Origin of the sequence: Pandoraea cepalis, from assembly GCF_902459665.1 — a bacterium.
In the GTDB taxonomy this organism is placed as follows: Bacteria; Pseudomonadota; Gammaproteobacteria; order Burkholderiales; family Burkholderiaceae; genus Pandoraea; species Pandoraea cepalis.
In genome coordinates, this window is record NZ_CABPSL010000012.1 from 115,343 (window position 1) to 162,900 (window position 47,558).

At 61.8% G+C, this 47,558-nt stretch carries 39 protein-coding genes and 8 pseudogenes (1 of these 47 cut by a window edge); 19 read left to right on the forward strand and 28 right to left on the reverse strand.

Annotated features, from left to right (window positions below; translation table 11 throughout):
- Both PCE31106_RS15580 and PCE31106_RS15585 read right to left on the reverse strand, forming a co-directional pair.
- A protein-coding gene (locus tag PCE31106_RS15580; protein WP_254441091.1) for a YVTN family beta-propeller repeat protein crosses the window boundary here: on the reverse strand, window positions 1-307 show its start. It extends 650 nt beyond the left edge of the window; only the first 307 of its 957 coding nucleotides appear in the window; it begins with the start codon at window positions 305-307; its stop codon lies off the left edge, out of view.
- A gap of 326 nt (window positions 308-633) precedes the next feature.
- Window positions 634-1,203, reverse strand: coding sequence for a PadR family transcriptional regulator (locus tag PCE31106_RS15585; RefSeq protein ID WP_150563893.1), 570 nt, complete (start codon window positions 1,201-1,203; stop codon window positions 634-636).
- A 195-nt stretch (window positions 1,204-1,398) separates the two neighbouring features.
- On the opposite strand from PCE31106_RS15585, the gene PCE31106_RS15590 reads away from it, so the two are divergent.
- Window positions 1,399-3,420 (forward strand): NADPH-dependent 2,4-dienoyl-CoA reductase, encoded by a 2,022-nt coding sequence (locus PCE31106_RS15590; RefSeq protein ID WP_150563894.1) that lies wholly within the window; start codon window positions 1,399-1,401, stop codon window positions 3,418-3,420.
- Between the two features lie 226 nt (window positions 3,421-3,646).
- The gene (locus tag PCE31106_RS15595; RefSeq protein WP_150563895.1) at window positions 3,647-5,422 is read left to right on the forward strand and encodes a GGDEF domain-containing protein; all 1,776 of its coding nucleotides are present in this window, start codon (window positions 3,647-3,649) and stop codon (window positions 5,420-5,422) included.
- A gap of 62 nt (window positions 5,423-5,484) precedes the next feature.
- Here PCE31106_RS15595 and PCE31106_RS15600 read toward each other — a convergent pair whose 3' ends face one another.
- From PCE31106_RS15600 to PCE31106_RS15640, 9 genes are all read right to left on the reverse strand, one after another.
- Complete coding sequence (locus tag PCE31106_RS15600; RefSeq protein WP_150563896.1) at window positions 5,485-6,696, reverse strand: SAM-dependent methyltransferase; 1,212 nt, start codon at window positions 6,694-6,696, stop codon at window positions 5,485-5,487.
- On the reverse strand, window positions 6,693-7,520 hold the full coding sequence (locus PCE31106_RS15605; protein ID WP_150563897.1) for a DUF1365 domain-containing protein: 828 nt from the start codon (window positions 7,518-7,520) through the stop codon (window positions 6,693-6,695). The genes PCE31106_RS15600 and PCE31106_RS15605 overlap by 4 nt, the downstream gene beginning before the upstream one ends.
- Window positions 7,517-8,821, reverse strand: coding sequence for an NAD(P)/FAD-dependent oxidoreductase (locus PCE31106_RS15610; RefSeq protein WP_150563898.1), 1,305 nt, complete (start codon window positions 8,819-8,821; stop codon window positions 7,517-7,519). The genes PCE31106_RS15605 and PCE31106_RS15610 overlap by 4 nt, the downstream gene beginning before the upstream one ends.
- A 151-nt stretch (window positions 8,822-8,972) precedes the next feature.
- Window positions 8,973-10,076, reverse strand: coding sequence for an SAM-dependent methyltransferase (locus PCE31106_RS15615; protein WP_150563899.1), 1,104 nt, complete (start codon window positions 10,074-10,076; stop codon window positions 8,973-8,975).
- Between the two features lie 31 nt (window positions 10,077-10,107).
- Complete coding sequence (locus tag PCE31106_RS15620; RefSeq protein WP_017234376.1) at window positions 10,108-10,899, reverse strand: DUF1295 domain-containing protein; 792 nt, start codon at window positions 10,897-10,899, stop codon at window positions 10,108-10,110.
- Between the two features lie 187 nt (window positions 10,900-11,086).
- On the reverse strand, window positions 11,087-11,821 hold the full coding sequence (locus tag PCE31106_RS15625) for an anti-sigma factor (RefSeq protein ID WP_150563900.1): 735 nt from the start codon (window positions 11,819-11,821) through the stop codon (window positions 11,087-11,089).
- On the reverse strand, window positions 11,818-12,435 hold the full coding sequence (locus PCE31106_RS15630) for a sigma-70 family RNA polymerase sigma factor (protein ID WP_150563901.1): 618 nt from the start codon (window positions 12,433-12,435) through the stop codon (window positions 11,818-11,820). The genes PCE31106_RS15625 and PCE31106_RS15630 overlap by 4 nt, the downstream gene beginning before the upstream one ends.
- A 206-nt stretch (window positions 12,436-12,641) precedes the next feature.
- The gene (locus tag PCE31106_RS15635) at window positions 12,642-15,194 is read right to left on the reverse strand and encodes a cation-translocating P-type ATPase (protein ID WP_437343823.1); all 2,553 of its coding nucleotides are present in this window, start codon (window positions 15,192-15,194) and stop codon (window positions 12,642-12,644) included.
- 41 nt (window positions 15,195-15,235) lie between these two features.
- The gene (locus PCE31106_RS15640) at window positions 15,236-15,781 is read right to left on the reverse strand and encodes a carboxypeptidase-like regulatory domain-containing protein (protein ID WP_254441085.1); all 546 of its coding nucleotides are present in this window, start codon (window positions 15,779-15,781) and stop codon (window positions 15,236-15,238) included.
- Window positions 15,782-16,046: 265 nt separating this feature from the next.
- On the opposite strand from PCE31106_RS15640, the gene PCE31106_RS15645 reads away from it, so the two are divergent.
- Window positions 16,047-16,511, forward strand: a complete 465-nt coding sequence (locus PCE31106_RS15645) for a hypothetical protein (protein ID WP_150563902.1) — start codon at window positions 16,047-16,049, stop codon at window positions 16,509-16,511.
- A 56-nt stretch (window positions 16,512-16,567) separates the two neighbouring features.
- Here the strand turns inward: PCE31106_RS15645 and PCE31106_RS15650 are convergent, their stop codons facing one another.
- From PCE31106_RS15650 to PCE31106_RS15685, 8 genes are all read right to left on the reverse strand, one after another.
- A complete protein-coding gene (locus PCE31106_RS15650; RefSeq protein WP_150563903.1) occupies window positions 16,568-17,416 on the reverse strand; it encodes a class I SAM-dependent methyltransferase in 849 nt (282 codons plus the stop codon).
- A 357-nt stretch (window positions 17,417-17,773) separates the two neighbouring features.
- The gene (locus PCE31106_RS15655; protein WP_017234397.1) at window positions 17,774-18,487 is read right to left on the reverse strand and encodes an HAD family hydrolase; all 714 of its coding nucleotides are present in this window, start codon (window positions 18,485-18,487) and stop codon (window positions 17,774-17,776) included.
- A gap of 76 nt (window positions 18,488-18,563) precedes the next feature.
- Window positions 18,564-20,429 (reverse strand): site-specific integrase, encoded by a 1,866-nt coding sequence (locus tag PCE31106_RS15660; protein ID WP_150563904.1) that lies wholly within the window; start codon window positions 20,427-20,429, stop codon window positions 18,564-18,566.
- A gap of 821 nt (window positions 20,430-21,250) precedes the next feature.
- Window positions 21,251-22,267, reverse strand: a complete 1,017-nt coding sequence (locus PCE31106_RS15665; RefSeq protein WP_150563905.1) for an ATP-binding protein — start codon at window positions 22,265-22,267, stop codon at window positions 21,251-21,253.
- A 10-nt stretch (window positions 22,268-22,277) separates the two neighbouring features.
- Window positions 22,278-24,143: a hypothetical protein gene (locus tag PCE31106_RS15670; RefSeq protein ID WP_174975218.1), complete on the reverse strand. Its 1,866-nt coding sequence runs from the start codon at window positions 24,141-24,143 to the stop codon at window positions 22,278-22,280.
- Between the two features lie 62 nt (window positions 24,144-24,205).
- Entirely contained in the window at window positions 24,206-24,904 is a 699-nt protein-coding gene (locus PCE31106_RS15675; protein ID WP_150563907.1) for a hypothetical protein, read from the reverse strand.
- A gap of 336 nt (window positions 24,905-25,240) precedes the next feature.
- Entirely contained in the window at window positions 25,241-27,220 is a 1,980-nt protein-coding gene (locus PCE31106_RS15680) for a site-specific integrase (protein ID WP_150563908.1), read from the reverse strand.
- A 370-nt stretch (window positions 27,221-27,590) separates the two neighbouring features.
- Entirely contained in the window at window positions 27,591-28,001 is a 411-nt protein-coding gene (locus PCE31106_RS15685; RefSeq protein ID WP_150563909.1) for an Xre family toxin-antitoxin system antitoxin, read from the reverse strand.
- 592 nt (window positions 28,002-28,593) lie between these two features.
- Between PCE31106_RS15685 and PCE31106_RS24555 the strand changes: the two are divergent.
- A pseudogene (locus PCE31106_RS24555) lies at window positions 28,594-28,845 on the forward strand (integrase core domain-containing protein); the annotation flags it as partial.
- A gap of 227 nt (window positions 28,846-29,072) precedes the next feature.
- Here the strand turns inward: PCE31106_RS24555 and PCE31106_RS15695 are convergent.
- From PCE31106_RS15695 to PCE31106_RS15710, 5 genes are all read right to left on the reverse strand, one after another.
- Complete coding sequence (locus tag PCE31106_RS15695) at window positions 29,073-29,273, reverse strand: hypothetical protein (RefSeq protein ID WP_039830432.1); 201 nt, start codon at window positions 29,271-29,273, stop codon at window positions 29,073-29,075.
- 159 nt (window positions 29,274-29,432) lie between these two features.
- Window positions 29,433-29,693: a hypothetical protein gene (locus PCE31106_RS24020; RefSeq protein WP_165385207.1), complete on the reverse strand. Its 261-nt coding sequence runs from the start codon at window positions 29,691-29,693 to the stop codon at window positions 29,433-29,435.
- Window positions 29,654-29,866 (reverse strand): GDCCVxC domain-containing (seleno)protein, encoded by a 213-nt coding sequence (locus PCE31106_RS24320; RefSeq protein ID WP_083902328.1) that lies wholly within the window; start codon window positions 29,864-29,866, stop codon window positions 29,654-29,656. The genes PCE31106_RS24020 and PCE31106_RS24320 overlap by 40 nt, the downstream gene beginning before the upstream one ends.
- Window positions 29,867-29,873: 7 nt before the next feature.
- Window positions 29,874-30,149, reverse strand: a complete 276-nt coding sequence (gene merP / locus PCE31106_RS15705; RefSeq protein ID WP_017234404.1) for a mercury resistance system periplasmic binding protein MerP — start codon at window positions 30,147-30,149, stop codon at window positions 29,874-29,876.
- A 17-nt stretch (window positions 30,150-30,166) separates the two neighbouring features.
- Window positions 30,167-30,514 carry a mercuric transporter MerT family protein gene (locus PCE31106_RS15710; RefSeq protein WP_017234405.1) on the reverse strand — a complete coding sequence of 116 codons (348 nt, stop codon included), beginning with the start codon at window positions 30,512-30,514 and terminating at the stop codon, window positions 30,167-30,169.
- Window positions 30,515-30,590: 76 nt separating this feature from the next.
- Between PCE31106_RS15710 and merR the strand changes: the two genes are divergently transcribed.
- The 5 genes and pseudogenes from merR (at window position 30,591) to PCE31106_RS15730 (ending at window position 33,751) form a co-directional block, all read left to right on the forward strand.
- Entirely contained in the window at window positions 30,591-30,986 is a 396-nt protein-coding gene (gene merR / locus PCE31106_RS15715; RefSeq protein WP_017234406.1) for a mercury resistance transcriptional regulator MerR, read from the forward strand.
- Between the two features lie 269 nt (window positions 30,987-31,255).
- Window positions 31,256-31,390, forward strand: a complete 135-nt coding sequence (locus tag PCE31106_RS24480) for a hypothetical protein (RefSeq protein WP_017234407.1) — start codon at window positions 31,256-31,258, stop codon at window positions 31,388-31,390.
- 615 nt (window positions 31,391-32,005) lie between these two features.
- Window positions 32,006-32,281: a metal/formaldehyde-sensitive transcriptional repressor gene (locus tag PCE31106_RS15720; RefSeq protein ID WP_017234408.1), complete on the forward strand. Its 276-nt coding sequence runs from the start codon at window positions 32,006-32,008 to the stop codon at window positions 32,279-32,281.
- 7 nt (window positions 32,282-32,288) lie between these two features.
- Window positions 32,289-33,548, forward strand: a complete 1,260-nt coding sequence (gene dmeF, locus PCE31106_RS15725; protein ID WP_017234409.1) for a CDF family Co(II)/Ni(II) efflux transporter DmeF — start codon at window positions 32,289-32,291, stop codon at window positions 33,546-33,548.
- 3 nt (window positions 33,549-33,551) lie between these two features.
- Window positions 33,552-33,751: pseudogene (locus PCE31106_RS15730) on the forward strand (DUF1289 domain-containing protein).
- Between the two features lie 262 nt (window positions 33,752-34,013).
- Here the strand turns inward: PCE31106_RS15730 and PCE31106_RS15735 are convergent.
- A pseudogene (locus PCE31106_RS15735) lies at window positions 34,014-34,374 on the reverse strand (transposase); the annotation flags it as partial.
- A gap of 108 nt (window positions 34,375-34,482) precedes the next feature.
- Between PCE31106_RS15735 and PCE31106_RS15740 the strand changes: the two are divergent.
- The 8 genes and pseudogenes from PCE31106_RS15740 to PCE31106_RS15775 all read left to right on the forward strand — a co-directional run.
- Window positions 34,483-34,716: pseudogene (locus PCE31106_RS15740) on the forward strand (IS110 family transposase); the annotation flags it as partial.
- A pseudogene (locus PCE31106_RS15745) lies at window positions 34,685-34,959 on the forward strand (APC family permease); the annotation flags it as partial. The pseudogenes PCE31106_RS15740 and PCE31106_RS15745, both read left to right, overlap by 32 nt.
- A gap of 246 nt (window positions 34,960-35,205) precedes the next feature.
- Window positions 35,206-37,131, forward strand: a complete 1,926-nt coding sequence (locus PCE31106_RS15750; protein ID WP_150563911.1) for a copper resistance system multicopper oxidase — start codon at window positions 35,206-35,208, stop codon at window positions 37,129-37,131.
- 17 nt (window positions 37,132-37,148) lie between these two features.
- Complete coding sequence (locus tag PCE31106_RS15755) at window positions 37,149-38,039, forward strand: copper resistance protein B (RefSeq protein ID WP_150563912.1); 891 nt, start codon at window positions 37,149-37,151, stop codon at window positions 38,037-38,039.
- A 72-nt stretch (window positions 38,040-38,111) separates the two neighbouring features.
- The gene (gene copC / locus PCE31106_RS15760; protein WP_017234413.1) at window positions 38,112-38,498 is read left to right on the forward strand and encodes a copper homeostasis periplasmic binding protein CopC; all 387 of its coding nucleotides are present in this window, start codon (window positions 38,112-38,114) and stop codon (window positions 38,496-38,498) included.
- Between the two features lie 5 nt (window positions 38,499-38,503).
- A complete protein-coding gene (copD, locus tag PCE31106_RS15765) occupies window positions 38,504-39,427 on the forward strand; it encodes a copper homeostasis membrane protein CopD (RefSeq protein ID WP_017234414.1) in 924 nt (307 codons plus the stop codon).
- Window positions 39,428-39,551: 124 nt separating this feature from the next.
- Entirely contained in the window at window positions 39,552-40,223 is a 672-nt protein-coding gene (locus PCE31106_RS15770) for a heavy metal response regulator transcription factor (protein WP_094067655.1), read from the forward strand.
- Window positions 40,220-41,620, forward strand: coding sequence for a heavy metal sensor histidine kinase (locus PCE31106_RS15775; RefSeq protein WP_150563913.1), 1,401 nt, complete (start codon window positions 40,220-40,222; stop codon window positions 41,618-41,620). The genes PCE31106_RS15770 and PCE31106_RS15775 overlap by 4 nt, the downstream gene beginning before the upstream one ends.
- Before the next feature lie 18 nt (window positions 41,621-41,638).
- Here PCE31106_RS15775 and PCE31106_RS15780 read toward each other — a convergent pair.
- Window positions 41,639-41,911 (reverse strand): annotated as a pseudogene (locus PCE31106_RS15780) (TPM domain-containing protein); the annotation flags it as partial.
- A 145-nt stretch (window positions 41,912-42,056) separates the two neighbouring features.
- On the opposite strand from PCE31106_RS15780, the gene PCE31106_RS15785 reads away from it, so the two are divergent.
- Window positions 42,057-44,972 carry a Tn3-like element IS1071 family transposase gene (locus PCE31106_RS15785; protein WP_003158660.1) on the forward strand — a complete coding sequence of 972 codons (2,916 nt, stop codon included), beginning with the start codon at window positions 42,057-42,059 and terminating at the stop codon, window positions 44,970-44,972.
- A gap of 155 nt (window positions 44,973-45,127) precedes the next feature.
- Window positions 45,128-46,348, forward strand: a complete 1,221-nt coding sequence (locus PCE31106_RS15790) for a recombinase zinc beta ribbon domain-containing protein (protein ID WP_150563914.1) — start codon at window positions 45,128-45,130, stop codon at window positions 46,346-46,348.
- 12 nt (window positions 46,349-46,360) lie between these two features.
- Here PCE31106_RS15790 and PCE31106_RS15795 read toward each other — a convergent pair.
- Window positions 46,361-47,379: pseudogene (locus PCE31106_RS15795) on the reverse strand (IS3 family transposase); the annotation flags it as partial.
- 101 nt (window positions 47,380-47,480) lie between these two features.
- Window positions 47,481-47,558: pseudogene (locus PCE31106_RS24560) on the reverse strand (LysR family transcriptional regulator); the annotation flags it as partial.

The window sequence follows — 47,558 nt, forward strand, 5'->3', positions numbered from 1 at the left end:
TCGTGACGAACCATTTACGGTCGGGCGAGAACGCGAGCTGATACGGGTCTTCGATGTCCGCGATCTGACGTTGCAGCTTGCCGGTGTTCGGATCGAGGAACATCAGGCTATTCGAGACCGAATTCGCGACGATCAACGAACGCTTGTCGGGGGTGATCATCAGGTGATGCGGCTCCTTGCCCGTCGGCATGGTGCCGACGACTTTGTGCGACGCCTGATCGATGAGGGAAAGCTGGGCTGCGCCGGAATCGAGCACGATGACGGTGCCGGCATGCGCGGGCGAGAGCGGGAGCATCGCGGCGACCATGACCGAAAGCGTCGCCAGGGTGTGGGCACGGCCGCTCAGCCGGGAAAACTTGAAAGAGAACGCCATGAGAGCCTGAGGTGGGGCATAGGACAGTAACGCAGGGCCGGTAAGCCATGCGTCGATTCCTTCGTTAAACGCGCCACGTGCCCGGCGCGTTGACAGAAAAATGGGACGAGACGGGACGAAACACGGCAGGACGGGATAACGGCGGACGAAGTGGGGAGACGGGGTGCGACATTGGGCGAAACGTGGCACGAAGCGGCGGGATGCCGCAGTCCGATAAAACTTATCCGCTCCCCAAGCTCGTAGGCTCACGCCGCGTCTTGTCAGGCGGAAGGCGCATCGGCGGGCGCCACGCCATCCCATTTTTCCAGCAGGGCCAGCGCCTCGCGCGTCCAGTCGAGCCAGCCTTGCTCGTACCGCACGCCAAGTAACAGAATGTGCCGTTGCAGTGTGGCGGCGCGCGTTAGCGCCTCGTCCGGGGGAAAGTCGCGCGCTTCGATGGCCTGGTAGGCGGCGAGTTTCAGGGCGTGGAGCGCTGCGCGCCGCTGCAATTCCGGCTGCAGGCCGAGCGGCCCGATGGCGGCATCGGCACGCAGTCGTACCATCAGATCGTCGCGCAGATCGGCGGGGGCCGTGGGGGTGGCCGCCCAGTTGAGCAATTCGTCGCGCCCGGCGTCGAGCACGCGGTAGACCCGCTTGCGCGTGCGCCCGCCATCTGGCGCGGCCATCGAATCGATCCAGCCTGACGCCTCCATACGCGCCAGTTCGCGGTAGATTTGTTGATGGCTGGCATGCCAGAAAAAGCCGATCGACTTGTCGAAACGGCGAGCAAGGTCGTATCCGGAGGACGATTTCTCCAGCAACGAGGTCATCAGGGCGTGGGCAAGCGGCATGTCCGGCAGTGTAGGGACTCTATTTAGACTATGCAACCAGTTGCATAGTGGGCGACGGCCCCTTAAAATCGCCCTCGAACTATGCAACCGGTTGCATAAACCAAAGACCAAAGACGCGCGAACGACGCGTCATGTGCTTGCCGGGTAGTCCCTGCCAAAACCTGCGGCCCGCGCCGAATGACAAGTGAGACAACGATGAGCGGCTATCCCCACCTGATGCAACCCCTGGATCTGGGCTTTACGACGTTGCGCAACCGCGTGCTGATGGGCTCGATGCATGTCGGGCTCGAAGAGGCGCGCAATGGCTTTGCCCGCATGGCCGAGTTTTACGCGGAGCGGGCGCGTGGCGGCGTGGCGTTGATGGTGACGGGTGGCATCGCGCCGAACGACGCCGGTCGGCCCTATGCGGGCGGCGCCAAGCTCAGCACCGAGGAGGAGGCCGAGAAGCACCGTGTCGTGACGCAGGCCGTGCATGCGGCCGGGGGCAAGATCGCCTTGCAGATCCTTCATTTCGGGCGCTATGCGTACCATCCCGATCTGGTCGCGCCCAGCGCATTGCAGGCGCCCATCACGCCCGCCAAGCCGCGCGAACTGACGAGCGACGAGGTCGAGGCGACCATCGGCGACTTCGTCAACTGCGCCGCGCTCGCGCAGCAGGCCGGATACGACGGGGTCGAAATCATGGGGTCCGAGGGGTACCTCATCAACGAATTCATTGCGGCCCGCACCAACCATCGCACCGACGCCTGGGGCGGCAGCTATGAGAACCGGATCCGCTTCCCCGTCGAGATCGTGCGCCGCGTGCGTGAGCGCGTGGGGCGCGAGTTCATCATCATCTACCGCCTCTCGATGCTCGACCTGGTCGAAGGCGGGTCCACCTTCGAGGAAGTGGCGCAACTGGCCCGCGCGGTCGAGGCGGCCGGGGCGACGCTGATCAATACGGGGATCGGCTGGCACGAAGCCCGCATCCCGACGATTGCCACGAGCGTGCCGCGCGCCGCATTCGCATGGGTCACCGGCAAGCTCAAGGGGCACGTCGGCATTCCGCTCGTCACGACCAACCGCATCAACATGCCGGACGTGGCCGAACGCATTCTTGCCGACGGCGAAGCGGACATGGTGTCGATGGCGCGCCCGCTGCTGGCTGATCCCGAGTTCGTGAACAAGGCGGCGGCCGGCCGCGCCGAGACGATCAACACGTGCATCGGCTGCAATCAGGCGTGTCTCGATCACACGTTCAGCGGCAAGATCACCTCGTGCCTGGTCAATCCGCGCGCTTGTCATGAGACGGAACTGCGCATCGAGACGGCCGGGCGCACGCGTCGTGTGGCCGTCGTCGGCGCGGGCCCCGCAGGTCTGGCGGCGGCAACCGTCGCGGCGCGGCGGGGACACGACGTCACGCTCATCGAAGCCGATGCCGAGATCGGCGGGCAATTCAACATGGCCAAGCGGATTCCCGGCAAGGAGGAGTTTTTCGAGACCCTGCGCTACTTCCGTCATGAACTGGATGCCACGGGCGTGAAGGTGCAATTGCACACGCGTGCGACGGTGGCGTCGCTGGTCGACGGCGGGTACGACGACATCGTGCTGGCCACCGGGGTCGTGCCGCGTCGGCCTGCTATCGAGGGACTGGATCACCCCAAGGTGCTCAGTTACATCGATGTGCTGCGTGGCGGGGCATCGGTCGGCAAGACCGTCGCCGTGATCGGGGCAGGTGGCATCGGCTTCGACGTGGCCGAGTTCCTCACGCAAGCCGGCGAGAGTGCCACGCTCGTGCCGGCGAAGTTCTACGCGGAGTGGGGCATCGACCCGGCCTACGCGCATGCCGGCGGCCTGCGCTCGCCAGTGCCGCAGACGTCGCCTCGCAAGGTCTATCTGATGCAGCGCAAGACCTCGAAGGTGGGCGACGGACTGGGCAAGACCACGGGATGGATTCACCGCACCGCGCTCAAGCATCGCGGCGTGGAAATGATCCCCGGGGTGACCTATCGCCGGATCGACGACGAAGGTTTGCACGTCACCATCGACGACACGCCGCACGTTCTGCCCGTCGATAACGTAGTGCTGTGCACCGGACAGGAGCCTTTGCGCGAGCTCGCCGAGGGCCTTCGGGCGGCGGGTGCACGCGTGCATGTCATTGGTGGGGCCGATGTGGCGGCCGAACTCGACGCCAAACGCGCGATCCAGCAGGGCACCGAGGTGGCGATCGACCTGTGACGGCGCCGGGCGGGCGCGGGCGGCGCCAGATCGTTGTGCGACAATGTCGCCTCGTCGATTTCGGCCGCTTGTTTATCGTCCGCCGGCGTTGTCGCAATGCCAAAGCGTGGGCGCCAAGTGCCGGGCGTCACGTGTCCGAGGCACGCTGTGGATTGTCGCCGTCACGGCGGTGTCCGACGCGGCCCGCGTGGGAGCCTGAACCGTGTGGCCGACGGTGTCATCGTCCATGAAGCGCACGTTTCTCTCTACCGTTTCGCTCACCGGCCGCCTGCGGTGGCTGAATCTCGCTGTCGTCTGCGTTGTCGTCGTCCTTTGCAGTAGTTTGCTCGCCTGGACTTGGGGAACGTACCAGCGCGCGAGCGACGCGTCCCTTGCGCTTGAGGCCTTGCGTGCCACGCTGCTCGCGATGGAGAAGGCGTCGGCGGAGCGCGGGCCGGCCAATGCCGTGCTGGGTGCCGATCTCCCGCTTCCCGACGCATCGGTCATTGCGCTGCGCAATGCCCGCGAGGCCACCAACGCGCGACTTCAGGAACTGCTGTCTGCGCTCTCGGCCGATCGGTGCGACGCCTGCGGTGGCAGCTTGCGGATCGTCGAGCGCGCGCGCCTGGATCTCGCGGCGGCCAGCGCGAACGTCGACCTGTTGGTGCAACGTCCACGCGACATGCGCGGCGACGCGGCCGTGCGCGATGCCGTCGATCGCATGATCCGTGTCATCCCCGAGTTCACCTCTGTGGCATCGTCGCGCATCGACGTGATTTCGCGAGGCGCGCCCGACGCGCTTCACTATGTCGTCCTGGCGCGACTGGCGGCGGATCTGCGCGAGTTTGCCGGACAACTCGGCTCACGCTTCACCGCGGCGCTCACCACCGGGAAGCCGCTCGCGGAGGTCGATCAGCGCGCGATTGAACGCACGCTCGGGCGCGTCGAGCAATTGCACGACATGATCGCCGCGCGCATGATCGATCCCCCTGAACTCAGCCCCGAGACGCTCGACGCCCTGAACACCCAGTACTTTGGCGCGGGGCTGCATTATGTGGCGACGGTACGCACGCTGGCCAGTCAGCCCCAACCGGTCGCGCCAACGACGGCCGAGTTTGCGCGCCAATACGTGCCGACGATGAGCGCGATCACCGACTTCCGCGACAACATGCTGACGCTGGCCCAGCGCAAGGTCGACGCCCGCGCCGCGCTCGCGCTCAAGTGGCTGATGGTCACGGCGATCGCTGCGATTACGCTGGTGCTCGGGATGATCGTTGCGCTGCGGAATTTCCGGCGCAGCGTGGTGCAACCGTTCGAGGCGGCAACGCGCTTCGTCCAGGCGCTGGCGCAGGACAATCTCGACGAGGCGGTGCCGGTTGACGACATGCCGACGCAACGTCCGCAGGTGCGGGCCGTGTTCGATGCGCTGCGCGTACTCAGGCTCAACACCCTTGAATTAAGGCAATTGCGGCGCGATCGCACCCGGTTGCAGAGTGAGCTGGAAATGAGCGGGGACACGGACCCGCTGACGCAACTGATGAACTGGCGGGCGTTCGAGCGGCAGGCCCAGGCGCTGTGTGCGATGCCGTCGCCGGGGTTGGTGGCGTTGATCAAGCTGGATATCGACAACTTCACGCAGATCAACGCGACCTGGGGACACGGGGTCGGCGACGATGTGTTGCGCCGTGTCGGCGCGGTGTGTCTCAACACGTGTCAGCCGGGGGATGTGGTGGCGCGGCTGGGTGCGGACGCGTTCGCGATCGTGGCCCGTGTGCTTGCCCCATCTCGCGCGCAGCAATTCGCGGAACTGATGTGTGGGCGTATCGAAGCCACCGCGTTGACGTTGCCGAACGGCGAAGTCGTGCCGCTGACAGCGAGCGTCGGCATCGCCATCGGCGATCCGATGACGTTGGGGCCGACGCCGGTGTCCAGCGGCGGGCCGGCCAATGTCTCGGCACTCTTGAGTCAGGCGGAGCGCCAGCTCGACGCCGCGCGCCGCGCCCGGCGGCGAACCATCGAGTAGGGCGCGGCACATCGCGTCAAGGCAAGGTCCGCGGGCCACCGCGCGCGAACGCGCACGGCGCATCAACGCCCATGCGCCACAACGAAGTGCCGCACATCGATACGCTCTTCAGCGAACGCCGCCTCGCAATATTGGAGATACAGCCGCCACGACCGAATGAACGTGTCGTCGAAGCCTTGCGCACGCACCGCGTCGATCTGCGCTTCGAAGGCGGTACGCCAGTGCTGCAACGTTCTGGCGTAATCGAGACCGAAGCGTAGTGTCTCGACGGCGGTCATCCCGCATGCCTCCGAGGCGCCGACAAATCGCTCCGCGCTTGGCAGCATGCCGCCCGGAAAGATGAACTCGCGGATGAAGTCGCTCGACGAGCGATAGGCGTCGAAGGCGCTGTCGTCGATGGTGATCGATTGAATGAGCGCACGGCCTCCGGGGCGCAAGCGCGACTTGAGCATGCTGAAGTACGCCGGCCAAAACGCTTCGCCCACGGCTTCGAACATCTCGATCGAGACGATGGCGGCGAACTGGCCTTGCACGTCACGGTAATCCGTGAGCGAGACGTCCGCCAGGTGGCTCAGTCCCTCGGCGTCGATGCGGGCTTTGGCGAGCGTCAGTTGCGCTGGCGAGAGGGTGATGCCATGCACTGCGATGCCTTGCCGGGCCGCGTGCAGCGCAAATCCGCCCCATCCGCATCCCACTTCCAGCACCCGCTCGCCCGGACGCAGCGCCAGCGTATCGATGATCCGCTGATACTTGGCGGCCTGGGCGTCGGCAAGCGAACGGTGGCGATCGCCCTCGAACCAGGCGCTGGAATAGGTCCACGTGGCGTCGAGCCACAGTTCGTAGAAGCGATTGCCGAGATCGTAATGCGCGTGAATGTTGCGACGGCTGCCCGACTTGGTGTTGCCGCGCAGGCGATGGCGCAGGTGATACCAGATTCGTGCGATCCGCGAGCCCGTGACGGTGTTGGAGATCGACGCGAGGTTGCGTATCGCGAGCCGGAGCAGCGCCACCATATCGGGCGAGTCGACCCAGCCGGCGCGATAGGCGTCTGCAAAGCCGATGTCCCCGGCGTGCATGATGCGGCGGCAGGCACGCCAGTCGCGCAGGTGAAGCGTTGCGCCTGGCGAACTGTGGGGGTCGCCGAACACATGCAGGGTGCCGTCGGGACAGATCAGCGTCAGGTGTCCGGCGTGAATCCGGCGCAGCAATGCGATAAACAGGCGCGCAGAAATCGGTGCGATCGGACGCACGGAAAGCAGGCGGAGCGGAATCATGGACGAATCTCCCGGTCGGCGGAAGCGGCGCGCTCCGGCGCCGTTGCACGTAGCGTTGGCGGCGTCTTGCCGAAGAACGGCACGCGCTTGAGCCAGAGCCTCAGCGCTTGCCAGTGAATTCTGATGACGACGTTCAGCGCATTGAAGGGCTGCGAAAGCACGGCGAACAGAACGCGCCGCCCCGTGAACGGTTCGGCCCGCATGGCGATCGCCGTGCGCAGCAGCAGCGCATCGCCGACGCGGTAGTCGATGGCGACTGACCATATCGCGCCCTTGCGGCGTACGCGAAACTCGTATTGCCCCTGCACGTCGCAAAACGGGGAGACATGAAAGACTTTGCGGCAGACGAGCCGCGTATCGCCACGAATGGGCGCATGATCGTCGGCACTGAGCAGATACCCGTGGTGTTGACCGAAGGTGTTGCGCACATCCGCATACAAGGCGCGCAAATTCCCCTGACGGTCATGGCAGTACCAGAAGCTCACCGGATTGAACGCGTAGCCGGCCATGCGTGGAATCGTCTGCAGCCAGACGGCGCCGTCGGCGGGAATTCCCGCCTCCGCCAGACGTGCGCGCATCCAGGGCAGGAGCGCACTGCCGTCGCGGGGACCGTAGTCGGCCGATTTCAAGGCGAGTGGGCGTCGCCGGTCCAGCGCGAACCATCGGCTGCGCAGGGCGTCGAGACGCCCGACATCGCAGGCGATCTGAAACATCGAGTAAGTGAACGCATGCCGGACCGGATGCAGCCGTTCGTGGGTCACGAGGCCGCGCAGCAGCCAGGCAGGCGGTGTCGAGGGGTTGCCCGTGACCTCCTTCGTGCTCATGGTTGCGCCCACGTCGGCATCGCGCCAAAGTCGCCGGCCACCCGCAGCGCGGATTTCAGGCCGTCCTCGTGAAAGCCATAGCCGGTCCAGGCGCCCGCGAACCATGTCCGTTGGCGGCCTTGAATATCGGGCAAGCGCGATTGCGCGTCCACGGCCGCCAGATCGAGCAGGGGGTGTTCATAGGCATAGCGTCCCAACACCTTGTCGGGCGCTGGCTCATGGCTCGGGTTGAGCGTGACAATCACGGGGGACGTGAAGGGCAGGGCCTGGAGCTGGTTGATCAGATAGCTCACGCACACGGGACGGTGCGTGTCGGCGGCCGCGTTTGCCTGACTGACGTAATTCCACGCGGACCAGACGCGACGGCGGCGCGGCAGCAGCTTCGGATCCGTGTGCAGGACCGCGGCGTTCGGTTGATAACGCACCGCACCGAGAATCTGATGCTCGGACGCGTTGGCGTCGCCCAGCAACCGCAGGCTGTCCGGGGCGTGCCCGGCGAGCACGACGGCGTCGAAGCGCTGCGATTCGCCGTTGCCGAAGGCGATTGTCACGCCATCGCGCTCGCGCGTCACCCGCCGTACGGGCGTTCGCAACCGGACATCGTCAAGCGTTGCCAACATGCGGCGCACGTAGGCGCGTCCACCACCGGCGACGGTTTTCCATTGCGGACGATGCCGAATCTGCAGCAGCGCGTGATTCAGGCAGAAGCGCAGAAAGGTCGCCGCCGGAAAGTGCAGAATGTCGGCCGCCCGGCTTGACCAGATCGCAGCGGCCATGGGCAAGAGATAGTGGTGCTGGAACGGTTGTCCGTAACCGTTCGCCACCAGCAGGTCGCCGACGGACTGGCGCTCGCGCACCGCGCTTTGCAGGTGTTGCTCCGCCGTCGCGTTAAAGCGCAGTACGTCGCGGAGCATCCCCAGAAAGCGCGGGGAATAGAGGTTGCGACGTTGGGCAAATACGGTGTTCAGGTTCGTGCCCGCCCATTCGAGCGCACCGCCGTCGACCGACACCGAGAACGACATATCGCTCGCGATGGCGCTCACGCCGAGTTCGTCGAACAACGCGATCAGGTTGGGATAGGTGCGATCGTTGAAGACCAGGAAGCCCGTGTCGACCGGGGCACAATGCCCGTCGAGCGTGACATCGACCGTGTTCGTGTGTCCTCCGGCATAGTCGCCCGCCTCGAACACTGTCACGTGATGCTTGCGCGCGAGGAAATAGGCGCTGGCCAGTCCGGCGATGCCCGCGCCCACCACGGCGACACGTTGTCCGGGAGGCAGGGTGGCGGTCGATGCATTCATTGGCTTGTCTCGTCGAAGTTTTTTGCTTATACGAAACGCAAGCGCGCGCGGATGCATGCGCGTTTGAAAAAGCGGTGAGCCACCCACGAATGCGCCCGCCGCGGCCGGATACGCAGGGCGCGCCACGTCATGGCGGCGGCGGGGCGGCGGCTCATACCTGTTGGCGCCGCTTTTCGAACAGATAGTGGCCCACGCCCCACTCGCGGCCCTGGGCGTAGCCGAACAGTTCGGCTACGGCCATATAGAACATGCGCCAGCGCTGGAACTGAACGCCAGCCTGCGGGCCATAACCGGCCTCGAGCATCGGCAGGGTCGTCGCACGCGACGCATCCAGGGCCGCCAGCCAGTCGTTGGCCGTGCGCTCGTAATGGCGACCATCGACCCACCAGCGGTTCACGATGCGCAGGTCGTCCTGGAAGTGCAGCAACAGATCCGCGCTGGGCATGGTGCCGCCGGTGAAGAAGTGTCGCGACATCCAGTCGCTGCCATCCTTGTTCTGGAAGGGGTAGGCCACATGACGATGCGCGAAGAGATGGACGAACAGGGTGCCATCGTCGTTCAGCCAGCGGGCGATCTTGCCGAGCAATGCGCCGTAGTTCTTCATGTGCTCGAACATTTCGATGGACAGGATGCGATCGAATCCTCCGCGAACGCCGTCATCGAACTCAAATTCCGCCACATTGCCGGTCACGATCTGCAGATTCCGAAGCCCGCGTCGCGCCGCCGTCGACTCGATGAAACGGCGTTGACCGTGAGAATTCGACAGCCCGACGACCTGCGTACCGGGATATTGCGCGGCGAGCCAGAGCGAGAGCGAGCCCCAGCCGCAGCCAAGATCCAGAATCCGCTGACCGTCGGCGATGTCGGCGCGCTGCGCGTAGAGGGCCAGCATCGCCTGCTCGGCCTGGGCCAATGTCTCGTCGCCATTCGGGTAATAGCAGCACGAATACTTGACGGCGGGCCCCAGGTGCTCGGCAAAGAAGTCGCTTGGCACCTCGTAGTGCTGCGTGTTGGCGGCCTGCGTATCCACGGCAATCGGACTCGCGCGCAGTTCACTGACGAACGCGGCGAGCGATTCGACGCTTTTCCCGGGATCGTGCGCATGCGCTTCGCGCAGGCGCTGGCGCATCAGCATGCGCATGCCCGCGCGCAAAAGGATATCCGGCACAAGGCCCCGCTCGCAAAGCCGGATCAATCCGGTTTCGTCGGGCGCTTCGGCTCGGGCGGCGGGGGGTTGCGTAAGGGAGGCGGTCATCGCGATGGGCTCCTGACTTCAATGCGCGGATTCATGGCAGCGGCGTTTCCGCGGACTTCCTGGGTGGCCAGGGAATGAGCACGCTGGTGGTTTGCATGTACGTCTTGTAGGCGGGGCGAGAGCGCATCAGATGCGCTTCAAGCAGCGGAATACCCGACACTTTGAGCAGTAGCCACGCCATGAGCAGCGGCGCGAGCAACGTCGTCCATGCCCAGGGCGCGCCAAATGCGATCACCGGGTAGGCACACCAGTGCAGGCACTCGAAGAAGTAATTGGGATGCCGCGAGTACCGCCACCAGCCGACCTGGCAGACTTGGCCACGGTGGCTGGTGACGGCGGTGAAGCGTCGCAGTTGACGGTCGGCCGACGCCTCGCCCGCGACGGCGGCCAGCCAGACGAGTGCGGCGACGGCCAGCGCCCACGGCGCCGGCGCGTGGGCGTTGAATGCCGGCACGAAGAATGCTGCCGCGAGCAGCATGGCGATCACGCCCTGCAACTGGAAGAACCAGAACATGTTGCGTCCGGCATGCTCGCCCCACTGTTCGCGAAACTGCCGGTAACGCGCATCTTCCGGATGCCCGTAGTTGCGACGCCAGAGATGCATTGCGAGGCGCAAGCCCCATACGCCTCCGGCCACGCCGACGAAGGCGCGATTGATCGCGTGGCCGGTGCCGAGCCCTGCCGCCGCGATCGCCACACTGCCGAGCGCGGCGGCCCAAACCGGGTCGACCATGCCGGCGTTGTGCGAGCGCCATTGGTAGCACCAGGCGAGCGTCAACGCAGCACACATTCCAGCGAACGATACGACGACAGCAAACAGCATGCTGGCTCCAGATAGGGATTCGGGGCTCGATGCTGCTGTATACGAACGTCACGCGTTGCCGGATGCACGCGCCGGCGACATCTTGGAATCGAAGCGGGGAGCGGGCTTGCGGGAAAGCGACGAAGGGGTTGTCCAACGTACGGACAACCCCTTCAGATGACACGATAGCGGAGGCGCGCCAGGGCGCTCAGGCGGGTCGGATGGCGCCGGTCGCGACCACGGGGCCGGTCGGTTGGCCGGTGGGGGAGCCGCCCGGCGGTTCGACGGACACCGCGAGTACGGCGTTGCTGTCCATCTGCGCGAGGATTTGCGGCGACAGGGTCATCGACGCGGGTTGATCCGAAGCAAATACGCCTAGCGGAATGGGTTTGGCGTTCCGCGGGATCAGCCACAGCTCGGTGGCGCGGCCGGCGGCAATGACGGGCTTCACGACCGGTACCACGACCATGCTCGACCGGCGCCTGTCGACCGTTGCGGTCCAGTGAGCGACGCCATCCTGGCGGGCGATCGTCGACACCATATAGGCATTGGCCGTCACGGCGGGCGGACTGCGCGAGGGCATCAACGTCACGACGTTCACGGCAAGCAGCGCCAGCGCCGCGAGGCTTGCGCCGAGCCCCACCCATCGCCAGAGGCGCAAGTTGTCCCACCAGGTGGCCGGTCGCGGGTGGGCCGTGCGCGGGGCATCCGGTACGGCGCCAAGATCGCGCTGGATGCGTTGCCACACGCGCGGCGGGGGGGCGATGGGCTCGACGTCTTCGGCCAGTCGCGCGATGCGCGATTGCCACTGGTGCAGGGTTGCCTGAATCAGCGGATTCGCGTCGGCGGCCTGCTCGAGTTCGCGCCGTTCGGCGGCACTCAGCACGCCGAGGGCATACTCGGCGCAACGCAGCTCGTCGTCTTGGTTGGCGGGCGTATTCATTGCTCGAGGCACACTTTCAGTTGCATTAGGCTGCGGCGAATCCAGCTTTTCATCGTGCCAAGCGGCACGCTAAGGCGCGCCGCGAGTTCGCTGTACGAGGCGCCAGTAAAGAACGCCTCGCGCACCACGCCACGTTGTTGCGGCTCGAGGCGTTGCAGGCATTGCTCCAGGCGTTGCCGTTCCTCGGACGCTTCGGCAAGTGCGGCGGGCGACGGGTCATCCGATGGGATGGCAAGGGCATCGGCATCGTCGAGGGCGGCCTCACGGTGCTCGCGCAGTCGGTCGATGGTTCGGTTGCGGGCCAACGTGATCAGCCATGTCATGGCGTTGCCGCGCTCGGGATCGAAGCCGCCGGCGCGTCGCCAGACGCTGACGAACACTTCCTGAAGCAGGTCCTCGGCTTCCGCCTTGTCGCGCACCATTCGCAGGATCACGCCGAACAAACGTGCCGATGTCATCTGATAGACGGCGGCAAAAGCTTCGCGGTCTTCCTGCCCCACGGCCGATAGTGCTCGGTTCAATGCGTCGCGCCATGCCATGTCGGCATTGGGGTCGTGCTGGCGCTGCGAGGGGGATGGACGTGCTCGATTGGCACTTCTGGGCATGTCGTTCATGCGGACGTGGCCTTCGTGTGGGCCATAGCATTGACGTTCCGCGCAATATAGCACCTTCGGTGCGAAATGGCGCGTTGTGTCCGGCATGAGAAGGCGAGGATTCGGCATGGCGTGCTGACCGACGATGAGCGTGTTGAGTCATACGTATCAGGCACGCGTCCGGATGCGCGGCATCGGTGTATTCTCGGTTCGCCGTTGGCTCGCGTTCAGGGAGTGAGCAGTGCCACAAGTCCAAACAGTCGTGCCAGGGGCGGTACGGACATCAGCAGTATCAGCGCGCCCCCGGTCAGGCCCAACACCCACCAGAGGTAGGGGTTTCGGGGCTGTCCGCGATCGGGACGCTTCGTACGCAGTACCCGCTGGACCACGAAGATCAGCGCGACATTGACCACGACCAGCAGTTCGAATGCCAATGTGCGGGCCAAGGGGATCGGGTCGGCGTCGGCGCTGACATAGCGCAGCAGTCCTGCGTAGACCCCGAGGACCAGCACGCCGGCCAGCGCGCCCACGGAGGCCACTTGCAGGAAGGCGCGGGACGATAGGAGTCGTGCCCCGGCGTGCCGGGGAGGGGTCGTCATCAGGTGAGCGGCTTCCGGTTCGTTCTCGAATACGATCGAGCAGACCGGATCGATCACGAGTTGCAGGAAGACGATGTGGACCGGCGCGAGCATGGGCGGCAAGCCGACCAGAATCGGCACCACGGCTGCCGCGACCATGGGAACATGCACCGCGATGGTATAACTGATCGCGAGAACGAGATTGGCGTAGATGCGTCGCCCGAGTCGGATGGCCGACACGATCGGGGCGAAGTTGTCGCGCAGCAGGACCAGCGCGGAGACTTCGCGAGCGACTTCCGCGCCGCGCAATCCCATCGCAATGCCAATGTGGGCCGCCTTCAGGGCCGGTGCGTCGTTCACCCCGTCGCCCGTCATCGCCACCACTTCGCCGTTGTCTCGCAGCGCATTCACCAGGCGAAGCTTTTGCTCGGGGCGGATGCGGGCGAAGGTCTCGACGTCCTTGACCGCGTCGCGCACTTGGGCGTCGGTCATGGCCGCCAGGGCCTGCCCGGTCACGATCCGTCGGCAGTCGATACCGACCTCGGTCGCGATCGCTTGCGCCGTCGACGGATAGTCGCCGGTCACCATGACCACGCGAATGCCTGCGGCATGGCATTGCGCGATCGCCTGTGCGACTTCCGGCCGGACCGGGTCGGACAGACCGACCAGCCCCAGGAACTTGAACGCGAAGTCGTGCTGATCCTTCGGCCACTCGGGGCGCGAGTGCGAGGCCTTCGCCACGCCCAGCACCCGCAATCCGCCCGACGCCATGGCTGCCGCCTGATCCAGGACCGCCTGGGTTGCCGTCTCGTCCAGATGGCAAAGCGCACAGACGGCTTCCGGTGCCCCCTTGCAGGCCACCGAATGATGGGTGGGTTCCGGAGTGCGCCACGCGTGGGACATTGCGGGCACCTCGGGCGTCAGCGCGTACTCGTGCACCAACGACCAATCCGTGTGCAAACGTCCGGTGCCCGCGAGGCCCAGGCGTCCGGTCTCGTGGAACGCCCGCTCCATCGGGTCGATGGGTTCGATTTCGCTGGCGAGCACGAGGTACTCGATCAACTCGTGAAAGGCGGTGTCGATCCGTGGGGTCGAGGGATCCACGTCAAATCGTCTGCCATGGGCGACGAGCGCGCTCACCGACATGCGATTCTGGGTCAGCGTGCCCGTCTTGTCGACGCACAGCACCGACGTTTGACCGAGTGTCTCGATCGCGCTCATCCGGCGCGTGAGCACGCCCTCTTTGGCGATGCGGCGTGCGCCCAAGGCGAAGAACACCGTGAGGATGACCGGAATCTCTTCGGGCAGGAGGCCCATCGCCAGCGTAATCCCGGCGAGTATGCCGGGAAGCCATTCGCCAACGCGCCAACGGTACGTGAGCGTGAGGAGAACGACTGTTGCGATGGCGACGGCGGCAAAGCGATTGACGAAGGTTCTCGTCTCGACTTGCAGCGGGGAGAGCGCTTCCGAGATGCCGCTCAGCGACTTGCCGATGCGACCGAGCGTCGTATTCGGTCCGGTGGCGGTCACGGCCATGCGGGCTTGCCCTTGTACCACCATGGACCCGAAAAATAGCTGGCTGTCGGCGGCCTCGCCCTGGTCGATCGATTGGCGGGAGCGGGCATCGAGCGGGGTGACGGCCTTGCTGACGGCAACGGATTCCCCCGTCAGCAATGACTCGTCCACACTGAGTTCGTGGAGTTCAACGGCAAGGCCGTCTGCGGGCACGCGGTTGCCTTCATCGACGAAAACGATGTCGCCGGGGACCAGTTCCGAGGCGGAGACCAGTTGACGGCTGCCGTCGCGAAGCACCTTGGCGCGCGGTGCCGACAGTTCGCGAAGCGAGTCGAGCACCTGGGCGGTGCGATGGCTCTGATAGACGGTGAGAAGGACAATCGCCGTGACGAAGGCAAGCAGCGTCAGCGCTTCGGCGCGATCTCCGAGAATGAGATAGACGGCGCTTGCCGCGAGCAACAGCAGGAACATCGGCTCGCGCAGCACTTCCCATAACGTGATCCACCAGGTGCGGCGTGCCGCGTAGTCCACGACGTTCCAGCCGAACCGAGCGCGCTGGGCCAGCACCTCGGCGCTCGATAGGCCGTGTTCGGCGTCGGGCGGCCGGATCGGGGCGGCCTCGGGTGCGCTGGCGATGTCACAGGATCCACTGGAAGCGGATGTGGATGTGGATGGCGTTGCGCACATGCGTGTCGGCGCTTGGACGTCTCGCGGCGTGGCAATGCGGCTCACCGGCGATGGGGTCTTGGGCACTGCTTGCAGAGATGCAGCACGGCTGGCGCGTCTGGATCGTCCCAGGAGAAATGGAGGTCGACGGCGCCGCGCTTGGGGACACGGATATTCCTGGATTCCGATCTGGCGGGGGTGTGCACAGAGACGCGATAGTCGCCCGCCGGCATCCGGACAAAGAGGAACGGTCCCTCGGTTCGCACCGCCAGGACGTGTCGCCCGGCCCCTGCGGTGATAGTGACATCGACGTCGGAGAGATAGCTTCCCGACGTCGACGTGAACGTCATCCGGAGGTTGTACTGGGGCGCTGCGGCGCGAAACACCTGGACTTCGTCCTCGCCAATGCCGCCCGTGATGTACGAGACGCCACTTTCCGATTCCGGTTGTGGTGTCGATGCGGCCAGCGCGACGCCAATCATGCATAGCCACGCGAAAAGTGGCACAAACAGCGAAACGCGGGCGCTTCTCGACATCACAATTCTCCCCATATCGGTCTCGCTTCCAGAATGGCCGGTGGCGCTCGTTTGCGTGTTGATCGATGTCAAGGAGCCGCTTGCGATGTCATCGCATTGGGCGCGCCGTTTGCCGTGCGTCCATCGACACGCGCGCGTGCCGCGCTGCCGGCCGGCGGCAACGCTTGATGCGCACCGACGTCGTTGGCGCGGCACGGCCGACGCGATCAAAGGTTTGACCTGCCTCAAGGCACGCCTTGGGGCGTCGCCTACCCTGAACATGCACGATTGGCCCGGCATTCGCGCGGTTTGTACACGCGTTGGTGCTGTCAGGATTTAGGTTCAGGAGATTGATGAGATGGAAAAGAGAACCATGAAGCGCGCGTTATCGATCGCGTCGTCAGCGGTTTTGATAATCACTGCGATCCCGGCGCTTGCCCAACCGAAGGATGACGACTGGGGGTGCGGGCGGGGATATGGGCCGGGCATGATGGGCGGCGGTTATGGCTACGGGCCGGGCATGATGGGGCGGGGCGGCATGATGGAGGGCCCTGGCGGCTGCGGGCCGTGCTGGGGGCCTGGCGCCGCGGGCGGGGGCGGGCCGGGGGCCCAGCGTGAAGATCTCAAGTTGAGCGTTGATCAGGTCCGAAACAACATGGACGGGTGGCTCAAGCGCATGGGCAACGCGCGCCTCAAACTCGGCAAGGTGGTCGAGCGAGATGCCGACACCATCACTGCCGATGTGGTGACGGCAGAGAAGGATGTCGTCGTTCAGCGCTACGAAGTCAACCGGCACTCCGGGTTCGTTCGACCGGCGCGTTGAGAGGAGGGCGCGTGGCGCGTTGTTGTTCGCGCTTCGCGCACCTCAGATCGTAGGGACTACTCCGCTGACACTGGTGCTGGCGAGGTAAAGAAACGTTCGCGCATTTCTTCCAGCCCGAGCGATGCGAGCACCTCGTCCAGGCGTTCGGCGGGGCGGCGGCGCGGCAGGTTCTTGTATTGCGCGATGATCAGCTCGTTTTTCATTGAGTGTTCCCAGCCCACCAGTTCGGTCACGCTGACGTGGTAGCCGTGGGCCTCCAGTTGGAGGCAGCGCAGCACGTTCGTGATCTGGCTGCCGAATTCACGCGTATGCAGCGGGTGGCGCCAGATTTCCGTGAGTGGATTGCCCGCCAGTTGTTTGCCTTTGTTCTTGCGCAGCACGCCCGCGATTTCGGCCTGGCAACAGGGCACGAGCACAATATGACGCGCTTGCTTGGCCAGCGCGAAACGGATCGCGTCGTCGGTGGCGGTATTGCAGGCATGCAGCGCGGTGACGACGTCGACCGTCGGCGGCAGTGCCGGCGAGGTGATGGAGTCCGCCACGGACAGGTTCAGGAACGACATTCCCGTGAAACCCAACCGCTCGGCGAGCGCTTGCGAGGTTTTGACCAGTTCCTCACGGGTTTCGATGCCGTAGATATGTGAGTCGTCCGCGAGTGCCTTGAAGAACAGGTCATAGAGGATGAAACCCAGGTACGACTTGCCGGCTCCGTGATCGACGAGCGTTACGCGACCGCGCTCGGACTTGATTTCCTGGAGCAGCGGCTCGATGAACTGGAACAGGTGATAGACCTGCTTGAGCTTGCGCCGGCTGTCCTGGTTCATCTTGCCGTCGCGCGTGAGGATGTGGAGTTCCTTGAGCAGCTCGATGGACTGGCCGGGGCGGACTTCGTGGGTATTTGACATGAGCAGACTAAGTAAGCAGCGGGCGGTGGTCCGTCCCGTAAATACCGGCAGTTTACCGAAAAGACCGGCGAGCGCGCGGTATCGGCACGCTGTCCGTAATTCGCATAATGTACATTATGTTAAATTACGAAAATTAGCGAACACAAAGTGGGCTAGCGAAACCCGTTTGTGGACAGTCGGCGGACACAAATTAGGTTAACAAAACCCGTTTTTGGGACACAAATGTGCGACTTCAGCCAATTTGCGGATTCGCAGCAATTTTCTGTCTTGCAAACGGTGACTCGCAGAATCGTGGCAAATTTGTGTCCATCTAGGCAGGTGCTGTTGTTACGTCGATCAATGGTATTTGGAGTTTCCCTACTGTTTCCCTGGCGCGTGGATGGTCCGCAGCAGCAGCTCTAGCGAACCAATGCTGGTGATCCCTTGGTGCCGAGAGGCAGATCGGTCAATGAGAACTGCCCGAATGCCTGCGGAATTGGCACCTGCGTAATCACCGGCGAGCGAATCCCCCACCATTACGGTGTGCTGGACGTCAACCCGAAGCTCGTCGCATGCCCGTTCGAACATTCGAGAATCTGGTTTGAGCCATCCGGATTCAAATGACCAGATGCAGGTCGTGGACGTGATGGGCAAACAATCGAGTGCCGGTTGTGCGTACGGGCTCGTCAAATTGGACACTAGCCCGATCTTGACGCCCCTTGCTGCAAGGACTCGTAGGGTTTTGTCGGCATCGGGAAATAGCCTGATACTCGCCAGTTCGATCTGCAAGTCCCTTTCGAGTGAGGCCAACATGTCGGCGCCGGCATGGACGTGATTGGCCATATCCTCAAGCGTCATGCGACGCGTCATCACCATTTCAAGCGCTGCGCGCGGATCTGGTGACAGCTTCGCCAACTTCAAGAACGGGTGCTTTCTCCGACCGACGTTACAGAGGGTTCCGTAGACGTCGAAAAGCACGGCGTCGATTGTCGCGGAATGCTCTTGCGGTGCAATTGGCATGATCGGCGTCCGAAGGTCTGCGGGCGAATCACAAAGACCGCGTGACATGTTCATGTGGGCATACCAGCCCATACTTGTTTCGAATCTATCTCCCTCTCCCCTGCCCGCTGCATTTCCGAACCTTACGCCTCGCTCGTCCGTCGCAAGGCTAACGCCACAGGTGTGAAATTCTAGCGAGTTCTTTTAGCAGTCTTTCGGCGGGAAGTCTGCCACGAGGTCCCAAGTATGCCAACGTCGAGGATGGAATGCTGTAAGGCTTGCCAAAGAGTGCCCAGTTGTTTCCCCCAGCATCTTCGACCTGTTGCAAAAATGTGTTCGCCAATCGCCGGGCACCTGCATGCAATAGTTGCTCGGCTGTGTGAGCATCCGATACTGCGGTCGCCAATGACGCCGCATCGCGGAACGCCTGCCGTGCGATCTGTTGAATCCCCACGAGACCCGTGCCAAGAAGGGGTTCCGACGTGGGATTGGCAGGCGCTTCTTCAACCGTCCACAAGTCGTCCGACGAAGTTTGGATGGCCATCAGACCGACCCAGTGGCTCAGCATTTCGGCTAATGGCGGCACCACATAGACGATCTGACGATCGGGCAATCTGCGCCGAACTTTGAGCACAGTTTCATGCGGCTGAATGGAGAGGTCCGCGCCTGATAGTGCTTGAGCTTCGGGCAGGCTTAGCGTCCCGTAAAAGCAAAGCGATATCAGGAGTTCACGTCGCAACCCTTCCGGCGTGCCATCATTCTTAATCGCCTGCCAGAGATAGGCCATTGCAGAGGAACCAATAGGCTCGCTGCGAATTTGCTTTACGCTCCCTGCGATCAGCGGGTTGGCAAGGGCCAGCGGCCCGGTTTGATACGGACGGATTTCGTGACAGTTCGTGGCATACTGAATGCTGCTTAACCATTCGTAGAATAGGCGGGCTGTGACCATTGTCGTGCGAATGCTCGATAGCGCGAGTGGGCCACGAAATGGTGCCCATTGTGCATCGGTGCCGTTGCCCATGATCCACAACGCCCGTGGATTGGGCTCCAGCAGGAAGGCCTCAAATGCATCAAAATCACTGCTGTCAAGCGAACTCATGGCCTTGCCACGTTGCACGTAAGCCCAATTTACAATTTTTTCGAGGGCGCGTTTGTAACTCGTGGCGGCTGCGGGATGATCCCGAAATGTATCCAACCACGCGTTGATGGCCTGCAGGTCATTTTGCAACGGTATCGACGGACCTTCCGGCGCGCGGAATGTGCCATCATGACCATCGAGTTCGGGCCCCGGATGCAAAAGCGCTAGGCGTTGCGGGCGATCCAGCTTGGTAGTGGACGCGGTATTTCGTTCCTCCACGCTCGTCGGTGGTGCGCTGATCTCGCGGTCTGTGCATTCAAAGTGCCTCGATAGGCGTGTGGCAACCGTCGGGATCGCGGCGACAAGCCACGATGCTAGATGAATCCATGTGTCATAGCCTTCGCCCGCGCAAACGAAGGTCCAGATCTGGGCCGCCATGCCGGGCGAATCCGATTCATACGCGTAGTTCAAGTGACGCGGCCACGGCGGATTTGCCGAATTGAGTTTCGGGCGAAATTCATTGAGCAGCTCCATCCATCGAGGGTTGCGGGGGCCTGGCGAATCCAGTGTTTTGATCTGGCTTTGCCAATGCACGCACACGGCGTAGTCAGCCAGAAAGCTCATTGCACAGTATGCGACCCATGTTTCCATCGTCACGATAACGTCGACCGGCCATGAAGCCATTCGACTGCGCAACGACGTCAGTGGCTTAGGCGCGCGTACGTCACGTGCTCTTTCGAATCGCTGTCGCCACAGAATATAGGCGCTGAGCTCAGGCGGCTCATCAGGAGGCGAGACGAGCATTGCGCCATCTTCATGTTGTTCGAGCCATCGCGTGACGTAGCTCCGATTTGATGCATCGCCACCGAGCCCGAGCGAGTTCCACAGCCAGCGGCGAAAGGCACGAAACAACGACACCATGTGTTTTTCGCGGACGTTGACCTGACTGAAGGTCAAGGGGACAGAAGACCGCAAGCTGCCAATGACGGCGATTTGTCTTGAGGGCGCTAGAAGCGATGCGGGCGTCCGTGACCCGCGGATGTGATTGAGCGCGTGAAATACCGATATCCTTCGCTCTCGCTCAACGTCCGAGAATGAACAAGACCAATTGGATTGATTTGGCCACGTGAGGCTTAGCGCGGAGAGCTCCGTTAGCCAGCGTGTCAACGACACATATTCAGTCTCTGCAACAACAATGTCGGATAATGCGTTTCCCGTTGATGTTGGGCCCCAAGCGGCGCCGTACCAATGACCGCATGACGGGCAACTGAACGGTGCATCAAAAGTGGCATGCGTCAGTGCATATCGTGGCGTGCGAGCGCCACACTGAGGACAGTTTGAGCGTAGCGTATCCCCATGGATCGGGCATTTCTCCAGCGCTTCAATTTGACAGGCTGCATGATGAAACCCGAGGCTCAGGCAGGTCGGGCAAAATCTGAGCGCCTCGTCGCTGGCGAGCCCGCTTGCCCAGCGACCGGGTTCGGACTGTAGCACCCCGTCACGAATTTGCCGGATCAGGGCGCTTTCGGACTTGCGTTGCGTCATCCACTCCCCCCACAGCAATTCGCGGGGATGGCGCCGAGAGTAATCGTTGGGGGCAAGCGGTCTGCCGAATACGCCGGCACACAGTTCCGCGGCGCCCATGGCATTCGCAATCGCAAGCTTCCCCAAGCACGCATAAGCGCTCTCACCTACGACAAACCACGCTGGCGCCCAGGCCAACCCGTCTCGCAGCGCACCGTGTGCTGCCTGGCCGCCGCGTGAGGTCATCAAGAGATTCATAGACCCGCCGGATCTTGCGAGAGCGTCGCCTCGAAGCCGCTGCGTTGTACCGCCTGGATCCATGCGTCTCTTGATGCCTGGAAATCTCTGCCATCGTCGTCCATGTGGGTGCACAGGAAGTCACGAATGGCCCCTCCGACCCATTTCATGCCGATTTCTGCGTCGTGGCCCGTGCGGTGGTTGCCAAAGGTGGCGAAAGCATCCCAGCATGCCGGTGCCTCACGCTGTATGCGCCAGCCGGCATCGTAGGCGCGCGGTAGGAAGAAGGAGGAGATGCATACCCCGCTGCGCGACGGAAATTCAAAGATGTCTGGATCGTCATAGCACTGCAGCGTTACAAGAAGATCCTGTTCCGAACGGACGCCATGAAATGCATAGGGCGAGAGCAGAAACCTGCCAATTAAGTCGGTTCGTTTCGCTGTGCGCAGCTCGGTTCGCAGCGTGTGGAGCTGGTGGTGACCGAACAGCACCACCACGAGGGAGATGCCCTGGCGCGTCAAGTCGTTGGACAAATCACGCATGTGCGTGAAATCCGCCGTTTTCCAGTTCTGAGCTTCGTCGACAAACAGCAGAATCCGGTCGCTCGCATTCGTCTGTGCGGCGGCGAGCATCAGCGAAAAAACGCGGATGCGGCGTGCGATTGCGGTCCCCGTGTTTGGGCTACCATGGCCCAGATCCAGCAGGAGATCGCTGTATAGGGCGCGCTCGGTGGGATGGTCGTGCTCTTTCGCGTTCACGCGCAACCGTGGAACATTGGCGAAATGCTGTGTGACGGTGGTATCGATCAGGTTGATGGCGAATGTTTTGCCAAACCGTGATTCGGCAACGAAGCATACCCCTGATTCATAATGAATCAAGGCGTCTTCCACAATATCGAATGCTTCCTTGATCGCGGGCGTCGGCGCAATGACTTGGTCCTTGATCAATGGATGCACGTTTAGCTTTTCGTCTCGGAGCTGAAGAAGCTCGGGCAAAGTCATTCGCGGGCCTTGCGGAGGTTTCGTCGTTCTCATGATCTCTTTCCTAGCGCCCTTTCCACACCACTGGTTTGAGTCGATGTGTCAGCGGGCGAATGTGTGGCACTTGCACAGGTCGCTTCGGCGCTGCTGTCGCGTCGGTGCTGACGCCGCTCTCACGTGCCAGATTGGCAAGCTTGGTCGCGTCGCGAGATATCTTGGTTGGACGCTTGCGTGATTGTTCTTCGATGCGTGTGGCGAGCGCTCGCGCAACTTCCTGCATGGGATCGTCATCTGGCGCATAGCGGTGCTCGTTTGCCTGAATCGTCCTGCGCATCTCCAGCGTGTGGGCATGTCGCGCCCACCCTGCGTGCAGTATTGTCAATTCGCCAAGCGCAAAGCCATTGCTTAGATAGGCGTCGCAATTGCGCGCATCCCGCGGCACATGCACCACAATCCTCTTGCCGATTAAATGCCACGCGGTTTGCAGGTTCTCGTTGCTGTAACGTGCGCCGCCGAATTCGACATAGGGTCGCCGGCCCTGCCGTATCGAGCCACGTACGACGGGCGTGACGATCTCCACACCCAACGCGGGCGCGTTCCACGCTGGCGTGGGCAAGGCGGGCAGCAAGGGGCCATCGAACCCACGTTGAGCGAAGGCACGAAGCACCTCTAGTGGTGACTGTCCTCCGAGCGCCCGATGAGGGGTGGCGTTGTAGTTGGCACACAGTACGTCCGCGAGATAGAGCAGTTGCTGGTACGTAATCCCCAGTCGGCTCGCGGTACGCACCGGATCACGTGCACGTGTGTCGCCCGGATGTGACCCGGTTGTTGACGGCAGGCGTTGGAAGCCTCGTGTTTCCAACGTTTTGAACCAACGCTCAAGCAACGCGTTGTGTCCCCAATCGGCCAGTCCCCCATACGCGATGATGCAGCCGAGCCGACGACGCAGATGCTCCGCGATAACGTGGCTGTAGTGCTGCACAGCATTGTCCAGGTTCAACACGCAAGGGCTGCACTGGGTCAATTCGGGAATGAGGCCGGAGGGAAATCCTGCGCCTTGGGCATACTTGACGCCCAATATAGACGCTTCCATCGGCTGCCATGGGACGTTTGCAGCAACGAAGGCCGCTTCTATGGTTTGGGCGGACAGCTGCGTGGCAATGCCGACCGAGTAGCCCAAGATGGACCTCGAGTAGCTGTCCAGATAGGCGATAAGCCATAGGCGCTCGATGGGCACGAACTGGGGACCCACCGGGCCGGTAATCTCCAGCGTGCCGATGCAATCAATTTTGTGCGCATCACACTGTGCAATGTCAAAGGGTGCCATCGCACAAATCGGTGAGCGACGAGCGGTACCAAAGCGTAGTTTGTAAGCGGCATTCTCGCCAAATCGGGCGTCGACGGCGCCGTGCGGTGAGCGCTGGACAAGCTGAGTGACGTAGCGTGCCACGGATCTGCGCCCTTGGCTTTTCGTGTTCAGGGGGTAACTCCGCTGGTCGATGCCCGCATCGAAACACCAGCCGCAGAGCCGCGACCAAGCGGTTTTTGCCGATACCCTAGCTTCGGCGACCTCCCCAGAAATGCGTCGGCCGAGAATGATCGCGTCGAGTTTGTCTCGAATCTCAGGGTGCTCGGTGAGAAATTGCGTGAATGCGCCCGCGTGTCCGCCGCTGTCGGCGCGGTTCGGGAGTGATTTGTTTCGGTGATAGCCGCATGTGCGCACGCCGCGAAGCAACCCTGCCCAGCCGTACAGACGCCCGTCGTCGGCGAGCGTCACGCACCGATTGAGCTGCCGAATCAACACACTGCGAGACACCTGCGCGATCTGTGCGGCGCGTGTGAGGTGGCCGGTTTCCAGATAGAACGCGATGCCGGCGGACAGGCGGTCGAAGCGCTCTCGCACAGGATCAGTGAGCTGACTGGAGTCCACGCGTCGCCAGTCTTCGGTGTTGCGCCACTCCCATGGGAGGGTCCGGGCGGTCAGTGGCCTGCTCACGACGGTACTCCCTCGCGCACAAGTTCGGTGCGCAGCGAAAGCGGCTCGTTGCCCAATGCGAGCGCGAGGTATCCGCTTTGAACGAGTCGAAATGCCGCAGCGATATAGGCGTCACCCCTGCCAACTTGATCCAGCCGTGCGACATCCTTTAGCGAGATGGCGTGCCCTGCGTCGAGCAGTGCCCCGACGGCCATGGATTCATGCGCCAATGGTATGCCGCGATACAGCGCAAGCCAGTGAATGATGCGCAACCAGTTGTGAATACGTGCACTATCGACACGTAAGTCGTGCTCACTCAGGCGACAGTGCTCGGCCTCAAATGCTCGGGCAAGTCGCACGCGAGCTTGCTCCTTTGCCGGGTCGGTAGCTTCCCCCAGGCAACGCCACTCCCACATCCCGTCGTGTCGGCGCACTTCCGCGCACCAGCTGATTACTGAGCTGCGTGTGTCAGTCGACACCTGGCGCGGCACTGGCGCATAGTTCACTGAAACGATGTCCGGTGTCGACTCAGCGATTACAAAGTGGGCCAATTCCAGCTGTCCACTTAGCGCCCAGTCGCGATCCGATTTTGGACTGTAGACGTAGCAGAGGTTGGCTTTACGATGCCCGCGCTTGTCGTACGCGTCGGCCAGTGCCGCGCGCATGCGAGTCCCCGGGCGTGCGTTGGTTGCGGGATGTGAGGTAGTGCTGGACATGACGAGTCTCCCACGCTCAGTGGCGAGACGCACGCCTCATGAAGGTCGTACCACCGCGCTCCCAAGTGACGGAAGCAGGTTGCACCAATCCAGCCTTGACATGGCCGCCTATGCGACCTATGTTTAAAGCCAGTGCCCCACCGGTCAGGGGGTGTGCTAGCGGTAATCAACGGGTTCTGTCGCGCCAACGGCAGAGCCCGTTTGTGTTTTCATGTTGGCGCTTGAATACGTCTCCTTTCGGATCGTTATGATCCACCTCATATATCGATAGATCGTAACTCGCGCAAGGTCAAGTCCGTCGCACGGTTGTGCCATCAAACAGGCCGCGAGCGCGGGCTACAGGTGTTCGCCAAACGCCTTGTCCATGTCCTCGGCCCGCTTGCGTCTCTCGGGGTGTAAGTATTGTGAGGTGGTAGCTAAGCTCGCGTGCCCCATTTGATCTTTCACCACGTCGAGCGCAGCACCCCGCGCCACGGCGTGTGTGCCAAAGGTGTGCCGCAACCAGTGGGGTGTGGCCTGGCGGATTTGGTGGGCAGCGCCGGGATTGTCCGTTTCATAAACGCTTGCCGCCTCAACGAGCGTTTGGCGAAGCATATGGGCGAGTCCATTGGGCGACAGGGGCTGATGCGGATGGCGCTGCGCATCCCTGCCCAAGCGGCCGATGAGCGGGACATCCGGATCGATGTGGCCTACCACGTCTCCCATACCACGCTGCGCAAGATAGCGTTGCAGCATCTGCACTAGAGCGGTGGCCAACTCGACCACCCGCGTATGCTCGCCTTTGCCCGTGACGACCAGGCGCCAGCGCATACCAAGCCCGTCGAGCTTTTCGCATGACAAGTCCCCTACCCGTGCACTGGCAAGTTCAGACAACCGCAGGCCCGTGGCGTAGGCAAAACGCAGCACGAATTGACGGCGTTGCGCTATCGGATCGGCAGGGTCGAGGCGATCTAGGTAGTCCTTGAGCAAACCCCAATCGCCCTGGGAGAGACTACGATCACGGTTAGCGCCTCGATGCCCGTGCCCCGGTTTCGGTTTGGCGATGAGCAGCCACGGGTTGTAGCGCAGATACTGCACCGCCATAAGCCAGTTAAAGAGGCGTTGCAACACCGTCATTGACAGGCGGATGCTCGCCGGCGCGAGTGCGCTCGCGAAGGGGCGCCAAGTGGCGCTATAGCGAGGCAGGTGCCGTGATGCAATCCAGTGTGGCGCGGGCGAGGCGAGAAACTCCCGGTAGGCCGCGCAATCCTGCACGTCCACATCCGACAGTGCTTTACCCTGCTCGAACCAAGCCCAGTTCAAAAAGCGCTCGGCGTGACTGCGATACGAGCGCCACGTATTGCCACCGATCGGGTGCAGCGTGGCGAGCCAGGCCTGCACGGCGCCGAGATCGTGCGTGACAACGAGCCGACAAGTGCTCCCCATCAAGCGATTGTGACCATCTTGTCCGTCCAATCCCGTCGGGACGCTCAGGAACTCAAGGGGCGCTACACCGCCCAGTTGCGGTCGTAACAAACGCTGCACGTCAAGCCCCGCAGCGCGGCGCGGCACCAAGGCGTAGGCAGGTACGCTCTGTCCTAGCGAGCCCTCGTGGGCGTCTAACCATCGCTGCAGGCGACCGGCTGCGACCGGCCCCAAGCGGTGTACGCGGGCGTGCCAGCTCGGTCCATGCGTACGAATAAAGGCAATCAGATCCAGCAGCGAGAGGATGCCGGCGGCCTCCAGTCGCCCGGCAATCGCTCTATGGAACCAGCCGCGCACGTGGTGATGCACTTGTGGCTTGACGGCCAATAACTGCTGCAGGCGGGCCAGCGCTCGCAATTGGCCCGCCCGCAAGCGGTCGTTGCGCGCTTGACGCCGGTCGGTGCGCACCTCCGGGTGCGCTTCTTGAAAGAGCGCCAGCAGCTCCTTTTGACTAAAGCACTCGTAGGGATCGTAGGCTTCGGCAAAGGCTTCCAACGTGGGCACGCAGCTCGCGGATGCCGCATCACCGGACACCAATGATGGGCCGATGAGCACTTGTGGTGCGATGCCGAGGACTCGTGCACCGGTGTAGTCCCGCTCGCGGCGTGCGGCGGTGACCAATTGCTCACGTATCCAGCGCAGCGTCGTTCGAGCCCGGCGCAGATCGAGGCCGGTCTCCAGGTACTGGTCGGCCAAACGCTCGAGCGGCAAGCCTTCCAGATAACCCCGGAAGAACGCGAAGTGTTCGAGGCCGAGGTGCTCGCGGGTGGCCGGAAACGGGACGGCGCGTCCCTCGGTGCTGATGAAGGCGACGTCCGCCACGTCGGATGTGTGGGGTTTGGCGTGGTGCATGGTCTTGCGCGGATTAGCTGTGTTGCGGGGGCGCTCCCCCAACTCGTGCGTGACTCACGGGGCCATCGCACGACGACGCCCTACCCGGCTAACCAGGGGGTGCCGCGCAGAACGCCGCTAGGGCGTTGATTCGCAAGAGGATAGCGCTCGGACCTTGCGCCGGTGTCAGATTTATTCGACAAAATCCGCACTGATGCTTATGGCACTAATCATCAGTCAATTTTGAGAAATATTTCCAATGGATGTTCTGACCCCCGATGGGCTTGGGCGTGATCTCTCGTGGAGGCATTGGCGCGTTGATTACTTCGGCTGAATCAGGTTGCGAGCGAGGGCCCGGGCGCAAATTTTGATGATCGCAATATCGCCAACGCTATGCATAGGCCCCGCTCTGCATCCGTGCCAGGAGTGCCGACAAAAGCTCCTGCCCCAAAATCGTGTCCGAAAATTCCGCGGGACACCTGCCGCCAAGTGCCGGGGTTGGTTGCTGTAACCACTGGCCGGTCCAACGAGCCGGATCGAACCCGTCTGCCTGCCCCGACTGGACAACCATGGCCTCAACTTGCCCGATTAACCGGACAAGGCCAAGGACACGTTCGGCCTGGTCGACGGACAGGTGCTTCCGTTGCTTCACCTTGCGGTCGATTGCGGATCGAGAAAATCCTAGCGCCTTGACGAGGAATTCCTTGCTGATGTGCATGCGGTTTGCCACGCGCGGCACGTCACTTGCTCGCACGCCGTTCCTAATTCGTAAAACACGCTCATGTATCGTGGCTTGGTACATTTCCCGAGCCTCGGAGATGATGGACGTTGCGCGTTTGCCTCCCCTGTTACCCCTAGGGGAATTCTACGTTGCAGGGGCTGCCATTTTGTCTTACAGGGCGAGATACATGAACATGGCGAACACAAAGGCGATGGCAATCACACCCCCCCAACATTTCTGCGCTCCGGGACTTGATTGATTAATCGCGTCCGCAAGGTGGCTTCTTCTACGATACCTTCGACGTGCCATTTGCAGTGCGCTCCAAGGTGTCAGTTGTAAAAACTGGCGACGTGCCAACGATTCGATATTGGCAGTCTACCGGCGAGCGTGTGTAAGGACTTTACGCCACCTCCGTGCAGAATGGGGCTTGAAGCCTAACCCATTGAAACATCAATCTTGTCGCCAACAGCCCACCCGATTGCTTTCAAGACCTCGGCAAGCGGTCGACGCGATACATCAGCAATGCCGTCGGGAACTGGAACAAGACGTGTTCGGCACAGCCGACGTATGGAACGTAAGGTAACTGGCCCATGGGGATGTTCGCAAGTTCATTGTCGGAGTCTGACAGGGTGGGCTATGACGCAAAAATTTTTTCCGAACCCGTCGCCTACGCTACCTATTCCTCATCGACACCTTGATGCATTTCGGTAGGCAGTCGGTCAAACGCATCGAAACGTGGCGAATCGACTACCAATCGGCTCGACCGCATAGCGCCTTGGGGCAACTGGCGCCGGCCCAATTCCAGCACTGCATCAACCGAAATCTGGCCAGCCGGCCAACTTACGAATGGTGTACGCGGCAGGGTAAGGTCAAAAGGGTGCGAGGACTTGGCCCACCAACTCGCGGTCTACACCGCGGAAAATGACCGACAAGGCCTCGTCGCTGGAGCAAGCTCTGGCTTGACGTCGCCGAGAAGGTCTGAACCGGCCTATGGGGATTTTCTGCTGCCGCGATAGCCTGGATTACTGGTCGTAATCGACGGATTATTTTGGGACGTATATCGAGCAACAAATGGCTCGTTCGAGATCCCCACGCTGGGAGCCTCGACAGGAAACGAAACCTCTCGTACTGGATCAAGTTTTTGGATGAGCGTTAGTATGGCTTGGCCTTCTCCGCACGGCATTTCTCGAGCTCACGCGACAGTGCATCAATCTCCGACTGCATGTTGGCTGCTCGCTTGAGCAGTTGCCCCACCCGAAACCAATACTCATCACCCAAGTCGCCATCCGCCGAGGCGAGTTCGTGCAACTTGCGAAGTGCAATGGCCAGATCGATCTGATTCTCCGAAGACATCGACATGCTCCTTTTTTCGGCCCACATGCTACGTTCCCGTGCGAAATTCGGGTGGCGCGCACTTACGAGTTTATGTTCTCAGACCAGCTTGCCTGCCTCGAGTTTGAACTCTCGGTCGAGCACTCTTCTCGTTCCCAACGGCCATCTCCGATTTCGCCTTCACATTTTGACAAGGTGTTTTTGCAAACGGTAGCAGCCGAGTGTGGTCGATGTGATCTGCTCGGCTAAATCCGAACCAGTTTGACTGTTGGTTTTCAGGCAAAGCATCGCGCACACCGCCGGAACCACGGATTTGGCCATTTGGCCGCGACGCTTCCAACGGCGTGGTTTTCCCAGTCGCCATAGACGATCCGAGAGCGATTTAACCAACAGACTTGCCGCTACCCGCAGCATCCGCACTGCTGCTGGATCGGCGGACATTTGACCGAGCCGAACGAGCAGAAGACGCAACAGTCACCGGAGTTGGGGCGCAGCAGCATCATGCAGTGACTGCACTCGTAGTAATACTGGCAGGCGTTGGTGGGCATGGTTTCGTGTTGGGCAAAACCGCAATGCGGGCAGGTCAACAAGGACTCGAGGATGACGGCGTTCATCGCGGCCTCACTTGCGAACGGCGGACGGATAGCCCGCGTTCCCCGTCGCTTGCGTCAACGCCTGCGGCTGGGCCTCGTCGGGATCGTAGGTGACGGTGGCGGTCTTCTTGTCGAAATCGACCTTGACGGTGCTGACACCGGTCACCCGCTTTAATGACTTCGTGACCGTTATCGGACACAGATCGCACGTCATGTTCTGCACGTCAAGCGTGACCGTCTCCGGCGCGCCAGCCAGTGCCGCCAGAGGCAAGGCCGCGAGCACGGTCATCAGCAGTTTGCGCATGGAAACTCCCTTTCAGTTCAGTAGAGCAACGGTGCGAGCCAAGGCACGGCCAAGAGGCCGAGCAGCAAGAGGGCAATGATCCAGAACACACGTCGCTGACGATGGATCGGACGAAGATTTGCGCAGGGCATGTCGGGCGCGCAGACCTGCGGCACCCCATAGAGCTTGCGGAAGGCCAGCCCGAGAAACAGCAGCGTCAGGCCGATGAAGAAGGGCCGGTACGGCGCCATCGCCGCCAGGTTTCCGATCCATGTGCCACCGACGCCAAGTGCGAGCAGCACAAGCGGACCGACACAGCATACCGATGCGCCCACGGCGGACAGCACGCCCGCAATGAGCGAACCTTTCCCGCTGAGTCGCGCCATACGCTTCTCCTTGAATTAGTTTGCGTTGGTGATACTCTAAATCCCGTACTTAAGTACGGAGTCAAGGAGACATGTCGTGGCAACACTGAGTATCGGCAAGTTGGCCGAGGCTGCCGGGGTGAACATCGAGACGATCCGGTATTACCAACGGCGCGGCCTGCTGGAGGAACCACCCAAGCCGCCAGGCGGGCATCGTCGCTATTCAGCAGAGCAGCTCAAGCGGGTGCGCTTCATCAAGCGAGCGCAAGCGCTGGGTTTCACGTTGTCTGACGTTGGCGGCCTGCTGGCGCTCGATGCAGCGTGCGCCTGTAAGGAGACGCGGGCGTTGGCCGAGCGCAAGTTGGCGCTCATCGAGCGGAAGATAATCGACCTTGCCGCAATGCAAAAGGCGCTGGGCGCGCTGGTGCAGCAATGTGATGCGGGTGGCGGCGGGCCCAACTGTCCGATCATTGATGTGCTGGCTGGAGAATGAGCCTGAGCGCGCGAGTCCGTCGCCCCGCTGCCGCCGAGGGTGTGTTGATTGCCGCGCGCATGCATCGCTGTCGCAACTGTTCGACGCGTTGTTATGGCGGTGGCCGAGGCAGACCTGCAATGGAACCGCGTTGTCCGCACACTACGCATTTCCCGGCAACGCCACCGGCTGTGGATGTCAACGCCACGCAATGTGCAACGGTCTATAGTTCAAATGTGCAATTAAGGGACGGACCGTCCCGGGCGGTTCCCGAATTTTGGCGGGTCGACATGATGATTGCGATCATCATCTGCAAAGTGTGGCTGGTGCTGCTGCTCGGGGCAATTCCTTCCGAACCGACAGTACCGGGTGCCGACATCGGATCAGCCACGTTTTCCGGCGTCGTTGCCGACATGCCCCGCTAGCGCGAATTCAAAGCGTCCGGAGCAGACTCTGGACACCCGCTTCGCCTTCCAATCTCTCCACGCTCGTGCTGCCGTCGGGGTCATTCCGCTCACGGCAGCCCCGCGCTTGCCATGAACTGCTTTCACGGCCATAGGATGCAGTTCAAAGTGTCCGAGTGCGCCAGCGCGGTACAAACATCGGCACGCGCTCGCGGTAGTCCGCATACGCCCGCCCAAAACGCTCCATCAATCGAGCCTCTTTTCGCGTTGCTAGGCGCACATAGGCAAACACGATAGCCGGGGCCAGTCCCAGCGTGAAATGAGGGGTATACGGATTCTGTGGTTGGTTTCGGCTTGTGCGGCGCAGCAGTGGCTGAAGTGGGGCGATCGTTGATTCCGAGGGCACAAAACGGCCATTAGCGACCGCCCGCGAGCACTGCAACGGAGACATCCGAATGTTTCCTCCGTAATGCCAAGCTGGCATTCCATTCGAAAGCACCACACCCGGCAGGTTGAAATTTTCTGGCGCGAAGCGTCGCACTGGCAACGCTCCATTCAACCCTCGTTTGATAGAAACGTATACCCCCGTACCCTATATGTAGTAAGATAGCCCCCTACACTATTTGGGGGCTGGCCGTGAGCCATACGATTCGCGAAAAGCAGAAGCTGCTCAACCGGGTTCGCCGTATCAAGGGCCAGGTCGAGGCCATCGAGCGAGCACTTGAAGAGGAGCGTGGATGTATGGATGTGCTTCAGCTCATCACTAGCAGCCGGGGTGCAATGAACGGGCTGCTCGCGGTCGTTCTCGAAGACCACATCCGCACGCATCTCGTCGACGCAGAACCGCACGACGACGAGCACGGCAGCGGCACCGAGCAACTGATCGAAGTGGTGCACAGCTACTTCAAGTGAGAGAGATATGAGCAAATTTGAGGACGCCGCTTTCGGGGCGGGACACGATCACATTTTTCTGGGCGTAGCCCACGAAGACAATGAGCGCAGAACCTGGATGGTGATTGCGCTGTGCAGTGCGATGATGGTGGCTGAAATTGTCGGCGGGAGTCTTTTTGGCTCTCTCGCACTCGTCGCCGACGGTCTGCACATGTCAACGCACGCTGGAGCGATGCTCATCGCCGCTTTGGCTTATACGTACGCCCGCAAGCATGCTGGCGACTCCCGCTTCGTATTTGGCACCGGCAAGCTGGGAGATCTCGCGGGCTTTACCAGCGCCATCGTACTCGCGATGATCGCGCTGCTGATCGCGTACGAAGCTGTTTCGCGCTTTCTCTCGCCCGTGCCCATCCACTTTGGTCAGGCGATCCCCATCGCCGTACTTGGACTGCTGGTTAATCTTGCGAGCGTCTGGCTGCTAAGCGGCGATCACCACGGCCATGGACATAGCCACGGGCATAGTCATGGCCACAGTCACGAGGAAGAGGTGCATCGCATCTTCGGTAGCGCCGGCGTATTCGCCTTATCGGTCTTCGAAGACGGGGTGCCGCCTGTCTTCCGCATTGCACCAGAAACGGACTCTTCGAAGCTCAACGCCGATGCTGCTTCGGTTACGACGATCCGCCCCGACGGCACGCGCCAGACGTTCGCACTTGTCGATCGCGGTGGCTATCTGGAGTCGAAGGACCACATTCCTGAGCCCCATGCATTCAAGGCCGTTGTCCGCCTGCCCGATGGTGAACATCAAGTCTTGTTCGAAGAACACGAGCACGCCGATGCTCAGGATGGAGCAAACCGTGACCACAACATTCGCTCGGCCTACATTCACGTGATTGCCGACGCGGCGGTTTCCGTGCTGGCGATCATTGGACTGCTGCTTGCGCGTGCTTTCGGCTGGGTCTGGATGGACCCACTTGCGGGTGTGATCGGCGCACTGGTGATTGCGAACTGGTCGTGGGGCTTGATGCGCGATACGGGCGGCATCCTGCTCGACATGAATGCGGACAAGCGTATGTCCGAGAACGTCCGTCATGTCATCGAAGACAACGGCGATACCGTGCTCGATCTCCATGTCTGGCGCGTCGGTCCGGGGCATATGAGCGCGATCGTTGCGGTGGCCACCGATGAATCGCGGCGCAACCCGAGCTTCTACCGCGCAGCACTCAAGCGCTTCAAGGGACTGTCGCATGTGACGGCCGAAGTGAACCCGACCCGCGCAGTGGCCTGAGTGATGCCAGTCAAATCGCCATGCATCGATGTCTGTGCGTTCGATGGCAAGACCGGGCTTTGCATCGGCTGCTTTCGGACGCCCGACGAAAGCAGCGGCTGGAAGAAAATGACGACCACCGGCGTCATCAGATACTCAATGAGAAGACCCGGCGACAGGCGAAGGTAGCACGTGAGGTAAAGGTCGCTGAGGTGAAAAGCTGAAGGAATAGACGCGTTCCCCGGCACTGCCTGGGGGGGCGGAGTGCACCGTACTGCGGACGTTTGAGCGGGGAGCTTGTCACTGGCAGAAACGGCCTAGGGTGTGAGGAAACGCCGATTGATCCGCAGCATACGCGGCGGCCTGCGAGTCCTGCCTTGTTTTACTGTTTCCGCGGTCAATTCGGTGACGACGATCTGCTGAACGGCTCTGATGCCCTCCGCACCGTCGTCTTCGGTCCGCTCGGAAGGCGCAAAGGGCGGGTGCTTACGCACCCGTCAGCCGCATTGCTTTCATCGTTTTCGAGAACCCCAGTGTTTTCAGCACTCGCTTGAGGTTGTAGGCGAGCACATCCAAGCTCATCTCGGTGCCCACGTTGGCCAGCCTGCGTGCCAGGAAGTGTGTGTAGCCCATCCAGTGCTTGAACGTCCCGAAGACATGTTCGACCGGTTCGCCTGCGTACTGTCATCGCATCCGGAGTCTTGTCGAGCTAGCGTTGGACGGCTTCAAGCACAGTCTCATGCTCCCATCGGGGGATTCGTCGTTCGGGGCTCGGCGTGCACTGTGACTTTATCGCGCATTGAGAACAGGCGCTGCTCCAGTAGCGGCGCAGTTGCAAACCGTTTTCCCCCGGCTAAGGATTAGTTATCGATATATGGACAGCGCCGAACTCTCATGATTGCGTGCATGTGGAGGCTCGAATGATGTCCATGGGCGTCGCCGAATGAGTTGCTGAATGGAGGCATGCGGTGGTGCGCAACATTGGGCTCGTGAACTGACCAAACTGGGACATCAGGTCAGGTTGCTCTCACCGAGATTTGTGAAGGCATTCAACATCGGCAACAAGAGCGATGCGGCGGACGCGCGAGCGATCTGGCTAGCTGTCCAACAGCCGGGCAAGCACGTTACCGTAAAGACCGAAACGCAGCAGGCAGTACTTGCCATGCATAGGGTTCGGGAGCAGCTTCTACCTCGGGCTGACCGGGGTCGCTTGCGGCTGGTACTATCGCAAGGTGCTGACGCAGGGTCCGTGGGCCGTCGTGACCCATGTCATCTGGCCGGTGGCAAGCGGGCTCTTCCTCTTTTTCATCGCGGTCTACAGCATCCCGACCTTCGACTGGGCCACCAATGTCGTCGGCAGGCCGGCATTCTCATCGGTATCGTTCCGCTGCTGCTGAACCGCAAAAAGATCTGGGTAGCCCGGCGAGGCTGATCCGGCTGGGCGCCTGGCATTGGCCGCACGGGTCACCCGCTGACCCGTGCGAGCGGTGGAATTCGCGCATCGCCTCCCCGCGGCTGTCTTCAGCATGACAAATTCGTCATTTTGCCGTCATGTTATCGATGTCAGCGCCCGGATAATCTTGTGCCATGCCGCAAGGTACCGGCCGGGCGAACACCGCGGTACCGACTGACGGACATCGAGCCATACGGCGTTGTCGAGACAATCGGAAACGGATACATGCAAACGCACTTCGGCAGACGCACCTTCGTGAAGGGATTGGGGGCCGCCGGCCTTGCCGGCGGGCTTGGCCTGTGGCGTCCCCCAGTCTGGGCGATCTCGAGCCCGGGCCAACCCCATGTGCTCACGGGCACCCAGTTCGATCTCGATATTGGTCAGACCCCCATCAACATTACCGGCCAGACACGAACGGCCACGCTGATCAACGGCACCCTGCCCGGCCCGGTCCTGCGCTGGCGCGAAGGCGATGACGTTACCCTGCGCGTCGCGAACAAGCTTCAGGCGCAGACTTCCATTCACTGGCACGGCATCCTGCTGCCGAGCAACATGGATGGGGTTCCGGGGCTCAGCTTCAACGGTATCGACCCCGGCGAAACGTTCACCTATCGCTTCAGGGTGAAGCAACACGGCACCTATTGGTACCACAGCCATTCGGCCTTGCAGGAGCAGACGGGCGTGTACGGCCCGTTGGTCATCGACGCGAAGGATCCGGAGCCGTTCAAGTATGACCGGGATTACGTGGTCATGCTCTCCGATTGGACGGATGAAGACCCGCGGCGAATCCTGGCAAAGCTCAAGAAGCAGTCCAATTACTACAACTTTCACCAGCGCACGATCGCCGACTTCTTTCACGACGTCAGAACCCAAGGGTGGAGCGCGACAATCGCCGACCGAAAGATGTGGGCAGAGATGCGCATGAGCCCGACCGATCTGGCGGACGTCAGCGCCTACACGTACACGTATTTGATGAACGGGCAGGCGCCCAACGGCAACTGGACGGGCATCTTTCGCCCGGGCGAGCGCATCCGCCTGCGCTTTATCAATGGGTCGGCCATGACCTATTTCGACGTGCGAATCCCCGGCCTCAAGATGACGGTCGTGGCGGCCGATGGGCAATACGTCAATCCGGTCAGCGTGGATGAGTTCCGGATCGCGGTCGCCGAAACGTACGATGTGATCGTTGAGCCGGCGAACGGATCGGCTTATACGATCTTTGCTCAGTCGATGGATCGAACCGGCTTTGCCCGCGGCACGCTGGCCGTGCGCGAAGGGTTGGCGGCCGAGGTGCCCTCCCTCGACCCGCGCCCGCTGCTCACGATGGATGATATGGGCATGGGCGGCATGGATCACAGCGCAATGCCCGGCATGGATATGTCGAGCACGAGCGACGACGCGATACAGACCATGGATGGCACGCCTGCCAAGGATCCCAACGCCATGCCGGGCATGGATATGTCCAGCATGAGCGGTGAAAACCTGCAGACCATGGACGGCACGTCGAGCACGGATCCGGGGGCGATGCCGGGCATGGACGGCATGTCGGGATCGGCCACCGGCGCTGCGGCGGGCATGTCTGGCATGGATCACGGAGCCATGTCCGGCATGGGCGCCATGGGTGCGATGCAATCGCATCCCGCAACGGAAAGCGGAAATCCGCTGGTCGATGCGCAAGCCATGAGCCCCACGCCACGGCTCTCCGATCCAGGGATCGGACTGCGCAACAACGGACGTCGCGTGCTCACCTATGCCGACCTCAAGAGCACATTTTCCGATCCCGACGGACGTGAGCCGACGCGCACGATCGAACTGCACCTGACCGGCCACATGGAAAAGTTCGCCTGGTCGTTCGATGGCGTGAAGTTTGCGGACGCGAAGCCGATTCGCCTCAAGTACGGCGAGCGGGTCAGGCTGGTGCTGGTCAACGACACGATGATGACGCACCCGATTCATCTCCATGGCATGTGGAGCGATCTGGAGGACGAAGAAGGCAAGTTCATGGTGCGCAAGCATACGATCGATATCGCCCCTGGGTCGAAGCGAAGCTATCGCGTCACGGCCGACGCCCTTGGGCGATGGGCCTATCACTGCCACCTGCTTTTCCATATGGAGACGGGGATGTTTCGCGAAGTACGCGTGGAAGAATGATGCGAATGGATAAATCGATGTCGTCGACGATCCCGCGACGCCTCCACCGAATCGCCCTGGCCTTCGGCGTGTCGGCCGCCTTCGGTCACGCCGTTCCTGTCCTTGCGCAGTCGGCGGCTTCCCCGGCGCACGCGCACGTTCAGGCCGCGTCGGGGGACGTGGAGATTCAACCCATGCAACCCGCCGCATCGACCCCGACCGCGTCTCCGGTCCCGCCGCTCACCGACGCGGATCGCAATGCCGTATTCCATGGCGGGCATATGCACGATATGGGCGACGCGCAGATCAACTACCTGGTGCTGTTCGACAAACTGGAATGGCAACGCGCCGGCGGCGGCAATGCGTTGAACTGGGAAGGCACAGCCTGGGTGGGCGGCGATATCGACCGCTTGTGGATCCGTTCGGAAGGCAAGCGGACGGGACATGGTTTGGAGGACGCGGAAGTCCAGGCGCTTTGGGGTCATGCGATCAGTCCATGGTGGGACGTGGTCGGGGGCGTTCGCCACGACTTCAAGCCGGGACGGTCCCAGACGTGGGCCGCGTTAGGCCTGCAGGGGCTCGCGCTGTACAACTTCGACGTGGAGGCAACCGCCTATGTCGGCCAGGCCGGGCAGGCCGCCGCCAGGCTGGAAGGCAAATACGAGTTGCTCATTACCAACCGACTGGTGCTTCAACCGACGGCGGAAATCAATATCTACGGCAAGAACGATGCAAGCCGGGGTATCGGTGCGGGCCTGTCGTCCACCTCGCTCGGCTTGCGCCTGCGATATGAACTCGATCGCCAATTCGCCCCTTATATCGGTGTCAACTGGGACCGAAGCTACGGAAATACGGCGCGTTTCGCCGAGCAGGAGGGCCAGCGACGCAGCGAAGTGTCCTTTGTTGCGGGCGTTCGCGCCTGGTTCTGAGTCGGCGTTCGCACGTCCGGCGCACGACGTCCCCCCCTTTTTTTGCCTCACCCATTACCCACGGAGTTACCGATGAATCTTCGACACGTCGCCTCTCGCATCGCGGTGATCGCCGCCACTGGAGCCCTTGCCTCGGTCGCCTATGCGCATCCCAAGCTGTTGTCCTCGACGCCGCAGGAAAATGCCGAAGGCGCGGCGCCCGAAAAGATCGAGCTGCACTTTTCCGAGAACCTGATGACCCAATTTTCCGGCGCGGCGCTCGTCATGACGGGCATGCCGGGCATGTCCAGCCATGCGCCGATGCGGGTTGCCGCAAAGGTGTCGGGCAGCGACGATCCCAAGGTCATGGTCATCGCGCCGTCGCAACCCCTGCCGGCCGGCACCTATCGCGTCGACTGGCGCGCCATTTCTTCCGACACCCATCCGGTGACCGGGAAGCTTTCGTTCACGGTGAAGTGATCGGCATGGACAGTTGGGTCAACATCGCCGTCCGGTTCGCGCTCTACCTGGATCTCATGCTGCTTTTCGGATTGCCGCTCTTCGGGCTCTACGCGTTGCGGCGCCATGAACGACATTCCACGGATTTCGTGAGGCCGCTGCGCTCGCTGCTCGTGGCGCTGGTTGCCATCGGCATCGCGTTGTCTGTCGGCAGCATGATCGTAATGGGCAAAGCCATGACCGGCGCGTCCGATTACGCCTCGATCGGGGCGCACGCGTTTTCGATGCTGATCTCCGGTACGGCCTTCGGCGCGGCGTGGCTGGCTCGCATCGCCGCCCTGGCGGCAAGTCTTGCCGCCGCGCTCGCCCTTGCACGCCGCCCTACGACGTCGCTGGCGGTGGCCACCGTCTCCGGCGGTATCGCGCTGGTTACGCTGGCCTGGGGCGGACATGGGGTGATGGACGAAGGGGACAAAGGTGTCCTCCACCTCACGTCCGATGTCTTCCACCTCATTGCGGCCGCCGGATGGGTGGGCGCATTGACGGCATTCGGGCTGCTACTGCGCGTGGATCATTCGACGCCGCAAGCGCGCATCGCCCTGTTGAGCCGGACGCTGAACAGTTTTGCGGTCGTGGGCGCCATGATCGTCGTGACGCTCGTCGCCACCGGACTGATCAACTACGGCATGATCGTCGGTCCCACGTTGCGCGGTCTGTTCACCACCTCCTATGGGCAGTTGCTCGTCGTGAAGCTGGCACTCTTTGGCCTGATGCTCGGCCTCGCGGCGGCGAATCGCTACCATTTGGCGCCCTTGCTCGAGATCCGGGTACAAAGCGGGGATTTCCAGGGGGCGATATCCGCGCTGCGCCGGAGTCTCTTTATCGAAGCCAACGCTGCCACGGCGATCCTCGCTGTGGTCGCGGCGCTAGGCACGTTGAGCCCCGAATGACCGGGAGGGACGCCGCGGCATGCGCCGCGGACGTCCAGGCCGGGCATGGGATAATGCCTCGCTGCGCGGATGACGCCCACCCACGGCTCTGGCGGCATCGGCCGCCGGCCCGCCCAATTCTGATATGCGCATACTCATAGTCGAAGACGAGCCCAAAATGGCCGCCTACCTCAGGAAGGGTCTGATGGAGGCAAGCTATACCGTCGACACGGCGAACAACGGCAAAGACGCGCTGTTTCTCGCGCTGCACGAAGATTTCGATCTGATCGTGCTTGACGTGATGCTCCCGGAACTGGATGGCTTCGAAGTCCTCAAGCGCCTGCGTATACAAAAGCAGACGCCCGTGCTTCTGCTGACGGCGCGGGACACCGTGGAAGACAAGGTGACCGGCCTGGAGCTGGGTGCGGACGACTATCTGTCGAAACCGTTCGCCTACGCGGAATTCCTGGCCCGGATTCGATCACTCCTGCGGCGTGCTCCACGGGGTGTGCGAGACACGCTGGTCATCGCGGATCTTGAAATCGACCTGATCAAGCGCCGTGTGCGCAGGGGGCAGATCCGGGTCGACCTCACGGCGCAGGAATTCTCTCTGCTTCAGTTGCTGGCCGAGCGCCAGGGCGAGGTGCTGACGCGAACGTTCATTACCTCGCAGATATGGGACATGAACTTCGACAGTGACACGAACGTCGTCGATGTCGCCGTCAAGCGGCTGCGCGCCAAGATCGACAATGCCTTCGAGAACAAGCTGCTGCACACGGTCCGTGGGATGGGCTACGTGCTCGAGGATCGCTCGTGAGCTTCGACGCCAGGCCCTACTCCCTGCTGCGCCGTCTGACGGTGGCGTTTTCGACGGTCGCCATACTCGTATTCGCCCTGGTGGGCACGTTCCTCTATGATTCGTTGGCCACCGAGCTGCAGCGGCGCGACGACATCGAAATTACCGGCAAGCTGAACCAGTTCCTCCAGCTCATTCGCGATCAGGGCTCGATGGCGGCGATAAGGTCCAATCCGGCACTCTTCCACGAGGTGCTGCTCTCGCACCCTGGCGTCTATCTCGGCATCTTCGACGAGAACAACACGCCGCTCGTGGAACACTCGGACGCGGAGGCAGTAGACCTGTTGCCGGTAGCGACGTCGCACCACGCTTTGGGTGTGCCCTTTACTTGTGAGCCTGCGGGAATCGGCCTGTCGCGATGTATCTCCGGGCAGGCGGTGTTGCCGGGGGGCGGCACGGTTCGTGTCTCGCTTGTGCGCGCAGCGTCCGAGCGCCGATCTCTGCTCGACAGGTACCGCATTGACGTACTTCTCGCGATGGCCGCAGGGGCGGTGTTGGTCGGCACGCTGGGGTATGCCATTACCAGACGAGGGTTCCGGCCGATCCGCAGCATCGGTCGCCAGACCTCGCGCATCGAAGCGCATAACCTCGGCGAGCGACTCGACATTCGGGGCGGACCGCTGGAGCTTCAGGACATCGCGCTGTCTGTGAATCGAATGCTGGACCGGCTGGAACGCGCATTTGTGAGACTTTCGCAATTTTCGTCCGATCTCGCGCACGATATGCGCACGCCGCTTGCCAACGTCATCAGTTCATCGCAAATCACGTTGTCGCGCACCCGCACGATCGAAGAGTACGAAGCACTCATCGACTCCAACATCGAAGAATGCGAGCGGCTCCAGCGCATGACGGAAAATATGCTGTTCCTTGCTCGCACCGACAATGCCACACAGCACTTGGCGCTTGGCACGCTCGATGCGCAAAGCGAACTGCTCAGGCTTGCGTCTTACTTTCAGGGACTGGCGGAGGAGGCTGGCGTCGACATCGTTGTCGAGGCAGACGCTCGCATCTGGGCGGACGCGGGCATGTTTCGGCGCGCCGTGAGCAACCTCGTATCGAACGCGCTGGCGCATGCCGTGGCCGGCACCGCCATTACGCTTTGCGCCCATGAATCCTCGCACCACGCCATCGTCAGCGTGATGAACCTCGGGGAGTGCATCGCGCCCGAACATATCGAGAAAATTTTCGAGCGCTTCTATCGCGTCGATCCGTCTCGTCACGGATCCGCGAAGAACACGGGGCTTGGCCTGGCGATCGTCAAATCCATCGTGGAACTTCACCGCGGCAAGGTCGATGTCGTGAGCTCGGAGGGCAAAACCACCTTCATCTTGCTATTTCCGCGCCAACCGAGCGCATAGCGCCGCTCCCTCACCCCGTTACAAGACCACGGGCTTGTCGCTCAGCTCATTCGTGCCGCCGTCCCGTGCAGGGAAGTGTCGCCGCAGATGCCGGCCAACGGACTCGACGCCGGCGATGACACCGGCTTCGTATTCGCCTTTCTGAAAGGCGGCTTCCATCTGCCGGCACACGGCGCTCCATTCTCGCGCCCCGACTTTTTGATGGATGCCGCGATCCGCGACGATCTCGACGCTGCGATCCGCCAGCAGCAGGTAAATCAGAACGCCAGTGTTGTGCTCGGTATCCCATAGGGGGTCTCCTCGTTTTCAGTGCAATAAGTGACGGTACGCAAAGCTAGCACTGGCGCGGGGGTGGTCTGGGTAGACCGTTGATTTCATTGACTTTCCTGTTCGCTTTGTAAACGGGTATGGTGGCCTCCCACTTTTGAGGTTCACGATGCAGGGTTGGCACACAACGTTTTTGGGGATGCGTGGGCTCCCCCGCGATATCAGCGACTTCGAGATGAAGGCATTTTTCACCTTCGATGGTGCCGAGCGCGACGCAATCAATGCACGCCGAGGTGATTCCCACAAGCTTGGTCTGGCGCTCCATATTGGTTTCCTGCGCATGAGTGGGCGTTTGCTCGGTGCCTTTCGGGTAATTCCAGTAGCCTTGTGGCGCCACCTTGGCAACGAGCTTGGCATTGCAGCACCAGAAGTCGCCTCGCTGAGAGCCATGTATGAACGCGGGCGCACGCTATTCGATCACCAACAAGTAGCCTGCACGGTCCTTGGATTCCAGTGGATGAGCGAGCACCAGCGCCGCTCACTGGTACGTGAACTGCGCGACGAAGTGGCGCGCTGCGCCGACCGCGATCAGCTACTCGTGCGGGCGCGTCAATGGCTGTACAAGAACAAGCTGGTGATCGTGCACGAGCGGGCAATTCGGACACTGATTGCGGCGGCACTTGCCCAGCTTGAAGTTGAAACAGGCACCGCCATCGCCGCCAGCGTTGATCCAGCAACACTTGATCGCTGGCGAGCCTCAGTTTCAGAGCTGCGCCCAGATGGACAAACCCAGCAGAGTTGGCTATGGGCTGCACCGGCGAAACACTCAACCCGCCAAATCAGCGAGGTACTGGAGCGCATCGACCTGCTTTACACGCTGGACGTTCATAAGCACCTGGCAGACATCCCCGATCTCATCTTGCGCCGCTACGCGCGCCGACTTGTCTCCAGGCCGCCCTCAGCCGGAGCCAAGATCAAAGAGCCAGCGCGCACCGTGGAGGTCGCATGCTTTCTTCGGTATTGCCTGTTCACCACCACAGACCAGTTGATCCTTATGGTGCAGCGCCGGATCGCCGATCTGTGGCGTCAGGCTGCCGCCGATGTCCCCGCTACCGTCAATTGGGCCGCAATGTACAAAACGCTGCTCGGCGAACTTGTTGCCTTGAGCGCGCAAGGTGCGGTGCCAGATGCTGAGTTGCGTGCCCGTCTTGAAGCCTTGATCACCGAAACCCAGAAACGCAAACCACCGAGCAGGGCCTCCCTGGTCCGCGAGGGATTGATTGATGGAATTCGCCCCGTGCGGTCGTTGCTCGTCGCCATTGCAAAGCTGCCCTGGCAGGCCACCGGCGAGCATCCTGCCATCGAGTACCTTGCCAAGCTGCAAGCTTTATATCTCAAAGGATCCAGAAAGCTGCCAGTTGAAGTGGTGGCACCAAGTCTGGGAATGATCTGGCAGGTTTCGATCTCCAGCCCAGACCGGGAACGGGCGTTTCAGGCGTTGGAGGTGGCCACCCTGTTTGCCCTGCGCCGCGCGGTGCGCAATGGCTCGGTCTGGATTGAGCACAGCCTGAGCTTTCGGGGTCGTGCGCGCTTGTTCTTCACGGACGAGCGTTGGCAGGCAGAGTCCAAGAAACACTATGCCCGTCTATCGTTACCCAGCAAGGCTGCCACTTTCTTGAAGCCTTTGCTGGCCAGAGTAACTGCCGGTGTCGATGCGGTGGCCGCTGCAGCCCGCAGTGGCGTACTGCGCGTGGATGATGAACTCCATTTGTCGCCATTGCCCGCAGAGGACGAAGACCCAGAAGTGACCAAGCTGCGCGCGGCTTTGGATCACCGCATCGGTGAGGTTCAATTGCCGGAAGTGATTCTGGCCGTTGACGCCCAGGTGCGCTTTAGCTGGATCATGCTCGGACGTGAGCCGCGCTCTACCGACGAGCTGCTGATGGTCTATGCCGGCATCATGGCCCACGGCACCAGTCTGACTGCGGTCGAATGCGCGCGCATGATTCCGCAATTGTCTGCCACCAGCATTCGCCAGGCCATGCGCTGGGCGCGGGACGAACGGCGTCTGAGCCAGGCCTGCCAGGCTGTGCTGGAATTCATGCAGCGACACCCGATTGCCGCCACCTGGGGGCGGTCCGATTTGGCATCTTCTGACATGATGACCATGGAGACCACCAAACGGGTGTGGCAAGCCCGGCTTGATCCTCGGCGCAACACACCTTCCATTGGAATCTACTCCCATGTAAAAGACCGGTGGGGCATCTTCCATGCGCAGCCCTTTGTGCTCAATGAGCGCCAGGCGGGCGTGGCCATTGAAGGTGTCATCCGCCAAGAAAAGCTGGAGACCAGCCAGCTTGCTGTGGATACCCATGGCTACACCGACTTTGCCATGTCACATGCCCGTTTGCTTGGTTTTGATCTTTGCCCGCGGTTGAAGGAACTCAAACAGCGCCACCTCTTTGTGCCACGCGGCACCAAAGTGCCCGCAGAAATCGCTGCGGTGTGCGAAGCCAATGTCGACGTCGCTTTGATCGAAAAGCATTGGGATAGTCTGGTGCACCTGGCAGCCTCGGTCATGAGCGGACATGCCAGTGCGGTGGCAGCTCTTGCGCGGTTCGGTTCTGCCGCCCAGGGCGATCCAATCTATGAGGCTGGCGTGCAATTGGGGCGGTTGCTGCGTACGGCGTTTTTGGCTGACTACTTTGTCAAGGACGCTTTCAGGAACGAGTTGCGCCGGGTGCTCAATCGGGGCGAGGCTGTTAACGCCCTCAAGCGCGCCATTTATACCGGCCGGATCAGCCCGGCGCAGGCCAAACGTGTCGATGAAATGCAGGCTGTGGCCGATGCGTTGAGCCTGATGGCCAACATCGTGATGGCGTGGAATACCTCACAGATGCAGGCGGTCCTGGATCGCTGGTCGAACCGCCGCCAGGTCATTCCACCGGAACTGATCGGGAAGATTGCGCCCACCAGGCTGGAGAGCATCAACTTGCGGGGTGTGTTTCGCTTCCCGGTTGACCGCTATGCTGACCAAATCCTGCCTTCGCGGCCAAATGCATCGATAACTGGCACCAATGGATGAAACCGACCACGGTTTGACGCCACGAATCGCAGATTTGAAAGTGAACAGGAAAGTCAATGAAATCAACGATCTACCAACACCACCTCCGCGCCAGTGCTAGCTTTTCGTACCGTCACTTATTGCACTGAAAACGAGGAGACCCCGATTGGGAGGTATTGATTCGCGATGCCCACGTCGGCTATATCGACTGGGACGAGTTCGAACGCAACCAGGTCACGCTCAGGCAGAGTGCCACCAATTTCTGCGATGGCGCCCGGGGCGCAATGCCGCGCGAAGGCGTCGGACTGCTGCAGGGGCGCGTGATATGCGGCATATGCGGCAAGCGCATGCGCGTTAGATATCAGAGGGTGGCCAGCGCACTCGAGCCGTACTATGTGTGTCTTGCCGCGGCTGCACATCATGCTGACAAACCGTGCCAGTCAATACACGGGCGCGACGTGGACACGGCGATCAGCGCATTGCTGCTCCAGACTGTTGCGCCAGCGGCCATCGAGGTAGCTCTCGCCGTCGAGGACGAAATCGCTGGCCGCGTTGAACAGGCCGATGCGATGCGCACCAAGCAGTTGGAACGAGCGCGTTACGACGCCGAGCTCGCCCGTCGACGTTACATGAATGTTGATCCCGCCAACAGGATGGTCGCTGACGCGTTGGAAGCCGACTGGAATGCCCGCCTTCGGCAGTTAGATAGTCTGCAGCAAGAACACGAGCGCCAACGCAAGGCCGACCAGCGCTTGCTTGCGGACGAAGCGCGTGCGCGCATTCGAGCTCTGGCCGCTGACTTCTCCGTGGTCTGGAACGACAAGCGTATTGAATCTGTTGAACGCAAACGCATGCTCGGCCTCCTCATTGAAGACGTCACACTTATAAAAGCTGAACAGATCGCGGTCCACGTTCGCTTCCGTGGCGGTCAAACAACCTCCCTGATGGTCGACAAACGTAAGCCCATCGCCTTGATTCGCAAGACGCTGACCGAGATTGTTGCGAAGATCGACGAGTTGCTCGAAACCTGCTCTGACCGTCAGGTTGCCGCGCGCCTCAATGAGCTGGGCTATAAGAACTGGAGAGGTGAGTCCTTTACGCACAAGAAGGTCATCAATATCCGCAATGCTTATAAACTTAAAAGTCGATTCACGCGCCTACGAGAGCGCGGAATGCTCACCGCCAACGAACTCGCCGCACAACTCGGTGTGTGCCCGACCACAATCTATCAGTGGGGACAAAGCGGGTTCTTGCGCCAACATCGTTATGGCAATCTACATCGCTGTCTCTTCGAACCCGTTGGCAATGTCGTCCTCGTCAAGGGGCAAGGTGGTCGCTACAGTTCCACCGCTCCGACGCTTACTCCTGCTCAATCAGCCACACAAGGTGCAATGTGAAACCTACGCCTTACTTTGCGGGCTGCACACTGGCGTCGTCAACGGCTTCAGGCCGATGTCGGCAGCAAAGGCGCGGGTCTTCTCCGCGATGTAACCCGAGCCGTTATCCGTCAGCCATTCGATTTGCTCGGGGGCCTTCAGGGTGCCGCCGAAGCGATGCTCCACGGCAGCGAGCATAACGTCGCGCACGATGTCGCCACTGTGGCCGCCAGTCGTCGCGGCCCAGCTCATCGCCTCGCTGTCGCGGTCGCAGCAGTCCAACGCAAAGGTCACGCGCAGCGGCTCGCCGTTGTCGCAGCGAAACTCGAAGCCGTCGGAACACCAGCGTTGATTGCTCTTGGCCACTGCAACCTTGCCTTCGTGCCGGCGCTGTGCACGCGGCGGCATTGGCCTGCGCTCAAGCAGCAAACCGTGCACGCGCATGACGCGATAGACGCGCTTAACGTTCACCGGAGCCGAGCCTTGGTTCTCCCGCTCGTTTCGAAGCTTGCCCCAGACTCGTCGATAACCCCAGCTCGGCAAGTGCGCAACGATGCGCTGGATTTCTTCTGCCAACCCAGCATCGTTGGTTTGCCGAGCCGTGCGCCTATCGCACCAATCGGCAGGTCGAGCCAGCTTTGCCGCCACATTCGAGCGCGCTACGCCGAGAACTTCACAGACCTGCTTCACTGGTCGTCCCCCGGCAATGATGGCGAGCGCGCAATCCATTTTTTTGCTCGGCCATATTCGACGGCTTCGCGAAGGATTTCCGCTTCCATCGTTTTCTTGCCCAGCAATCGTTGCAGTTCCTTGATTTGCTTCAGAGCGTCGGCCAACTCCGAGGCCGGCACCACCTCTTCGCCAGCGCTCACCGCCGACAGGCTGCCATCCTGATAGAGCTTGCGCCAATGAAACAACTGATTCGGATTCACGCCGTGGACGCGGGCCACCATCGAGACCGTCTTGCCCGGCTCGAGGCTCTCCCTGACCATCGCCACTTTCTCTTCTACCGACCACCGCCGCCGGCGCTCGGGTCCCGTCAATACATCCATCACTTCTTGATTGGTGTTAGTCAAAAACACAGTCGTATGCCTACCCGCTATTGTAAGTGGGAGACTGTGTCCGGACTTTCAGGGGGCCGCTCCACCGCGGCAAGCGCTGTACGCAGCCGTTTAAGTGAATTACTGACGGCAGGCTGCGTCAGCCCCAGTTTTTCGCCGGCCGTCGATAC

Excerpts from the sequence above, each read along its gene's own strand:
- PCE31106_RS15585 (WP_150563893.1), bottom strand. The coding sequence starts at position 1,203 with ATGCCGCTTGCCCACGCCCTGATGACCTCGTTGCTGGAGAAATCGTCC.
- PCE31106_RS15590 (WP_150563894.1), top strand. The coding sequence starts at position 1,399 with ATGAGCGGCTATCCCCACCTGATGCAACCCCTGGATCTGGGCTTTACG.
- PCE31106_RS15595 (WP_150563895.1), top strand. The coding sequence starts at position 3,647 with ATGAAGCGCACGTTTCTCTCTACCGTTTCGCTCACCGGCCGCCTGCGG.
- PCE31106_RS15600 (WP_150563896.1), bottom strand. The coding sequence starts at position 6,696 with ATGATTCCGCTCCGCCTGCTTTCCGTGCGTCCGATCGCACCGATTTCT.
- PCE31106_RS15605 (WP_150563897.1), bottom strand. The coding sequence starts at position 7,520 with ATGAGCACGAAGGAGGTCACGGGCAACCCCTCGACACCGCCTGCCTGG.
- PCE31106_RS15610 (WP_150563898.1), bottom strand. The coding sequence starts at position 8,821 with ATGAATGCATCGACCGCCACCCTGCCTCCCGGACAACGTGTCGCCGTG.
- PCE31106_RS15615 (WP_150563899.1), bottom strand. The coding sequence starts at position 10,076 with ATGACCGCCTCCCTTACGCAACCCCCCGCCGCCCGAGCCGAAGCGCCC.
- PCE31106_RS15620 (WP_017234376.1), bottom strand. The coding sequence starts at position 10,899 with ATGCTGTTTGCTGTCGTCGTATCGTTCGCTGGAATGTGTGCTGCGTTG.
- PCE31106_RS15625 (WP_150563900.1), bottom strand. The coding sequence starts at position 11,821 with ATGAATACGCCCGCCAACCAAGACGACGAGCTGCGTTGCGCCGAGTAT.
- PCE31106_RS15630 (WP_150563901.1), bottom strand. The coding sequence starts at position 12,435 with ATGAACGACATGCCCAGAAGTGCCAATCGAGCACGTCCATCCCCCTCG.
- PCE31106_RS15635 (WP_437343823.1), bottom strand. The coding sequence starts at position 15,194 with ATGTGCGCAACGCCATCCACATCCACATCCGCTTCCAGTGGATCCTGT.
- PCE31106_RS15645 (WP_150563902.1), top strand. The coding sequence starts at position 16,047 with ATGGAAAAGAGAACCATGAAGCGCGCGTTATCGATCGCGTCGTCAGCG.
- PCE31106_RS15650 (WP_150563903.1), bottom strand. The coding sequence starts at position 17,416 with ATGTCAAATACCCACGAAGTCCGCCCCGGCCAGTCCATCGAGCTGCTC.
- PCE31106_RS15655 (WP_017234397.1), bottom strand. The coding sequence starts at position 18,487 with ATGGGCTGGTATGCCCACATGAACATGTCACGCGGTCTTTGTGATTCG.
- PCE31106_RS15665 (WP_150563905.1), bottom strand. The coding sequence starts at position 22,267 with ATGAGAACGACGAAACCTCCGCAAGGCCCGCGAATGACTTTGCCCGAG.
- PCE31106_RS15675 (WP_150563907.1), bottom strand. The coding sequence starts at position 24,904 with ATGTCCAGCACTACCTCACATCCCGCAACCAACGCACGCCCGGGGACT.
- PCE31106_RS15680 (WP_150563908.1), bottom strand. The coding sequence starts at position 27,220 with ATGCACCACGCCAAACCCCACACATCCGACGTGGCGGACGTCGCCTTC.
- PCE31106_RS15685 (WP_150563909.1), bottom strand. The coding sequence starts at position 28,001 with ATGTACCAAGCCACGATACATGAGCGTGTTTTACGAATTAGGAACGGC.
- PCE31106_RS15695 (WP_039830432.1), bottom strand. The coding sequence starts at position 29,273 with ATGTCTTCGGAGAATCAGATCGATCTGGCCATTGCACTTCGCAAGTTG.
- PCE31106_RS24020 (WP_165385207.1), bottom strand. The coding sequence starts at position 29,693 with ATGTCCGCCGATCCAGCAGCAGTGCGGATGCTGCGGGTAGCGGCAAGT.
- PCE31106_RS24320 (WP_083902328.1), bottom strand. The coding sequence starts at position 29,866 with ATGAACGCCGTCATCCTCGAGTCCTTGTTGACCTGCCCGCATTGCGGT.
- merP (WP_017234404.1), bottom strand. The coding sequence starts at position 30,149 with ATGCGCAAACTGCTGATGACCGTGCTCGCGGCCTTGCCTCTGGCGGCA.
- PCE31106_RS15710 (WP_017234405.1), bottom strand. The coding sequence starts at position 30,514 with ATGGCGCGACTCAGCGGGAAAGGTTCGCTCATTGCGGGCGTGCTGTCC.
- PCE31106_RS24480 (WP_017234407.1), top strand. The coding sequence starts at position 31,256 with ATGATGATTGCGATCATCATCTGCAAAGTGTGGCTGGTGCTGCTGCTC.
- dmeF (WP_017234409.1), top strand. The coding sequence starts at position 32,289 with ATGAGCAAATTTGAGGACGCCGCTTTCGGGGCGGGACACGATCACATT.
- PCE31106_RS15750 (WP_150563911.1), top strand. The coding sequence starts at position 35,206 with ATGCAAACGCACTTCGGCAGACGCACCTTCGTGAAGGGATTGGGGGCC.
- PCE31106_RS15755 (WP_150563912.1), top strand. The coding sequence starts at position 37,149 with ATGTCGTCGACGATCCCGCGACGCCTCCACCGAATCGCCCTGGCCTTC.
- copC (WP_017234413.1), top strand. The coding sequence starts at position 38,112 with ATGAATCTTCGACACGTCGCCTCTCGCATCGCGGTGATCGCCGCCACT.
- copD (WP_017234414.1), top strand. The coding sequence starts at position 38,504 with ATGGACAGTTGGGTCAACATCGCCGTCCGGTTCGCGCTCTACCTGGAT.
- PCE31106_RS15770 (WP_094067655.1), top strand. The coding sequence starts at position 39,552 with ATGCGCATACTCATAGTCGAAGACGAGCCCAAAATGGCCGCCTACCTC.
- PCE31106_RS15785 (WP_003158660.1), top strand. The coding sequence starts at position 42,057 with ATGCAGGGTTGGCACACAACGTTTTTGGGGATGCGTGGGCTCCCCCGC.